Origin of the sequence: Desulfuromonas sp. CSMB_57 (assembly GCF_020194955.2) — a bacterium.
Classification (GTDB): domain Bacteria; phylum Desulfobacterota; class Desulfuromonadia; order Desulfuromonadales; family Syntrophotaleaceae; genus JAFCIY02.
On record NZ_JAFCIY020000001.1, the window covers coordinates 286,432 to 330,136 of the forward strand.

The 43,705-nt window shown below is 60.6% G+C and carries 38 protein-coding genes and 1 pseudogene (1 of these 39 cut by a window edge); 19 read left to right on the forward strand and 20 right to left on the reverse strand.

Annotated elements, in window-relative coordinates; genetic code table 11:
- Positions 1–656, reverse strand: the 5' portion of a protein-coding gene (locus JQN68_RS01210) for a hypothetical protein (RefSeq protein WP_225071322.1). Its footprint begins 178 nt before the window's first position; 656 of the gene's 834 nt are visible here — the first part of the coding sequence; the start codon lies at positions 654–656; its stop codon lies off the left edge, out of view.
- Positions 653–1,363: an ion transporter gene (locus JQN68_RS01215; RefSeq protein WP_225071323.1), complete on the reverse strand. Its 711-nt coding sequence runs from the start codon at positions 1,361–1,363 to the stop codon at positions 653–655. Before JQN68_RS01215 ends, JQN68_RS01210 begins: the two co-directional genes overlap by 4 nt.
- A 576-nt stretch (positions 1,364–1,939) precedes the next feature.
- Here JQN68_RS01215 and ltrA point away from each other — a divergent pair.
- A complete protein-coding gene (ltrA, locus tag JQN68_RS01220; protein ID WP_249620963.1) occupies positions 1,940–3,280 on the forward strand; it encodes a group II intron reverse transcriptase/maturase in 1,341 nt (446 codons plus the stop codon).
- Positions 3,281–3,388: 108 nt separating this feature from the next.
- Here the strand turns inward: ltrA and JQN68_RS01225 are convergent, their stop codons facing one another.
- The 3 genes from JQN68_RS01225 to JQN68_RS01235 form a co-directional block, all read right to left on the reverse strand.
- Positions 3,389–5,389 (reverse strand): ATP-binding protein, encoded by a 2,001-nt coding sequence (locus JQN68_RS01225; RefSeq protein ID WP_225073206.1) that lies wholly within the window; start codon positions 5,387–5,389, stop codon positions 3,389–3,391.
- Between the two features lie 369 nt (positions 5,390–5,758).
- Complete coding sequence (locus JQN68_RS01230; RefSeq protein ID WP_225073205.1) at positions 5,759–6,856, reverse strand: IS91 family transposase; 1,098 nt, start codon at positions 6,854–6,856, stop codon at positions 5,759–5,761.
- A 12-nt stretch (positions 6,857–6,868) separates the two neighbouring features.
- Complete coding sequence (locus JQN68_RS01235) at positions 6,869–7,711, reverse strand: tyrosine-type recombinase/integrase (RefSeq protein ID WP_225073204.1); 843 nt, start codon at positions 7,709–7,711, stop codon at positions 6,869–6,871.
- A gap of 539 nt (positions 7,712–8,250) precedes the next feature.
- Here JQN68_RS01235 and serB point away from each other — a divergent pair.
- The 3 genes from serB to JQN68_RS01250 all read left to right on the forward strand — a co-directional run bounded on the left by serB (position 8,251) and on the right by JQN68_RS01250 (position 11,572).
- Positions 8,251–9,450: a phosphoserine phosphatase SerB gene (gene serB / locus JQN68_RS01240; protein WP_225073203.1), complete on the forward strand. Its 1,200-nt coding sequence runs from the start codon at positions 8,251–8,253 to the stop codon at positions 9,448–9,450.
- The gene (gene sfsA / locus JQN68_RS01245; RefSeq protein WP_249620964.1) at positions 9,447–10,142 is read left to right on the forward strand and encodes a DNA/RNA nuclease SfsA; all 696 of its coding nucleotides are present in this window, start codon (positions 9,447–9,449) and stop codon (positions 10,140–10,142) included. The genes serB and sfsA overlap by 4 nt, the downstream gene beginning before the upstream one ends.
- 176 nt (positions 10,143–10,318) lie before the next feature.
- Positions 10,319–11,572 carry a tRNA(Met) cytidine acetate ligase gene (locus JQN68_RS01250; protein ID WP_249620965.1) on the forward strand — a complete coding sequence of 418 codons (1,254 nt, stop codon included), beginning with the start codon at positions 10,319–10,321 and terminating at the stop codon, positions 11,570–11,572.
- A 239-nt stretch (positions 11,573–11,811) separates the two neighbouring features.
- Here the strand turns inward: JQN68_RS01250 and JQN68_RS01255 are convergent, their stop codons facing one another.
- The 3 genes from JQN68_RS01255 to JQN68_RS01265 are packed head-to-tail and all read right to left on the reverse strand — an operon-like array spanning position 11,812 to position 13,784.
- Positions 11,812–12,453: a TPM domain-containing protein gene (locus JQN68_RS01255; protein ID WP_225073200.1), complete on the reverse strand. Its 642-nt coding sequence runs from the start codon at positions 12,451–12,453 to the stop codon at positions 11,812–11,814.
- 37 nt (positions 12,454–12,490) lie between these two features.
- Positions 12,491–13,195 carry a TPM domain-containing protein gene (locus JQN68_RS01260; protein WP_225073199.1) on the reverse strand — a complete coding sequence of 235 codons (705 nt, stop codon included), beginning with the start codon at positions 13,193–13,195 and terminating at the stop codon, positions 12,491–12,493.
- 1 nt (position 13,196) lies between these two features.
- Positions 13,197–13,784 carry a LemA family protein gene (locus JQN68_RS01265; protein ID WP_225073198.1) on the reverse strand — a complete coding sequence of 196 codons (588 nt, stop codon included), beginning with the start codon at positions 13,782–13,784 and terminating at the stop codon, positions 13,197–13,199.
- 127 nt (positions 13,785–13,911) lie between these two features.
- On the opposite strand from JQN68_RS01265, the gene JQN68_RS01270 reads away from it, so the two are divergent.
- Both JQN68_RS01270 and JQN68_RS01275 read left to right on the forward strand, forming a co-directional pair.
- Positions 13,912–15,042, forward strand: coding sequence for an NAD(P)/FAD-dependent oxidoreductase (locus JQN68_RS01270; protein ID WP_225073197.1), 1,131 nt, complete (start codon positions 13,912–13,914; stop codon positions 15,040–15,042).
- Between the two features lie 71 nt (positions 15,043–15,113).
- A complete protein-coding gene (locus tag JQN68_RS01275) occupies positions 15,114–15,956 on the forward strand; it encodes a rhodanese-like domain-containing protein (RefSeq protein ID WP_225073196.1) in 843 nt (280 codons plus the stop codon).
- Positions 15,957–16,032: 76 nt separating this feature from the next.
- Here the strand turns inward: JQN68_RS01275 and hflC are convergent, their stop codons facing one another.
- Together hflC and hflK are read right to left on the reverse strand one after the other, a co-directional pair.
- On the reverse strand, positions 16,033–16,959 hold the full coding sequence (gene hflC, locus JQN68_RS01280) for a protease modulator HflC (RefSeq protein WP_225073207.1): 927 nt from the start codon (positions 16,957–16,959) through the stop codon (positions 16,033–16,035).
- Complete coding sequence (gene hflK / locus JQN68_RS01285) at positions 16,959–18,008, reverse strand: FtsH protease activity modulator HflK (protein ID WP_225073195.1); 1,050 nt, start codon at positions 18,006–18,008, stop codon at positions 16,959–16,961. Before hflK ends, hflC begins: the two co-directional genes overlap by 1 nt.
- A 207-nt stretch (positions 18,009–18,215) precedes the next feature.
- On the opposite strand from hflK, the gene JQN68_RS01290 reads away from it, so the two are divergent.
- The 3 genes from JQN68_RS01290 to aat are packed head-to-tail and all read left to right on the forward strand — an operon-like array spanning position 18,216 to position 21,489.
- Positions 18,216–18,530 (forward strand): ATP-dependent Clp protease adaptor ClpS, encoded by a 315-nt coding sequence (locus JQN68_RS01290; RefSeq protein WP_225073194.1) that lies wholly within the window; start codon positions 18,216–18,218, stop codon positions 18,528–18,530.
- Positions 18,531–18,541: 11 nt separating this feature from the next.
- Positions 18,542–20,776 carry an ATP-dependent Clp protease ATP-binding subunit ClpA gene (gene clpA, locus JQN68_RS01295; RefSeq protein WP_225073193.1) on the forward strand — a complete coding sequence of 745 codons (2,235 nt, stop codon included), beginning with the start codon at positions 18,542–18,544 and terminating at the stop codon, positions 20,774–20,776.
- A 23-nt stretch (positions 20,777–20,799) separates the two neighbouring features.
- Complete coding sequence (aat, locus tag JQN68_RS01300; RefSeq protein WP_225073192.1) at positions 20,800–21,489, forward strand: leucyl/phenylalanyl-tRNA--protein transferase; 690 nt, start codon at positions 20,800–20,802, stop codon at positions 21,487–21,489.
- 364 nt (positions 21,490–21,853) lie between these two features.
- Here the strand turns inward: aat and JQN68_RS01305 are convergent, their stop codons facing one another.
- Together JQN68_RS01305 and JQN68_RS01310 are read right to left on the reverse strand one after the other, a co-directional pair.
- Positions 21,854–22,558, reverse strand: a complete 705-nt coding sequence (locus JQN68_RS01305; RefSeq protein ID WP_225073191.1) for a PilZ domain-containing protein — start codon at positions 22,556–22,558, stop codon at positions 21,854–21,856.
- Positions 22,559–22,674: 116 nt separating this feature from the next.
- A complete protein-coding gene (locus JQN68_RS01310; protein WP_225073190.1) occupies positions 22,675–23,574 on the reverse strand; it encodes an ATP-binding protein in 900 nt (299 codons plus the stop codon).
- A gap of 153 nt (positions 23,575–23,727) precedes the next feature.
- Here JQN68_RS01310 and JQN68_RS01315 point away from each other — a divergent pair, with 153 nt between their 5' ends.
- Together JQN68_RS01315 and rpsU are read left to right on the forward strand one after the other, a co-directional pair.
- The gene (locus JQN68_RS01315) at positions 23,728–24,843 is read left to right on the forward strand and encodes a THUMP domain-containing class I SAM-dependent RNA methyltransferase (protein WP_225073189.1); all 1,116 of its coding nucleotides are present in this window, start codon (positions 23,728–23,730) and stop codon (positions 24,841–24,843) included.
- A 177-nt stretch (positions 24,844–25,020) separates the two neighbouring features.
- Positions 25,021–25,197: pseudogene (gene rpsU / locus JQN68_RS01320) on the forward strand (30S ribosomal protein S21); the annotation flags it as partial.
- Positions 25,198–25,505: 308 nt separating this feature from the next.
- Here rpsU and JQN68_RS01325 read toward each other — a convergent pair.
- Positions 25,506–26,951: a glyceraldehyde-3-phosphate dehydrogenase gene (locus tag JQN68_RS01325; protein ID WP_225073187.1), complete on the reverse strand. Its 1,446-nt coding sequence runs from the start codon at positions 26,949–26,951 to the stop codon at positions 25,506–25,508.
- 398 nt (positions 26,952–27,349) lie between these two features.
- Here JQN68_RS01325 and JQN68_RS01330 point away from each other — a divergent pair, with 398 nt between their 5' ends.
- Both JQN68_RS01330 and JQN68_RS01335 read left to right on the forward strand, forming a co-directional pair.
- Entirely contained in the window at positions 27,350–28,330 is a 981-nt protein-coding gene (locus tag JQN68_RS01330; RefSeq protein WP_225073186.1) for a class II fructose-bisphosphate aldolase, read from the forward strand.
- Positions 28,331–28,372: 42 nt separating this feature from the next.
- A complete protein-coding gene (locus tag JQN68_RS01335) occupies positions 28,373–28,969 on the forward strand; it encodes a HEAT repeat domain-containing protein (protein WP_225073185.1) in 597 nt (198 codons plus the stop codon).
- 18 nt (positions 28,970–28,987) lie between these two features.
- Here the strand turns inward: JQN68_RS01335 and JQN68_RS01340 are convergent, their stop codons facing one another.
- On the reverse strand, positions 28,988–30,322 hold the full coding sequence (locus JQN68_RS01340; RefSeq protein ID WP_225073184.1) for an HD-GYP domain-containing protein: 1,335 nt from the start codon (positions 30,320–30,322) through the stop codon (positions 28,988–28,990).
- Between the two features lie 5 nt (positions 30,323–30,327).
- Entirely contained in the window at positions 30,328–31,956 is a 1,629-nt protein-coding gene (locus tag JQN68_RS01345) for a HEAT repeat domain-containing protein (protein WP_225073183.1), read from the reverse strand.
- Between the two features lie 138 nt (positions 31,957–32,094).
- On the opposite strand from JQN68_RS01345, the gene coaE reads away from it, so the two are divergent.
- Complete coding sequence (gene coaE / locus JQN68_RS01350) at positions 32,095–32,733, forward strand: dephospho-CoA kinase (protein ID WP_225073182.1); 639 nt, start codon at positions 32,095–32,097, stop codon at positions 32,731–32,733.
- Here the strand turns inward: coaE and JQN68_RS01355 are convergent.
- The 4 genes from JQN68_RS01355 to trmB form a co-directional block, all read right to left on the reverse strand.
- Positions 32,663–33,472 (reverse strand): alpha/beta hydrolase, encoded by an 810-nt coding sequence (locus JQN68_RS01355; protein WP_225073181.1) that lies wholly within the window; start codon positions 33,470–33,472, stop codon positions 32,663–32,665. The genes coaE and JQN68_RS01355 overlap by 71 nt on opposite strands.
- Positions 33,473–33,579: 107 nt before the next feature.
- Positions 33,580–34,368, reverse strand: coding sequence for an IclR family transcriptional regulator (locus tag JQN68_RS01360; RefSeq protein ID WP_225073180.1), 789 nt, complete (start codon positions 34,366–34,368; stop codon positions 33,580–33,582).
- A gap of 366 nt (positions 34,369–34,734) precedes the next feature.
- Positions 34,735–35,970: a tRNA pseudouridine(13) synthase TruD gene (truD, locus tag JQN68_RS01365; protein ID WP_249620966.1), complete on the reverse strand. Its 1,236-nt coding sequence runs from the start codon at positions 35,968–35,970 to the stop codon at positions 34,735–34,737.
- Positions 35,963–36,664: a tRNA (guanosine(46)-N7)-methyltransferase TrmB gene (trmB, locus tag JQN68_RS01370; protein ID WP_225073178.1), complete on the reverse strand. Its 702-nt coding sequence runs from the start codon at positions 36,662–36,664 to the stop codon at positions 35,963–35,965. Before trmB ends, truD begins: the two co-directional genes overlap by 8 nt.
- Positions 36,665–36,940: 276 nt before the next feature.
- Between trmB and tssF the strand changes: the two genes are divergently transcribed.
- The 5 genes from tssF (at position 36,941) to JQN68_RS01395 (ending at position 43,172) form a co-directional block, all read left to right on the forward strand.
- Positions 36,941–39,739, forward strand: coding sequence for a type VI secretion system baseplate subunit TssF (gene tssF, locus JQN68_RS01375; protein ID WP_225073177.1), 2,799 nt, complete (start codon positions 36,941–36,943; stop codon positions 39,737–39,739).
- 99 nt (positions 39,740–39,838) lie between these two features.
- Positions 39,839–40,774 (forward strand): hypothetical protein, encoded by a 936-nt coding sequence (locus JQN68_RS01380; protein WP_249620967.1) that lies wholly within the window; start codon positions 39,839–39,841, stop codon positions 40,772–40,774.
- Between the two features lie 107 nt (positions 40,775–40,881).
- Positions 40,882–42,246 carry an ISNCY family transposase gene (locus JQN68_RS01385; protein WP_225073841.1) on the forward strand — a complete coding sequence of 455 codons (1,365 nt, stop codon included), beginning with the start codon at positions 40,882–40,884 and terminating at the stop codon, positions 42,244–42,246.
- 321 nt (positions 42,247–42,567) lie between these two features.
- On the forward strand, positions 42,568–42,942 hold the full coding sequence (locus JQN68_RS01390; protein WP_225073842.1) for a Tse2 family ADP-ribosyltransferase toxin: 375 nt from the start codon (positions 42,568–42,570) through the stop codon (positions 42,940–42,942).
- The gene (locus JQN68_RS01395; protein WP_225073843.1) at positions 42,942–43,172 is read left to right on the forward strand and encodes a hypothetical protein; all 231 of its coding nucleotides are present in this window, start codon (positions 42,942–42,944) and stop codon (positions 43,170–43,172) included. The genes JQN68_RS01390 and JQN68_RS01395 overlap by 1 nt, the downstream gene beginning before the upstream one ends.
- Positions 43,173–43,425: 253 nt before the next feature.
- Here JQN68_RS01395 and JQN68_RS01400 read toward each other — a convergent pair.
- Positions 43,426–43,705, reverse strand: a 280-nt coding sequence (locus JQN68_RS01400; RefSeq protein ID WP_249620968.1) for a hypothetical protein, incomplete at its 5' end; no start/stop codon positions are given.

Below are 43,705 nucleotides of genomic sequence, written 5' to 3' on the forward strand. Positions count from 1 at the left end.
ATGTGCTTATTTGTGACACCCAACAAGCCCGTATCTGCGTGCACGGTTTCAGACGTCTGAACGCGCTCTCCTTTAAAGACACCAGTTCGATAATACAGTCCTCGTGCAATACGAACGCTTACACCTTGAGACCCACCAACATAACGGGTTCTGGTCTTCTCTTCATAGTATTTGACGCCCTGGAACACCCATACGACTTTTTCTGATTTCTGCAAATTGAATGGTAAGCCGCCATCAATTTTCATTCTTTCTGGCAAGTTACCATCCATTATGTCGCGCAGAACAGCACCCTTTACCAGTTTTGAGTACGCACCATTTCTATCAAGAATCTGCTGCGGCAATGAAAAGTGCTCCTTCAATTCACTGAGTGCAGATTCTTCTTCCTCGGAAAGCAGGCCGTTGTCAAAAGCAATATCTACCGCTCTTTCCCAACCAGACGCCACTAGAGAATCCAAGGTATCTTTATCTATAAAACTTGTTGAGGCAACGTGCTCAATTGAATTTTCCAATCGGTGTAAGTCACCACCTTCAGCACCGATTTTGCCGACAAGAGAGATAACTTCAAATTTTCCCTGTTCGTGTCGTTGTTTGCACTCTTTGTGTGTTTTCTTCAAAAAACCGGCGGCTTTTCCGCAGTAAATGCATTGCCCCATCATTCATTCTCCTTCTGTTCTTCTGATCTTGCTTTGGAAAGTGCGGACGCAAGCAGCCCGGCCGGGACAGCTACTATCCCAAGGCCTATCATAAGAATCAAAAATGTGAAGATTCTTCCTCCAACAGTGATAGGGTAGACATCTCCATAACCAACCGTAGTCAGCGTGGCGACAGCCCACCAGAAACTATGAAATATGCTCTTAAACTGTTCCGGCTGTGCTTCATTCTCGAAGTAGTAAATTCCAACTGCGGACAAATAGAGCAACATCATTGTTACAACTCCGAATATTACAATCTCTTCTTTTGCTATGAAAAAGGCTCTGCTAAAGCGCCGCATTGCGCTGTTGTATCTGATAAGCTTGAATGATCGAAAAAGACGCAGCATCCTCAGGATTCGGAGAGACCTCAGATCGATGCCGAGCGATAAATAGAAGGGAGCGATTGCGATGAAATCTACTATGCCGTAGAAGCTAAGAATATAGTCAACCTTCCTATCGGAGACGTATATTCGTACAATGTACTCAAGCGTGAATATCGAAACAATAACCGTCTCAGTGAGTGACAGTAACCGAGTTGTTGCGTCACTGAGATTTGGTACGGTTTCAGTTGAAAAGGTGATTACTGAGGCAACTATCAAACACTGAATGGTCAAATCAAAGATTCGCCCAGCCTTTGTGTCACTTCCCTCAATTATCGTCTTCAAGTTCATTTGCTGCGCACTTTTCTTGGTTTCTAACGTGGGCGTAACCGGTTGCTTTTGGAGCGCCAGCGGAAAAAGCAATCCGAGTTAACGCATTGGTGTACGCCCGGCATGGGCGTGAACTTATGGGGTGCAAGTCCCCTGTACGGTGAATCCAATCCCGTCTTGAGACGGGGTCACGAAAGTACTAGCCTACGGCAAGGGCGTCTCCGCGAGGAGGGGTCGGAGGAAGCCCGAGCGCAAAGCTATGAGCCGACGAACAGAAACAGAATACAAGGCCGGTTCTCCGGGCCAGTCAGCACAACATGACGAAGCCCGCGGATTCAGGAGTCCAGGTAAATGCTGCGGTTGTGTAGCGACAGTTCACGTTCTTATCCGGGGAGACCTGTCCGGCTGGCCGCTTTCGATCCTTGGAAGCTGCGCCCTGCATGGCAACATGCCGGGTGACCGGGCAGGAGTCAGCAGAGGCCATAGTAGGCGCAGGACGTTGCCGTCCGCGATCCGGCAACTGGAAACAAGCCGGGGAAGAACCCCGGAAGCCTTACCCCGCCGAAGGGCCGAACACAGAACAGGAAAGGAGCCCCTATGAGCTTTCAGGACACGACGAACCCGACCGGGGGAGTGCCCATGGAGCGCGTCACGGACCGGCCAATTCCGGAGCATCACCTATTGGAGCGGATTCTCTCCCGCGAGAACATGGAATGGGCGTGGAAACGGGTCAGGGCCAACAAGGGCGCACCCGGCGTCGATGGCATTACCATCGATCAGTTCCCCGCCCAGACCAGACCCTTGTGGGCCGAAATCCGCGCATCGCTGACGACAGGCCGTTACCTGCCGCAGCCGGTTCTCAGGGTGGAAATACCGAAACCCACGGGCGGAATGCGTCCGCTGGGTATTCCCATCGTGCTCGACCGGCTGGTCCAACAGTCCATCGCCCAGATCCTGACGCCGATCTTCGATCCGGAGTTTTCCGAGTCGAGCTTCGGTTTCAGGCCGGGCCGCTCAGCACAGGATGCGGTGCGGCAGCTGCGGGAGTATCTCCGACAAGGGTACCGATTTGCCGTGGACATCGACCTTGCCAAGTTCTTCGACACGGTCAATCACGACCTGCTCATGCAGTGTGTGAGCAGGAAGGTTCACGACAAGCGGGTGTTATCCCTGATCGGCCAATACCTCCGGGCCGGGGTAGTGGTGAACGGGCGGCTGGAAAAGACCACCATGGGCGTCCCCCAGGGCGGGCCTCTTTCACCGCTGCTCGCCAATATCCTGCTGGACAATCTGGACAAGGAGCTTGAGCAGCGCGGACACCGCTTCGTCCGTTACGCCGACGACTTCGTCATTCTGGTGAAGAGTCCGCGTGCCGGGCAGCGGGTCATGCAGAGCGTCAGGCACTATCTGACGCGCACACTCAAGCTCACGGTCAACGAAGACAAGAGTCGGGTCGCCAAAAGCGACCGCCTCCGCTTTCTTGGATTCGCCTTCAAGGGAACCCGCATCCTCTGGTCGGACCAGGCGTACCAGGAATTCCGTCGCCGGGTCAGGAAGTACACCGGAAGAAGCTGGTTCGTCTCCATGAAGTACCGGTTGCACAAGCTGTCTACGTACCTCCGGGGCTGGATGGGCTACTTCGGTATCTCCGAACAGTACCGCGACATCCCGGAAATAGACGGTTGGATCAGGCGGCGGGTGCGGATGTGCTACTGGAAACAGTGGCGACGGTGCCGCACCAAGATTCGGGAGTTACTCAAACTCGGTACCCTCCTGGGTACCGCCATCCGCGCGGGCCTGAACAGAAGCGGCCCGTGGGCGATGGCCCGAAGACTGGCCGCCCAGTCCGGTATGACCAACCAATGGCTGAAGGAACAAGGTCTCATCTCTGTCAAAGAACTGTGGGTGAAGATCCATTGCCCGGCTACGGCCCGGTAACTCTGTGAACCGCCCGGTGCGGACCCGCATGCCGGGTGGTGTGGGGGCTGGGGGTTAAAAACCCCCGGCTACCCGATTGGGTGGATATTTTTACTTTAATTGCCAGGCTTACCCTAAAAAGTCGTTAAGTGACTTTTCGATGCTTTGAATGCTTAGCCTAAAGTACTGCATTTCATCTTTGTTGATTTCTTTCGCATGAGCATCCGCTCTTAATTTATTGATTGCCCTCAATTTTGCTAACAAATCATCCTTGTCAGGACCAAAAGCATTTTTAAAACAGTCCCAGTGCTTACTTATTATTTTTTCGAAATCCGAAAACAATATCCCTGAGAGGTTGCCATTAAAAAGATCCTTATATGCTAAAGCAGAGCATTTACTTTTTCGAGGTTCTCCAAAAATTTGCAGGACGCAGTTCCGTGCTTGCTCCCCGCCTAAGTGTGATTGAATTTGAATGCGACAGAGCGTTCTCAGTTGTTTTTCAAGAGAATTTCTGCGCTCGGACACTTCTGCCCACATTTCCTCTTGGGTTTGATTAAGTTTCTGGTATTTGGATTTCGCTAAAAGGTGCTCTTTTATAGCCTCAATTTGAAAACAGAAACGTCCTTGATTTTCACCTAAGATTCCATAGCCCAGAAGGTGGTTTGTGTAAAGCGGACTAAGTTGTGCGAAATCGTCAAATGTTTTTGTGTCCCCGCATGCGAGATACCGGAGCATTTCGTACTCATCTGGGAAAAACTCATTGAGAACATTTAAAATCATCTCTAGAAAGTGATTGTAATCGCGGAGGAAAATGTCTTTTGCCCTAGCGTATAGAGTTTTGTCTATGGTTGCCGGACGCTCGGAGCCACATATTGAGTTGATAACGCTACATAAATGGCGTATCAGGTACGGATGACCACCAAAGTCTTCTGTAAGTTTTGAATAAATTACCTCGTCAAATTGAAGCCCCATAATGCGACCAAGTCTTCTCACCATTTCCCTGGTTTGGGGCACATCGAATCTTGGTATGTATTCGATAGGTATTTGACCAAAAATTGGGTTGTCTTTACCGTGAACTCTTTCCAATTCAACACAAAGTGGGTTTGTCCCGACAAGTAAATAGGAAAAAACCTTTTCAAGTTTTTGAAATAATGACCGTAAGGTTTGCCAGAAGTAAACAAAGTCCATATCTTCTGACCAGTGTTTTGATGGTGAAACTCCTGGCGTAATATTCTCAATTTCATCGAAAATAATTAATATATTCGAGTTGTTGACCTCTTTAGAAAACTTCGTAATGCATTCTTCAAAATATATTGAGGCCTTTTCTTCCGTATACTGATCTTCTGGCCTAATTCGTTGATTTAGTTTGAGTTGTCGTTTTATTTCACTTAAAACATAGTACAAAGCCATATTCCATTTAGATCGATGAAAAGCAGGGTTTTGACAATCAACAAAGACCGATTTAGCACCAATTCGTTCTAAGGCCCTTTGAACACCGAAAATAACAGATGTTTTCCCGGTCTTACGTAAGCCAAAAAGCCCTGAAACTTGGTTGCTCCGATGTCTATTGACTAATTCATGGACTAAGTCGGTACGGCCGAAGAAATAAAGGTCCTTCTTTAGTGGGGCCTCAGATGCAAAAAGATCTCTTGTATAAAAATGCCTTTTAAATCGATTTCTAAAAAAGAAATCGTCAGCATTGCTTTTAAGAAGTTCATGGTATGTGAATGGTATGACTATTTGTGATTCTTGATCGTTTTTAAGAAGTTCTGTAAGTTTTGCTTCTATGTCTTTGTCTTTACTAACGACTATAGCACAAATTCTTTCTAAGCGAAGTGCCTGGTGTAATTTGAAGGCAGCTGATATTGCATCAAGTGTTCTTGGTTCAAAATTTTCATAAGAACTAAATATTAATACCATTTCCCTTTCAATATTGAACATCTGCTGAAAGTGGTCTACGGGTTTAATTAGAATGTACCTATAGGAACTTGATGGTCCCAGCTTTAGTTCAGTTCCACCGTTTGTTACATACCACTCTTTCCCCAAGCGTTCTATGATCCTCCTTTCTTCTTCAGGGAAGTCAAACAACCTTATTTGCGGGTGTATTCCTGGCGTTACGCGATCTTCCATGATTTATATTCCTTTGATTTATAAATTTTTACACCCAACGTTTTAGAGTTTTTGCGGCGCGAAGCCGCCGCCAAAACTCATGTTGGACTGAACCGCTGGGTCTTGGCGACCCTCGTGTCCCTATGGTAATTCAACGGTGCTTCATTGGGACTTTCGCCGAAAATGTTAATACTTTTTGGTCTGCTTGGCAATGAATGAGTGACAACACATCGGATTTTGCGCCATTGGAAGGGAGAATTATGGCTAATCGGGAGCCGTATTCTTGTCTGGTTCTCGCTTCCCGACGTACCTCCGGATGTCCGTCGGGGAGTGTCCCGCGAGTCAAAGGCCGCCCCTGCTCGGCGGTATCTGCCGGACTGCGGACCTGTTTCATGGCGGCGCTCTGGGCAATCTGGGCAAAAGGCCGATGACGATCATCCAGCCTTCACTGCATTTGGGACAGGGCCGGGCCATTTCCCTTTTGGGTCCATCCTCTTGAGCGGCCGGATTTTCCCCCTTGCGACGCTTCTCCGGCCGGTTCAGCAACAGCTGCACCCGTCTCAGCAGATGGCGGTTGGTCGGACTGAGCAGCCCGTAATAGCGGACCTTGTTGAATCCTGGCGGCAGGACATGCTGCAAAAACCGCCGCATAAACTCCAGGGGGGCCAGGCTGGTGTTCCGCCATTTTTGGCTGAGGGCGTCTTTGTAGCCGAACCCGATCCGGTCCTGGCTGACCGTGGTGATCCGGCGGTTGCTGATGGCCACCCGATGCACGTAACGCCCCAGATAGCGCAGGACCTGTTGGCCGCCGTGGGGCGCCGGTTTGCAGTAGACCACCCAGTTCTTCTCCCACAGGGACGGCGGAAAGACCAACTCGGGATGGGCTTTGCGAGCAAGGGCCATGAATTTGGCGCGGAAAATCCGGGACAAGGCCTGGACCGGGACCAGATAGCCTTTTCGGGCGACTCGCCACTTCCCTTCCGCGCTCAAGCCCCCGGCCGGGATCAGGCAATGGACATGGGGATGGAAGACCATGGCTCCGCCCCAGGTGTGCAGCACGGCGAGCAGGCCGATCCGGCCGCCGACATAGTGAGGGTCGGCCGCCAGTTCGATCAGCGCCTCGGCCGCCGCCTTCATCAACACGCCGTAGAGGCTTTTCTGGTGGCGGCGCACCGTCTCCCGCAGGGCCTCGGGCAGGGTGAAGATGGCATGGGCATAGGGGACCGGCAGCAGCTCGGCCTGTCGCTGTGTCAACCACCGGGCGGTGTCGGTGGCATGGCACTTGGGGCAGCAGCGATGGCGGCAGGAGTGATAGACCCGGTGCCGGTGTCCGCAATGCCGGCACTCGGTCACTTGGCCGCCAAGACACTCGGTACGGCAAGCCGCAATGTCCCGCAGGGCGCGGTGATGACTGGCCGGCATGCGCCGACCGAACCGCTCCAGATAGTCTCCCCCAAAGAGACGGAAGACGTCTGCCAACTCGGGCATGGCCGGTCTCGGCTACAGATCGGCCATGAGATGGTCAAGCTTCCGGTTCAGGTTGCCCATCACCTTCTCCGTCAGGTGTGCATAGACGGTGGTGGTCTGGGCGCTATCATGGCCGAGCAGGGTCTGGATCACCCGCAGGTCGACAGCGTGTTCCAACAGGTGTGTGGCATAGGAATGCCGCAGGGTATGCACCGAGGCTTTCTTGGGAATGCCGCTGGACAGCAAAGCCATTCTGAAGGCTTTTTGCAAGGCGCTGATACTGATGGCGCCCCGCCGGTCCCGGCCGGGAAACAGCCAAGGTGAATGCCTTTGGGCGCGACGGTAGCGCTGCAACAGTTTCAAGGTCTGTTGCGGCAGGGGCACCGAACGGTCCTTGCCGCCCTTGCCGTTGCGCACCCAGACCAGCATCCGCTCGCTGTCGATATCCTGAGGTTGCATGCGCACCCCTTCGGAAATCCGCAGGCCACAGCTGTAGATCAAGGTCAAGGCCATCTTCACGATGGGGTTGTAAATATAACTGAGGATCGATTGCACTTCCCCGAAGGAGAGGACCACGGGGAGTTTTTTGCGCTTGGCCGGCCGCACCAGGTTGAACAGGGTCCAGGGCCGTTCAAGGGTCTTCTCGTAAAAAAACCGGATGCCGCTCAGGTGGATGGTGACGGTACTGCGGGCGGCCTTTTTTTCGTTGATCAGATGGAGAAAGAACTGCCGGATCTCCTCTTCGTTCAGCAAATCCGGTGAGCGCCGCCAAAACTTGGCCAGAGCCTTTACCGCTGCCACATAGCATTCCTGGGTCTTGCCCGCCAGACCGTGCAGCTGCATGTCCTCGATCATTCGACGCCGAAGCTCGCTCATGACATCCTCCTTTGTTGGGGTTTCCAACAACGCTACCAGGAGGATCGGAGGACACAGCCCCTATGAAAAAAGACAGCATGAATATGCTGCCTTTCAGGCTACCGCGAAGCGGTTTAGTTCAACAGTTTGGATAAGTGGAAAATTTTCCGCCATATCAACCCTATAGCAGGCAAAATTTTCCACTTATCGCGATATTAAAGGGGAAAAAGTGGAAAATTGCTGCCAAACTTTTCCATGTACTGTTACTATAAAAATTTCCAAGAATGTATGAGCCAAAAATTCTACCAGGGCAGCAATATAACCCATGTCCCAAATTCTCACAGTCAACCGTGCGTCTCATGCACCCCAGCAACCCCCATAAAATGAAAGGCCACGTATTTTTATAGACCTTAACCTCCGCCCCGTCAATCCCTTTTAATGTTTATACGTTTGCCAACCCGACACCCGCCACCCAACAACAAATTCCCCATCCAACTGTTGTCCCCAGCCGGGTTTTGGGAGTAGAATGACGGCCATTTTCCAGCAGAAAGAGGTTTGCCATGTCCAACAAGATGGTGCTGGTCACCATGATCGGGCCGGACCGGGCCGGAATCATTGCCGCCGTGGCCGGTTGCATTGCCGCCGCCGGGGCCCGCATTCGGGATATCGAACAGAGCGTCGCCCATACCATGGTCTCCCTGGCCGTGCTCATCGAATTTGCCGACGCCGCCAGCGATCAGCAGCCGCTGCTCAAGGATTTGCTGTTTCTGGCCAAGGAACTGGGGCTGGATCTCGATTTCGAGGTGGTGGACAGCGCCGCCTACCAGTCCCGCACCGCGACCTGCGACAGTTATGTGCTGACCATGCTCGGCGCCGAAGTCAACGCCGCCGTGCTGGCCCGGGTCGGGGCCATCCTGGCCGCCGACGGGGTCAACATTCAGCGCATCAACAAGCTGACCCGCGGCCGGTTGCGCTGCGTGGAGTTCGTGATTCAGGTGCCCGAGGGGCTGAGCATCCAGTCCCTGACCCGGGAATTGCTCAACGCCGGCGCCGGGCTCGGCATCGACATCGCCCTGCAGCAGGAGAATCTCTATCGCCGCGCCAAGCGTTTGGTGGTGATGGACATGGATTCGACCCTGATCCAGGTCGAGGTCATCGACGAGTTGGCCGCCCTGGCCGGCATCGGCGAGCAGGTGGCGGCCATCACCCGGCGGGCCATGAACGGCGAACTGGATTTCCAGCAGGCCCTGCGTGAGCGGGTGGCGCTGCTGGCCGGGCTCTCCAGCGAAGCCCTGGAGGAAGTCTACCGGCAGCTGCCCCTGACCCCCGGTGCCCGCAACCTGGTGAATATCCTGCGCCGGTTGGGATTCAAGACCGCCGTCATCTCCGGCGGCTTCAGCTTCTTCACCGATCGCCTGCAACAGGAACTGGGCCTCGACTACGCCTTTGCCAACGACCTGGTGGTGGAAAATGGCCGGGTCACGGGCGAGGTGCGCGGCCCGATTGTCGACGGGCAGCGCAAGGCCCAGCTGCTGGAGGAGATCGCCGAACGCGAGGGCATCGCCCTGAGCCAGGTCATCGCCATCGGCGACGGCGCCAACGACCTGCCCATGCTCGGCAAGGCCGGGCTGGGGGTGGCCTTCAACGCCAAGGCCCGGGTGCGGGAGCAGGCCAGCTACCAACTCAACCAGCCGAATCTCGATTCCATCCTCTATCTGCTCGGCATCGCCGAATGGGAGATGGCGGAGCTGGGCCGGTGAAACTGCCCCAGCCGTTGCTGCCTGGCCGCCTGGTGCGGCGTTACCAGCGCTTTCTGACCGATGTCGAACTGGACGACGGCCGTCTGGTGACGGCCCATACCCCCAACACCGGCAGCATGCGCCAGTGCGCCGTGCCCGGGCATCGGGTGCTGGTGTCGCCCAGCAGCAATCCGAATCGCAAGCTGGCCTATACCCTGGAACTCATCGAGGTGGGGGGCTTCTGGGTGGATACCCACACCCAGCGCAGCAACCGGGTGGTGGAGGAAGGCCTGCGCGCGGGCGTCATCCCGGAGCTGGCCGGAGCCGCCGTACGGCCCGAATATCCCTTCGGCGACAGCCGCATCGATTTTCTGCTGGAATGGCCGGAACGGCGCATGCTGCTGGAGGTGAAGAACGTCACCCTGCTGTGCGACCCGACCACGGCCTGCTTTCCCGATGCCGTCACCACCCGCGGCCAGAAGCATCTGCGCACCCTGACGGCGGCGGTGGAGCAGGGCTGGGAGTCGGCGGTGCTGTTTTTGGTTCAGCGCGGCGAGGCCCAAGCCTTTACCCCGGCCGACGCCATCGACCCCGAGTACGGCCGCCTGCTGCGCCTGGCGGCGGCCAACGGCGTGCTCCCCCTGGCCTGGCAGACCCATGTCAGCCCCAAGGAAACGGTGCTGGCGCGACCTTTGCCGGTTTGCCTGGACTGACCCCTTCACCGGCGGCAGAAGACTACCTGTTCAGTCTCCCGGTTCCAAAAGAGGCCAAAGGTTCTCGTACTCGTACTCGTTCTCGTTCTCGTACTCGTACTCGTACTCGGTCCCAAAAACAAACACGACAACCAAACCCCGCTCCTCAACAATCCGCCGGACGGAGGATATGCCGAATGCGCGCCGTCGGCCTGATCACCGAATACAATCCCTTTCATAACGGCCACCTGCATCACCTGCGGGCCAGCCGCGAGGCGGCCGGCGCCGAGGTAGCGGTGGCGGTCATGAGCGGCCATTTTCTGCAGCGCGGCGAACCGGCCCTGCTCGACAAGTGGCGGCGGACGGAAATAGCCCTGCGCTGCGGCGTGGACCTGGTGCTGGAACTGCCCTTCGTGTTCGCCTGCGCCAGCGCTCCCGATTTCGCCCGCGGCGCCGTGGCCTGCCTCGACGCCCTGGGAGTCGAGGCCCTCTGCTTCGGCAGCGAGGGGGGCGACCTGGAGGGTCTGCAACGCTGCGCCGCTTTCCTCGACGAGCGGGCGGCGGACATCGAGACCGGCAGCGCCGCCCTGCTGCGCCAGGGACTGAGTTTTCCCGCCGCCCGGACCCGGGTGGTGGCGCAGCTGGCGGATGGTGCGGTCGACGGCGAGCTGCTGGCGACCCCCAACAACATCCTCGGCATCGCCTACCTGCGTGCCCTGCGCTCCCTGGGCAGCGCCATCACCCCCCTGACCATTCCGCGCCTCGGCGCCGGCTACCACGACCTGACGGTCGGTGCCGGCAACATCGCCAGCGCTACGGGCATCCGCCGCCGTCTGGCCGACGGCGAAGCGGTAACCGGTCTGCTGCCGGCGGCGGCGGAAGAGAGCGTCCGTCAAACGCTGGCGGCGGGCCTGAGCCCCGATTATGATCTGCTGCACCGCCTGCTGCTGGCCCGGCTGTTCCAGGGCCGGGACGCCCTGCGCTCCCTGCACCAGGTGGAGCACGGCCTGGAGGGGCGCCTGTTCAAGGCCGCCATGGCCAGCCGCAGCTGGGAGGACCTGGTGCAAGGGGTGAAATCCCGTCAGTTCACCCGCACCCGCATCCAGCGTCTGCTCATCTATCTGCTCAATGCCGTACCGGCCGACGAGGCCGCGGGGTTGCTGGCCGGCGGCCCGCGCTACCTGCGCCTGCTCGGCAGCAGCGAACGCGGCCGCCGCTATCTGGCGACGGTGCGCCGCCGCGCCCGCCTGCCGCTGCTGGCCAACCTGTCGCGCGCTCGCGCCCAAATGCTGCGCCATTACGGCGGCGAGACGGAAGCCTTCCGCCAGGCCCGGAGCATGCTCGATCTCGATGTGCGGGCGACCTGCAATTATACGTTGCTGCTGCCGGGCTGGCAGGGGGAGCGAAGGGATCGGGATTATTTTGAAACAGCAAGGCAGACTGAAGGCTGAAGTCCGAAGGCTGAAGGCTGAAGAAAAGCAGGCTGAAGTCCGAAGGCTGAAGGCTGAAAAGAGGCAGGCGGAAGGCTGAAGTCCGAAGGCTGAAGGGAGGGCAAAAGCGTTCTAACACAGAGGTAAGACGCAAGGGGTAAAAATACGCCTCACAAAAAGATTTTCCTTCAGTCTTCAGCCTTCGGACTTCAGTCTTCTATCCTTCAGTCTTCAGCCTTTCTCTATTCAGCCTTCGGACTTCAGTCTGCTCTTTCCACAATCAAATTCGGCAGTTCGTCGCGGTTGTCGGGGCGGGGCGGGAAGCTTTCGGCGAGGAGATCGCCGCAGCGTTCGATGGCGCGGCACAGGGCGTCGCAGGCCTGGCCGCGATGGATGCCTTCGCTGATGACGGTGACGATTTCATCCCAGGTGTCCTGCGGCACCACGGCGTTGATGCCGCGATCCGCCAGCACCTGGACGCGGTGCTCGAACAGGCAGATGAGGATCAGGATGCCGGTGGCATCGCGGGTGTGATGCAAGCCGCGCTCGACGAAGGCGGCCAGGGCCTTGTTGGTCACCGCGGCGTCGATTTCCGCCGCGGACAGCAGGGAGCGCTTGACCGCCGGCAACCATCGCAGCAGCCAGCGGCAGGGCAGGTAGAGCAGCAGGAAGGCCGGTAGAAAATACCACAGGGAGGCGTTCCACAGCTGCCAGCTGAGCAGGGCCGCCGTGGCCAGGGCGAAACAGCCGCCGGCCACCACCTCGGCCTGGGCGTAGTCGTCGGCGGCGCCGACCAGCATGGGGACGATTTCGCCGCTGGTGCGCTGTTCCACGCTCTGCACCGTTTCCACGATGCGCTGCCGCTCTTCGGGGGTGAAAAAGCGTTCCGCCCGGTTTTTCATGCCCGGTTCCTCCTTGCCTGCACCTGAATCACAGAATCTACCAACGCCCGGAGGCGCCGCCGCCGCCGAAACTCCCGCCGCCGCCGCTGAAGCCGCCGCCACCGCCCCCAAAACCGCCGCCGCCGAAGCCGCCGCCGTACCAGATACCGCCGCGTCGGCCGCGTCGGGCACGGCTGGTCAGGGCCAGCCAGGGGCCGAGAAACAGCAGCAGCACCAGCCAGCCGAAGCGGTCCGGCTGGTCGCCGCTGCGGCCGCTGCCCTGGTACTCGCCGCGCACCGCCTGGATCATGGCGGCCACCCCGGCCTGCACGCCGCCGTCGAAATCGCCGCTGCGAAAACGCGGAATGATTTCATCGTCGATGATGCGCCCCGCCAGCAGATCGGTGAGCCGCCCCTCCAGGCCGTAGCCGACCTCGATGCGCATGGCCCGATCCTGCGCGGCGATGAGCAGCAGGGCGCCGTTGTCGCGGCCGCGCTGGCCGATGCCCCAGCTTTGGGCCACCCGCAGACTGTATTCCTCCAAAACCTCACCCTGCAGGCTGGGTACCGTCAGCACCACGAGCTGAGTCGAGTCGCTGGCCTCGAAGTCGCGCAGTTGCCGCTCCAGATCGCGCACCGTGGCGGCGGACAGGATGTTGGCCCGATCGTTGACGTAGCCGGTCGGCGCCGGCACCTCCAGGGCCGCCGCCGGGCCGCACAGGAACAGGACCAGGACGACGGCGATGGTCAGAAAGCGCTGCATGTCAGAACCTGACCTGAGGGGCCTGGGCCGCGCCGGGGTCGGCCTGGAACGGGGTCTTGCGCTCCAGCTTGAGCAGGAATTTGTTGGTCAGGTTGTTGGGGAAGGTGCGGATGGAGGTGTTGAACACCTGCACCGCCGTATTGTAACGCTGGCGGGCGACGTTGATGCGGTTTTCCGTGCCTTCCAGCTGGTGCTGCAGGTCGCGGAAGTTCTGGTTGGCCTTCAGGTCGGGATACTGCTCGGCCACCGCCAGCAGCCGGGACAGGGCGCCGGACATGTTCTGCTGGGCCGCCTGGAAGCGGGCCAGGGCCGCCGGATCGTTGAGCTGTTCGGCGCTCAGCTGGATGCGGCCGACCTGGGCGCGGGCCTCGGTGACGGCCTGCAGGGTTTCCCGCTCGTGGGCGGCATAGGCCTTGACCGTTTCCACCAGATTGGGGATGAGGTCGGCGCGCCGCTGGTAGGTGGCTTCGACATCGGCCCAGGCGGCGGTCACCGCCTCTTCGTTGGCCTGGATGCGGTTATAGCCGCAGCCGGGCAGCAGCATCACGCAGAGCAGCAGCAGAGGCAGCCAGGAAGTTTTCGCACGCATGAGGGTCTCCTTTGCAAGGAAGGGAAAATTCGTCGGGTTCCAGTGTAATGGAGGGGCGGGCCGATGTAAAGGCCGGAGGGTTTGACAACCTTGGGCGGCCCGTTATGCTCAACGCAGGAGGTCAGCCATGGGCAAACATCTGGTATTGGCGGGCGGCGGTCACGCCCACATGACGGTCATGCGCAACCTGGAGCGCTTTCGCCAGCTCGGCCACCGGGTCACCTTGGTGAGTCCCGACCCCTATCACTATTACTCCGGCATGGGGCCCGGGCTGCTGGGCGGCACCTACCGGCCGCAGCAGGTGCGGTTTCACGTGCGACGCATGGTCGAAGATCGGGGCGGTACCTTTCTGGCCGACCGGGTGGTGCGCATCGATGCGGCCCGTCGCGAGCTGCTGCTGGCTTCCGGGACCCTGCTGCCCTACGATGTGGCCTCCTTCAATACCGGCAGCGGCGTGCCCCTGGCGGCCCTGGACGCCGGTCCGGGAGTGACGGCGGTCAAGCCCATTCATCAACTGCTGGAGGTGCGGCAACAGATCCGGCAAGCCCTGACCGCCGGGGCCCTGCGGCTGCTGGTGGTGGGCGGCGGCCCGGCGGGGGTCGAACTGGCCGGCAATCTCTGGCGGCTGGTGGACCAGGCCGGCGGGGCGGCCGACATCATCGTGCTGGCGGGCCGGCGCCTGCTGGGCGCCTTTCCCGAGGGGGTGCGCCGCCGCGCCCTGGCCTCCCTAATGCAGCGCGGTATCGCGGTCCGCGAGGGGCTGCACGTCACCAGTCTCGCCGGCCGGCAGGCGCTGTTGTCCGACGGCAACCGACTGCCCTTCGATTTCGCCCTGGTCGCCACCGGCGTCCAGCCGTCCACCATCTTCCGCGATTCCGGTCTGCCGGTTGGCCCGGACGGCGGCCTGCTGGTCAACCGGCAGCTGCAAGCCGACGGTCGGCCCGAACTGTTCGGCGGCGGCGACTGCATCAGCTTCCAGCCCCGGCCCCTGGCCAAGGTTGGCGTCTATGCCGTGCGCCAGAATCCCATCCTGTTCGCCAACCTCATGGCGGCTCTGGAGAGCCGGGCCCTGCAGCCCTTCCAGCCCCAGCAGGCCTATCTGTTGATTCTCAACCTGGGCGACGGCCGGGGCGTTTTCAACCGCGGCCGCCTGACCTTCGGCGGCCAATGGGTGTTTGCCCTCAAGGATCGCATCGATCGGGCGTTCATGGCGCGCTTTCAGGTGAGCGGCGAACTCACGGAAGCGGAAACTGAGTGAAATTCATAGGATGTGCCGAGGGGCCGGATTAGGTCCGCCCCTCCGTGATCCCTTTCAAGGAGACGCATACGATGGGTATTCTCGACTATTTCAAGCCCGTGGAAACCTGGGATGCGGACCAGGTGCGGCAATTTCTGCAGGAGCACAAGCCTGATGAATACAACCTGGTGGACGTCCGCCAGCCCGGCGAATACGAGGACGGCCATCTGCCCGGGGCGCAGCTGATCCCGGTCAAGGACCTGGAGGAGCAACTGGAGCAATTGGATCCCGACAAGACGACCATCACCTATTGTGCCGCCGGGGTGCGCAGTCGCGCCGGGGCCACGGTTCTGGCCCGAGCCGGCTTCCGCCAAGTGGTCAGCATGAGCGGCGGCATCCGGGCCTGGGAAGGGCTGGTCGCCGAGGGCGAACCGGAACTCGGTGCCACCTGGTTCGCGCCCGGCCAGACCGTCGCCGAGCACCTGGCCCTGGCCTGGTTGCTGGAGGACGGCACCCGGCAGTTCTACGCCGCCCTGGCCGCGGGCCGCACCGACCCGGGCGAGGTCGATCTGTTCCGGCGCCTGAGCGCCGTCGAGGAGCAGCATCAGGCCACCCTGCGCGCCTTGCTGCGGGACCTGGCGGGCAAGGCGGAACCGCCGGCGCAGATTCTGGAAGAGCGGGGCGGGACTACGGTTCTCGAGGGCGGCATCACCCTGGAACAGGCCTTAAACTGGGTGATGGGCAAGGATCTGCGCCGCATCCTGGAATTGGCCATGGGTTTGGAAACCAACGCCTGGGACCGCTACCTGCTCATGCAGCGGGCGGCGGACTCGGCGCCGAGTCGGGAAGCCTTCGGGCGCCTGGCGGAGGAGGAAAAGCGCCATCTGGGTCTGCTGGGGGCCGAACTGGACCGGGTGCTGGTCCGAGAACGGTAGCCGGCGGTTGAGCAGGCGCCGGCCGCTTTTGAGAAAAGATGAGGGGCGCGTTGCCGGGCAACGCGCCCCCCCATCTTTACGGTGTCTGCTGCAGGATGCGGTAGAAATCGCTGTCGGTGGAAATCACCAGGCGACCGTTCTCCCCGGTGCTCTTGCGATAGGCTTCCAAGCTGCGCAAAAAGGCGTAGAACTGCCGGTCCTGATTGTAGGCCGCAGCATAAATGGCCGCCGCCGTGGCGTCGGCCTTGCCGCGAATCTCCACGGATTGGCGGTAGGCGTCCGAGGTGATGCTTTTCAGCTCCTTTTCCATCTGGCCGAGGATGTCGGCCTTCTCGCCTTCCCCTTCGGAGCGGAACTGGGCGGCGACCTTTTTGCGTTCCGAGATCATGCGTTCATAGACCCGCTGCCGGACCTGGTCGACGTAATTGATGCGCTTGATCTGCACGTCGATGAGTTCGATGCCGTATTCCGGCATGCTGGTTTTGGCCTTGGCCAGGATGCCGGCCAGGAGTTCCTCGCGGCCCACCAACTGATCCGTGGCGATGGGCGTGCCCTCCAGTTCGATGACCTCGACGCTGTCGCCGGGCGCCTGGTAGCCGCTGCCGCGCACCAGTTCCACCAGCAGGTGGCCGGAGACGGCGTCGCGTACCACGGAATCGATGATGTCATCCAGGCGGCTCAGACCGCCTCTTTCGGTGGCGACGCTCCGGTAAAACTGCAGGGGGTCGACAATGCGCCAACGGGCCGTGGTGTCGACCCAGATGAAACGCTTGTCCTTGGTCGGAATCTGGTTGGGGTCGCCGTCCCATTTCAGGATGCGCTTTTCAAACCGGTGGACGGTCTGGATGAGGGGCAGTTTGACGTGCAGGCCGGCCTGGCGGACGCCGCCGACGGGGCGGCCGAACTGGGTGACCAGAGCCTGCTCGCCCTCCTGGACGACGAAGAAGGCGCTCAGGCTGAGGAAGGCCGCCAGCAGCAGGATGGGTGCCAGGATCTTTTTCATCACGGTTGTCCCCCTTTCGGTTCGCCGCGCAGGGGCAGCAGGGGCAGGGCGCCTCCGGTTTTGCGATCCATGACATAGATCTCCTTCAACTTCGGCAGAATCTCCTCCATGGTTTCCAGGTACAGGCGCTGTTTGGTGACCTCCGGCGCCTTGCGGTATTCGGCCAGCAGGGCGCTGAAGCGGCTGCTTTCGCCGCGCGCCTGGTTGATGCGCTCCAGGGCATAGCCTTCCGCCTCGAGAATGGTCCGGCGGGCGACGCCGCGGGCTTTGGGCACTTCTTTGTTGTACTGTTCGCGGGCCTGGAAGATCAGGCTTTCCTTCTGCTGTTCGGCTTCGTTGACCTCGTTGAAGGCGTTTTTCACCGGGTTGGGCGGGGTCACGTCCTGGAACTTGACGGTGACGATGCGCACCCCGATGTCGTACTGGTCGAGCAAGACCTGCAGATCCTTCTCAATGAGGGTCGAAAGCATGGCCCGGTCGGTGGTCAGCACCTCGTTGACGTTGGAAGAGCCGATGACCTTGCGCACCATGGCTTCGGCCAGGTCGCGGATGGCCTCAACCGGGTCGTGGATGTGAAACAGGAACTTGAAGGGGTCGGCGATGCGATACTGGACGATCCACTCCACGTCGGTGACGTTGAGATCGCCGGTCAGGGTCAGGGATTCATCCTCGTAACCCTTCTTGGCGTAGGTGCTGCGCACCCCGGTCTGCAGGGTACGGAAGCCGAACTCCTCCTTGTTGACGCGGCCGGTAGCGGCCCGGTAGACCCGATCGATGCCGAAGGGCAGCTTCAGATGCAGGCCCGGTTCGGCATAGCCGGCGAATTCTCCGAAGCGCAGCAGGACGCCGGTCTCCTCCGTGTCGATTTTGTACAGGGAGGTGAACAGGGCGAGGATGACCAACAGGCCGATGAGGATGGCCGGCCAGGGGCGCCGGCCGGGACTGGGTCCGGTGCGCGGGCCGGCGGCCTGCCGGCCGCGCAGCCGGGCCAGCAGGCGGAGCAACTCCTCGACAGGGTTGCCGGGCTGTTGCCGGTCAGGTGGGGACATGGTTCCTCCTTGTGGGTTGACGGTTGGGTCCAAGAGGTGTCGATGCAGGGAAAGATAACAGGTTTTTCATCCATTGACGAGCAAAACCGGTTGCTTTTGGTCCCTTCGCAGCCTGTTGGCTCCCCGTCGGAAGTTGTGATACCATTCAAAAAAAGCGTTGAACCCAGCGGTCGGCACCAATCGGCAACCCTAAAGGACCATCAGGCAGTGGGCGACAAGAAGACTATCAACGAAACCGGATCCGAAGAGCAGAGCGCGGTGCGCACCCGGCAACCGTCCCTGTTCAGGGTGTTGATGCACAACGACGATTACACCACCATGGAATTCGTTGTGCAGGTTCTCGAGACGGTATTCCACAAACCGGCCGCCGAGGCCAACCGCATCATGCTCAACGTGCATGCCCAGGGGGTCGGTGTTTGCGGAACCTATCCCCATGAGGTTGCCGAAACCAAGGTCTATCGCGTCCACAAGATGGCGCGCAGCGCCGGTTATCCGCTGCGCTGCAGCCTCGAGGAGGCGTAAAGGAGGCGGTTATGTTCGCCCAGGAAGTCCAGATTACCTTTTCCCTGGCGGTGCGCGAAGCCCAGCGCCGCCATCATGAATACCTGACCACCGAGCATATCCTGTACGCCATGCTGTTCGAGGACCAGGGGCGGGCCTTGCTGACCGGTTGCGGCGCGGACCCCGACGAACTCAAGGGCGAACTGGAGGGCTATTTCACCGAAAAGCTGACCAGCCTGCCGGTGGACAGCGAGGTGGTGCCGGAACAGACCCTGGGCTTGCAGCGGGTGCTGCAGCGGGCGGTGCTGCATCTTCATTCGGCCGGCAAAAAGGAGATCACCATCGGCGATATCCTGGCCGCCATGTTCGAGGAAAAACACTCCCACGCGGTCTATTTTCTGGAAAGCCAGGGCGTGACGCGGCTGGATGTGCTGAACTTCATCGCCCACGGCGTGACCAAGGTGCATCGGACGCCGACCCCGCAGCCGGGGGAGGGTGATCACCAGGAAGCCCCGGGGGAGGGCAAGAGCACGCCGTCCCGCGATCCCCTGGAGGCCTTCACCGTCAACCTGGTGCAGCGGGCCCGGGAAGGGCGCATCGATCCCCTCATCGGCCGCACCCGCGAGATCGAGCGGACCGTGCAGGTGCTCTGCCGGCGGCGCAAGAACAATCCCATCTACGTCGGCGAGGCCGGGGTCGGCAAGACCGCCATGGCCGAGGGCCTGGCCCTGCGCATCAGTCGCGGCGAGGTGCCCGACCTGTTGCGGGATTGCGAAATCTACGCCCTGGACATGGGCGCCCTGCTGGCCGGCACCAAGTTCCGCGGCGATTTCGAGGAGCGCATCAAGGCGGTCATCAACGCCCTCGAGCAGCGTCCCGAGGCCATTCTGTTCATCGACGAGATTCATACCGTGGTCGGTGCCGGCGCCACCAGCGGCGGCTCCCTGGATGCCTCCAACATCCTCAAGCCGGTGCTGGGCAACGGCTCCCTGCGCTGTATCGGTTCCACCACCTACGAAGAATACAAGAACCTGTTCGACAAGGACCGCGCTCTGTCGCGCCGCTTCCAGAAGATCGACATCCTGGAGCCGAGCGTCGAGGAGACCGTGGCCATTCTGCAGGGCCTGCGCGAGCACTACGAAGCCCACCACGGTATCCGCTATACGGATGAAGCCCTGCGGGCGGCGGTGGAACTGGCGGCGCGCCACATCAACTTCCGCCACCTGCCGGACAAGGCCATCGACGTCATCGACGAGGTCGGGGCGGCCCTGCGCCTGGCCGGCGGCCAGGTGGCCGACGTGGCGGCGGTGGAAAAGGTGGTCGCCGCCATGGCCCGCATCCCCGAGCGCAGCGTCTCGGTGTCCGATCGCAAGCGCCTCAAGCACCTGGATCGGGATCTGAAGCGTCAGGTGTTCGGCCAGGACCAGGCCATCGACGCCCTGTGCCGGGCGGTACTGCGGGGGCGGGCCGGTCTCGGCAATCCCGACAAACCCACCGGCTCCTTCCTGTTCACCGGCCCCACCGGAGTCGGCAAGACCGAGGTGGCGCGTCAGCTGGCCCTGCAGCTGGGGGTCGAATTCATCCGCTTCGACATGAGCGAATACATGGAGAAGCACTCGGTCTCGCGGCTCATCGGCGCCCCGCCGGGCTACGTCGGCTTCGACCAGGGCGGCCTGCTGACGGATGCGGTGGTCAAGCAGCCCCATGCGGTGCTGTTGCTGGACGAAATCGAGAAGGCCCATCCCGACCTGTTCAGCATCCTGCTGCAGGTCATGGACCATGGCACTCTGACGGACAACAACGGCAAGCAGGCCGATTTCCGCAATCTGGTGTTGATCATGACCAGCAATGCCGGCGGCCGGGAAATGAGCGCCAACCCCATCGGTTTCGGATCGACGACGGCCGGGGTTCCCCGTCATGCGGTCGAGCAGGCTTTTTCACCGGAGTTCCGCAACCGTCTGGACGCCATCATTTCCTTTCAGCCCCTGGGCCGGGAAACCATGCTCCGGATTGTGGACAAGTTTCTCGATCAGTTGCGTCTGCGTCTGGCGGAGCGCCGGGTGACTCTGGCCGTGTCGCCGGCGGCACGGGCCTGGCTGGCGGAAAAGGGCTACGATCCCCGCTTCGGAGCGCGGCCCCTGGGGCGGCTCATCGAGCAGGAAATCAGCGATGCCGTGGCGCGGGAAATGTTGTTCGGCGCCCTGGTCGAGGGCGGCACGGTGCGGGTCGGGATGCGAGCCGGGTCCCTGCAGTTCCGCTTCGACTGACAGGCTGTCAACAGGGTTTCCACATGCCGGTCTACCAACTCGTGGATGAACTGATTTTTCCTCCGACGGAGCGGGCCGAACCCTGCGGCCTGCTCGCCCTGGGCGGCGATCTGAGCCCGCGCCGCCTGCTGCTGGCCTACAGCCTCGGCATCTTCCCCTGGTACAACGACGGCGAGCCCATTCTGTGGTGGGCACCGGAACCCCGTTGCGTGCTCGACCCGGCCGCATTGCGCTATTCCCGCAGCCTGCGCCGGAGCCTGCGGGGGCATGATTTCCGGGTCACCTTCAACCAGGCCTTTGCCGCGGTGATGAGGGCCTGCGCGACCATGCCGCGCACTGTCGGGCCCGGGACCTGGATCACGGCGGACATGGAGCAGGCCTACCTGCGGCTGCATGCCATGGGCTATGCCCATTCGGTGGAAAGCTGGCTCGGGGACGAGTTGGTCGGCGGACTCTACGGCGTCGGTTTGGGACGGTGCTTTTTCGGCGAGTCCATGTTCCGCTTCCGGTCCGGCGCTTCCCGGGTGGCCCTGGTCGCCCTCTGCCGGCGCCTGGTGGAGGTCGGGGTCGGCCTGTTCGATTGTCAACAGCCCTCGCCGCACCTGTTGGCCCTCGGCGCCCGCAATATTCCCCGACGCGAATTCATGGCACGGCTGCGCGCTCTCGAGGTCCGCCCTTCAACCTCCCCCCGTCCCATGCCCGCCTTGGTGTAAGTCCCATTTCCGCCGCCTGCAATGGCCTTTTCAGACCGACGGTTGCTGCATAAAAATTATGCAAAATGCCACAAATCCGCCAGCGACGGGGGATCGCGAGGTTCATCCGGCATGTTCCCCACAGGGTTTTCCACGAACCTGTGGATGAATCGAGAAAAGCACTATAAATCAATGTGTTGTGGATTTGTTTCGAGGGGATTTACGGGGCCCGGCAACAATGTGCCACCGGGCGGATGCGGGTTTCGCGGAAAAAAGCTAATCGTGTTCTAACCTTATGCGAACCATCGGGGGCAGTCGGCCATCGTGGTGAAATGACCGTCTGCCCCCGGTGTTTTCACGGCGCCGGGCAAGGGCTTGATCCGGGTCACCGTGGCGCGCTGCGCTGCCGCTCGCGAATGAAGCGTTCGATGCGTTCCTGATCCCGAGCCAGAATTTTGGCGAATTGCAGTCCGGCCGTGCAGGTGCCCGTCTCATGCTTTTCGACCCAGACGGTTTCGGCCAGGGTGCAGATGGGGGGCGTGGCCGGTTCGAACTGCAGCAGCATGAGGCACAGGTCGGCCACCTGCAGCGGGTTTTTAAAGCCCAGGCGAATGCCTCCGGTGCTGAGGTTGACCAAGCCGCGGGGCAGGGTCGGCGGCGGCCCGGCGGGGGACTCGACGATGGCGGCCAGTTGCCTGGACCATTGCAGTCGCGCGGCGGACAGGGGGGCTACGGCACGGCTGAAACGGATGCCGATGGTGGCATTGAGGCGCTGCCGGGGTCGCCGCTGGAACAGGTTGAGATCGCCGTTCAGACGAAATCGCAACAGGCCGGGTTCCACCTGCCGCTCCAGGGTGGCCGCGGCGCGCAGACCGAGACCGCGGTTATCGGAAAACAATTCGACGGGGGTGCCGGGTTTCCACAGCAGGGGTTCGTCGGCCGCACAGGGATAGGGCAGGGCGATGAGGCAGAGTCCTTCGTGGATTTCCTGGCAGTAGCCGGTCAGGGTTTCCAGTCGATCATCGCCCCGGGCCGGACTGGCCAGGCAAAGTTGGACTTTCTGTCCCGGTCGAAAATAGCGTTTGAACATGAACTCTCCCGGTTGGTTCAGGCTGGTGAAGACTGAAAGCTGAAGGGCGTTGAGGGAATTCGCAGCCGGTAACCCGGGACTCAAAAGCAAATCCTGTACCATTGTTTAATTGGATATTATTTATCGTCCGGTTCCGCCAAGCCCAGGCGTCCGGTCAGGTCATCCATGAATTGACGGGCCACCCGGCCGGAGCGGGCGCCGCGTGACAGGGCCCAGCGCAGGGCGGCGGTGGTCAGTTGCGGTTCGTCCATGGCCAGGTTGCGCTTGGCGGCCAGATGCCGGCAGATGGCCAGGTAGGTGTCCTGATCCATGGGGTAGAAGCCGATGGTGAGGCCGAACCGATCGGACAGGGAGATTTTTTCCGCCACGGTTTCTTCCGGATGAATCTCCTGATCGGCGAGCACGTCCTGAAAATGCTCCGGCAGCAGATGGCGCCGGTTGCTGGTGGCGTAAACCAGGATGTTGGCGGCCCGCGATTCCAGACTCCCTTCGAGGAGAGCCTTGAGTTCCCGATAGTTGTGCTCGGCGTCGGCAAAGGCCAGATCGTCGCAGAACAGGATGAACCGGAAGGGCTGTTGGCGCAGCAGGGCGGTGATGCGCGGCAACTGGTACAGGTCGTCCTTCTGCACCTCAATCAATCGCAGGCCGCGCTTGGCGAATACCGGCAGCAGGCTTTTCACCGCCGACGACTTGCCGCTGCCCCGCTCGCCCCAGAGCAGGACGTTGTTGGCCGGCAGCCCGCGCACGAACTGTTCGGTGTTGCGATGCAGGCGGCGCAGGGCGCCGTCGATGCCGAGCAGATCCGTGTGGTCGGGCAGATCGGGAAATGCGACTCCTTCCAGCACGCCGCCTTCGCCACGCGAGCGCCAGCGCAAGGCGATGAATTCCTGAAAGATGCCCGCCTCCAGTTCATAGAGGGCCAATTGGCGGGTCAGGTATTCCTCGCCCAAATCGAGCATGCGGTCGAGGCGTTCCAGCAGGTATTCCCAATCGATTTCCACGGTATCGTTGATCATGACATGCGACTCCTTGCAAAGATAGCCCGGCGGGCCCTGCCATCATAGCAGAATCCGGGCGACCGGACCCGGGAAAAGATGTATGAAGGCCCTGGCCTGGCCACGAAGTTTGTGCTACAACCCCGGTTGTCCGGCGTGACAGGAAGGAATTACATGGCAAAGCCAATCATGCAGATGTTTGCGGTAACGGCGCCCGGCCTGGAGTCGGTCTGTGCCGGCGAATTGCAGGAGCTCGGTCTGCCGGGAGTGTACATGGAGTCCGGCGGGGTGGCCTTTGAGGGCGGACCGGCCGAGCTCTATCGGGCCAATCTGTGGCTGCGCAGCGCCGGTCGGGTGCTGGTCCGGCTGGGGGAATTCCGCTGCCGGGATTTTCCCGAGCTGTATCGCAAGGCCCTGCGCCTGCCCTGGGGGCGTTTCATCCGGCCGGCCACCCCGGTGCGGCTGCGGGTCACCAGTCATGCTTCCCGCTTGATGCATACCGACCGCATCGCCGCAACCCTGCAGGAGGCCCTGCAACGGGTCCTGAATGCGCTCCCGGCGGCGGCGGGCGACCCGCAATTGCTGGTAGTGCGCCTGGATCAGGATGTCTGCCAGGTATCCGTGGACAGCAGCGGCGATTTGCTGCACCGGCGGGGCTACCGCGAGGCCGTTGGGGCGGCCCCCTTGCGGGAAACTTTGGCTGCCGGGGCCCTGCTGCGCCTGGGGTGGGATGGGCGTGGTCCCCTGGTGGATCCCATGTGCGGGTCGGGAACCCTGGTCATCGAGGGAGCCCTGTTGGCCCGGCAGCGGGCGCCGGGCCTGTTGCGGTCCTTCGCCTTCATGCACTGGCCCCATTTCCGGCCCGGCTTGTGGGGCGCGCTGATGGAGCAGGCCCGTCGGTCTGAAAGGGTCGGGCAGAGCCTGCCGTTGCTGTTGGGCCGGGACCAGGACGCCGAGGTGCTGGCCGCGGCCCGCGCCAACGCCGCGCGGGCCGATGTGGCCGCCCAGGTCGTCTGGCAGCAGGCGGCCATCGAACAGGGCGATGCGGTGGCCGGGCCGGGCCTGGTGATCTGTAATCCTCCCTATGGCGCCCGCCTCGGCGATGCGGCCGGGCTGGTAACCCTTTATCAGCAGATCGGCCAAGCCTATCGCCGTGACTTTAAAGGCTGGCGGGGCGCTCTGCTGTGCCCCGGGGGAAGCTTGCTGGCAGCCACCGGTCTGCCCTGGCGGCAGCTGGAGCGGCTCCACAACGGCGGCATCGAAATCGGTCTGTACCAGACGGAACTGTAACCAACCTGCGGGGAACGTCATCGCTTCGGGACCGGCCGCGGGCAGCGTCCGGGCGGGCGCCAATGGTGAAATATAGCGAATTTTTCCTTGATTTTTTGACAATTGGAACATATAATCACGCTCCTTGCCATGCTTGCACGGCGAGGAGATGAAACGGGGAAAGCGAGGTGAAGTTCCGTGGAAATACAGGTTGTCGACAACAACGTTGAAAAAGCCATCCGGGTGCTCAAGCGCAAGCTGCAACAGGAAGGGCTGTTCCGTGAAATGAAACAGCGGAAATTCTATGAAAAGCCCAGCGTCAAGCGTAAGCGCAAGGAAAAAGAAGCGCAGCGGCGTTTGCGGAAGAAGCTCCGCCTGATGAAGAAATCCTGATACCTCGCAGGACTTTTTCGACAAAATTGAAGGGCCGGTCACCTTGTGTTGACCGGCCCTTTCTGTTGTTAGTGTCCCGTGCGGTCAGTCCGGTCTTCAAATTCCGGCCCTTTTGGTCGCTGGCTGCGTTCCGCCTTCTCGGCTTAACTCTGGCTAGGCCTGCGTCGGCGCGCCTTGCCAGCAACCAAAATCTCTCGGAATTTCTTGACACGACTAACCGCAAGAGACACTAGGTGCCGGCATCCGAAGGATGCCGGCATGGGTATTTTTACGGTGCCGGGAAAGATTGGCTATGCCGGGATGACCGGCAGTTCCAGTCCGGCGATCTTTTGCAGCAGCCGCACCACCTGGGATGCGTAACCGAATTCATTGTCGTACCAGACATACAGCACGCAGCGGTTGCCGGTTACGATGGTCGCCAGGGAGTCGACCACCCCGGCATGGCGCGAGCCGATGAAGTCGCTGCTGACCAGTTCCGGTGAGTTGACGAAGGCAATCTGGTTCTGCAGGGGCGAATGCAGGGCCGTGTCCCGCAGGTGATCGTTCAGTTCCGACACGCTGGTTTCCTTGGCCAGGGTCAGGTTGACCACCGCCAGGGAGACATTGGGGACCGGCACGCGGATGGCGTTGCCGGTCAGCTTGCCGGCCAGTTCCGGCAGCGCCTTGGCCACCGCCTGGGCGGCGCCGGTGGAGGTGAGAACCATGTTCAGGGCGGCGGCGCGGCCGCGGCGGTCCCCTTTATGGTAGTTGTCGATAAGGTTCTGGTCATTGGTGTAGGAATGACAGGTTTCAAGGTGGCCGTTGACCACGCCGAAACGATCGTTGACGGCTTTGAGTACCGGTACCACGGCGTTGGTGGTGCAACTGGCGGCGGAATAGATGGTCTCGTCGCCATTGACCTCGTGGTGATTGATGCCGAATACGATATTGGGAATATCGCCTTTGCCCGGTGCGGTGAGAATGACCTTGGCGACACCCTGGGACTGCAGATGCAGGCCCAGGCCGGCCCGATCCCGCCACTTGCCGGTGTTGTCGATGACGATGGCGTTGTGGATGCCGTACTGGGTATAGTCGATGCCGTCGGGGCTGTTGGCATAGATCAGGCGCACCATGTTGCCGTTGGCGATAATGGCGTTTTCTTCCTTGTCCAGGGTGATGACGGCGTTGAACGGCCCGTGGACCGAATCCCGCTCCAGCAGGCTGGCGCGTTTCATGAGGTCTTCATCGGAACCTTTGCGGACCACGATGGCGCGCAGGCGCAGTTTGTCGCCGCCGCCGGTTTTTTCAATGAGCAAACGGGCCAGCAGGCGGCCGACCCGGCCGAAACCGTACAGCACCACGTCCTGGGGTTCCTTCAACAGGGCGTTTTTGCCCTTGTTGACCGGCATCAGTTCCTGGCGCACGAAATCTTCCAACGGGGTGCCGTTGCCCTGGGCCCGGAACCGGACCGTCAGCTTGCCGATGTCGACGCGGCAGGGAGAAAGGTCGAGCCGGCTCAAAGCCTGCAGAATGGGGAAGGTATCGAGGACCGAAAGCTGGCTTTCCAGGACCTGTTGAGCGAATTGATGGGCATTGAGCACGCCGATGACCGTTTGGTTGACCAGCGACTGCCCATAGACGTTGATGTTGACACCCCGATCCCGATATAGATGGCCAATCAGCGGCAACATCGCTTCGGCCGTTTCATCCTGATTGATCCAGTTTTTCAGATACGCTTCCTGTTTCTCGATGGTCATGGCTGCTCCCTTGTCTGGATGCTGATTCGTCAACCCCGTCCTGGATAAAAGCGGTACATCGTAAACAAAGCCCGCATGCGTTTCAAGAAACTTTTACGCCAGATGCGGGCCAGTTTCAACTGGACTTATGATGTCGTTCTGATATTAATGGTGCTGTTGCCCGGTGCGGACCGTGCCGGTTTCGGCTTGGGCCGGGTTCAAGTACGGCAGCGTGTCCGGGTGGTTTTGGGGGCATTTAAAATACACTCATTTTAAACCGGACAACTTGCCTTTTCAACCCATTTATTGCTATTTTTTGTTACTTTTTACTCGATATGGCATGCTGTCCCCGTTTGCGGGCTGCGGCGTGCCTTCCTGCGGTCATGATTCAGCGCTCGTCATAGAAGGAGGACAAAGCCATGGCGGACAAGGCATTTTATCGGGCACTGGGGCTGGTCAACACGCGTGACATGTTTGCCCGGGCAATGGCGGACGGCTACGCGATTCCGGCATATAATTTCAACAACCTCGAACAGTTGCAGGCCATCATCCAGGCCTGCTCGGAAACCGCTTCGCCGGTCATCATCCAGGTCAGCAAGGGCGCGCGTCAATACGCCAATGCGACCATGCTGCGGCACATGGCCCTCGGTGCCGTGGAGATGGCCCGCGAACAGGGCTCGGCCATCCCCGTGGCCCTGCACCTGGATCATGGCGACTCCTTCGAACTCTGTCAGTCCTGCATCGAGTCGGGGTTCTCCTCGGTCATGATTGACGGATCCCACCTGCCCTACGACGAAAACGTGGCCCTGACCCGGCGCGTGGTGGAATTCGCCCATGCCCATGACGTCACGGTGGAGGGCGAACTTGGCGTTCTGGCCGGCATCGAGGATGAGGTATCGGCGGAGCATTCGACCTATACCCAACCCGAGGAAGTGGAAGACTTCGTGACTCGCACCGGGGTCGATTCCCTGGCCATCTCCATCGGTACCAGCCATGGCGCCTACAAATTCAAGGTCAAGCCGGGCCAGGAGCCGCCGCCCCTGCGGTTCGACATCCTGGCGGAGGTGGAGCGCCGCATCCCCGGCTTTCCCATCGTCCTGCACGGCGCTTCCAGCGTGGTGCCCGCCTACGTCGATCTCATCAACCGCTATGGCGGTCGGCTGGAAGGGGCGGTCGGTATCTCCGAAGAGCAGTTGCGGCGCGCCGCGCAAAGCGCCGTATGCAAAATCAATATCGATTCCGACGGTCGCCTGGCGGTGACGGCCAAGGTGCGCGAATATCTGGCCAACCATCCGGAGGAGTTCGATCCGCGCAAGTACCTGGGGGCGGCCCGGCAGGAGCTGGTGGCTCTGATCCGGCATAAAAATACCCACGTGGTCGGCAGCGCCGGAAGGGCCTGAAGCCCAGAATCCTGAAACCTTTAGCAAAACGGGCTGCATCTCATGTTGCATCAACGCCGGGTGGTATTGAGGGAGCTGTTGCGGGATCCGGATCAGGGCGTGCGCGAGGCGGCCGCGCAGGCCCTCGAGCGGCTGGAAGCCGCCATGGCGCTCAAGGACGTGTTGCAGGTGCTGCAGAACGGCCGGCGCGGCGAACAGGTACGTGCCCTGATGGCCCTGGAGACGATTCACAGTCCGCGGGTTTTCTCTCCGCTGCTGGCCGCCCTCAAGCATGCCGATGCTGATTTGCGCTGTGTCGCCCTGCAGGTGCTGGGACGCAAGCAGCATGCGAAGACCCTGGGACATATGGTCCCCTGCCTGAAGGATCCGCATCCCGCGGTACGGGTTCAGGCCGCCGAAGCCCTGGGACATTTTCAGGATCGGCGCCTGGTACCCTGTCTGCTCGCGGTGCTCGATGATCCGGACGAGCAGCTGGTCGGGCAGGCGGCCGCTTCCCTGGGTCGCATCGGCGCGCCGGAGGCGCATGCGCCGCTATTGAGACTGACCGGCGATGCGCGTCCCGCGGTGCGGCGGGCAGCCGCCCGGGCCTTGGGGGAATTGTCCCTGGGCGACGGGGAGGAGGCGCCGGCCGCTTCGTAAAATGGCCGGCAATTCCGTTCAGAAATGCTGCGCCAGGTTCACGCCCTTGAGAAAGGGGTCGACTTCGGCGACCATCCGGGTCTGTTCCGAGGCGGGCAGGTGCAGCGGTACGGGTTGTGCCAGGGGCCGGCCCTCCCGATCAAAGAGGATTTTCAGCTCCACCGCATTGGGATCGTCCAGGCCGACCTTGTTTACCAGTCCGATTTCATTGTTGTCCAGACGTACCAGGGTGCCGACGGGATTGTTGCCGAGGGAGAAAATGAACGCTTCCAGGTAGTCGGGATGCAGCAGGGTGCCGGACAGCCCGCGCAGTTCCTGAATGGCTTGGCGGGGCGAAATGGGCGCCTGGTAGGGCCGCAGAGTGGTGATGGCGTCGTAGGTGTCGGCGATGGTGGTGATGTCGATGAGATCGAAAGGGCCGCCGAGGTCGCAATTCTGCGGGTAGCCTTTCCGGTCGTAGTGAAGATGATGGCCCAGGACGATGTCCCGGGAGCCGGCCGGTGTGCCTTCCATCTGTTCCAGAATGGCCGCGCCGAATTGCGGATGTTTGAGAATTTCCCGATATTCGCTTTCGCTGAGGCGGGCCGGTTTGTTGATGATGGCCAGATCGATTTTCAGCTTTCCCAGATCGTGCAGCAGGGCGCCGAAGCCGATGGTTCGCAATTGCTCCTCGCTGAAGCCGGTGGCGCGGCCCACGGCCAGGGCCAGCACCGCCACGTTGACCGAGTGGGTGAAGGTATAGTTGTCGTAGTCCTTGAGCATGCTCAGGGCCAACAGGGCATGGGGATCGGCCAGGGTGGTGCGGACCATGTCCTTGACCACCCGCTTGGCTTCGCCGGAGGAGGGGATGCGGCCCAGGCGGACATCATGGAAAATGCTGTTGACCACCTTCAGGGCCCGGTCGTAGACGCCCCGGGCGCTGCCTTCCCCCGAATCTTCGCCGCCCTCTCCCGAAAGCAGCCGGACGTGCCGGAGCTTCTGTTCCCGCAAGAAGTCGACCAGGGCATCCGGCCCGTTGAAGGCGCCCTGGTTGATTCCCTGCAGCAGGACGCGCAACTCGTCCTCACCGATGCCCGGCAGGAATTCCAGGCCGATGATTTCCAGTTCCTGCAGGCGTTGACCGATACTCTCGGCCGCCGGGAAGGGTTCGGCGAACAACTGTTCGGCCGCAAACAGGGTGCCGTCCAACAAGCCCAGCGGCAGCTGTTCCCGGTCGGCAAGGAGCTGTTGCAGGCGTTCGGTCAGTTCCTGGAACTGCTTGCGGATGATGGGGTGCTGCAGCGGGTAGAGGCGCAACCCCTTGAGGGCCCCGGCCAGAGCGGCGACCAGTTTGTGGCAGGCATCAGCGGACATGGAGGTCATTCTTCCGGCCAGTGTGCCAGGGCTTGACGAGCCGCGTGGCTGATACGCGGGACGCGGTCATGGATGGCGGCTTTCAGGGCGGCCCGCGACGCGTCACAGCGAATTTCGCCCAGGGCCTGGGCGGCCAGGACCCGTAGCGTTTCCTGTTTTTTCCGCCGCCAGAGGCCTTTGCTGCGCAACTGGCGAATCAGGCACGGTACGGCTTCCTCCCCGGCGATGCGGCCCAGCGCCTTGATGACCCCGGCCTTGAGGGCGACCCTCTTGCCGAGCCAGTCGGGCTGCTTGACGATGGCGGTCAGGGCCGGCACGGCGACCGGATGCCTGATGGCACCCAGGGCCAGGGTGACCGGGCCGATGAGTTCCGGACTGCTCCCTTCCAGCAGGGGCAGCAGGCTGCGGGCCGCCTGGCTGCCGCCGAGTTGCCCCAGGGCGCGGATGGCTTCCCGAACGATACGGTCGTCGGCATGATTCAGGCAGAGGCGCAGCTGGGGCACAACCCGGGCATCACCGATCTGGCCGAGGATCGAAACGGCATTGCGCACCACGTACCAGCGATGGTCGCGGAGCGCGCCGAGCAATTCGGGAACCGCCTTCGGCCCCTGCTGGACCAGTGCCGTCGCCAGCAGCTTGCGGGCCTGGGCATTTTCCTCCGTGGCCAGGCGTTGGCACAGCAGGGGCACTGCGCGCTCCTGGACCGAGGCCAGGACACCGATGATCTCCTCGCGCAGCGCCCGTGGGCAGTCCCGCCGGCAGAGACTGTCGACCAGGAACAGCAGCAGCGGGCCGTCGCTGAGCTGGGCCAGGGTCTGTACCACCTCATTGCGCCGCCCGACGCTGATGTCCCGGTTGCCGAGGATGGTGGCCAGGGTGCGAAAGGCGGCCAGGACTTTAGGGAGTCCCTCTTCGGTCAGAAAGGGGCGCACCCGCAGGGCCAGTTTACGCAGCAGGATGCGAAAGCGCTGCTCGGATCGTTCATTCGGCAACTGGCTCAACAGCTGCTCGAAGGATAGCTGGTCGGCCAGGATCTCTTCCAGGGAACTATTCCAATCCTGGTCCGGCCCCTCGATGCCGGAGCCGCTCTCGATGCCGGAGTCCGTCGCGCCGTCCGGTTGCGGCGCATCCCCCGCACCGTTGCCGGTGACGTTCTGCTGGTCGGCGATGCGGTCGCGCTCGGCCTGAATGCGGCGCAGATCGATTTCATTGACCCAGAGGCCGGTAACCTGTTCCGTCAGCAACAGTTCCTGGAGGCCGCCCTGCTGCTGGATGGCCGCCGGTTGCAGGGCCACACAGCGGGCGAAGGCATTGAGGTCGCGCACCGACAGGTCCTGCATGAACAGCAGGCGCTGCACCCGCCGGGCGAACAGAAAATGGGCCAGACTTTTCACCGCCGGCAGATCCTGGCCGACCGGCGTCTCATCCAGCAGAAAGGCGTCCTTGCGGATCTGCAGGATCAGGTTGCCGGCCTGCAGCAAGGGCAGGAAGACCTGCAGGGTCGTCTGGCCGATCTCCTGCAGGGCCGGGTGGCCGGGGGGATAATAGCGCACCGTTTTGATCAACTTGACCAGTTTGATCAAAGCTGCCGGCAGCGTCTGCAAGGGCAGCGATGTGGTGGATGGATGGGTCACTCAGGCATGCTCCCCTGGTTGAAGCGGGGTTGACGGTAACGCTAACCATAGCTTTTGGGCGAGGTGTTGTCCAGAGGGTTTTACGCCAGCGGCCCTGGGCGGTCTTTAACGGCGACAGGATTGAAGGAGACAAGTAGGATGATTCTCGGCGTAACCGGCGGCATCGCCAGCGGCAAAAGCTTGGTCGTGGATATTTTCCGGTCCCTGGGTGCGGCCGTGGTCAGCGCCGACCAACTGGCGCGCCGAATCGTGCAGCGGGGCAGCCCGGTGCTGGAAAAAATTGTCGAGCGTTTCGGAGTCGAGGCATTGCACGCCGACGGCAGTTTGCATCGCAAATTCCTGGCGGAACGGATTTTCAACGATGATGGGGCCCGGGCCGATTTGAATCGCATTACCCATCCGGCCATTGCCGAATTGGCGGCGCGGGAATTTGCCGAACTGACCCGGCGCGGCGCGCGGCTCATCGTGTATGAAGCGCCGCTGCTGTTTGAGGCCGGCGTCGATCGCCAGGTCGATGCGGTGCTGGTGGTGACGGTGCCGCCGGAGGTGCAGTTGGCGCGATTGATGGCCCGCGACGGCATCAGTTGCGAAGCGGCCCGACAGCGGATTGCCGCCCAGTTGCCGCAACCGGAAAAGATGGCGCGAGCCGATTACCTGGTGGATAATTCCGGCACGCCGGAAGAGACCCGTCGCCAGGTGGCGGCGCTCATGGAACAGATGGGCTTCGGCCCGTCTCCGTCGCGTCGTGATGGCGCAGAAAGGTCAGCACCAGACTGATCAGGTCCGGCCAGCAAGGCTGGTCGGGGGAGGCCAGACCGTGCCCGACCTCCGGCCCGTACAGGTGATATGCCTTCGGTCGGCTGCCGAGGCGTTCGAACAGGTGCCGGCCGCTGGCCACGTTCACCGTGCGGTCCCCCAAGGCATTCACCACCAACGCCGGGGCGGTGATTTGCGGCAATTCCCGTCGCACCCGGCGTAGCAGGCGGTTGATCTGATGGACTCCGGCCACCGGCCGGTACCGGTAGTAATAGGGGATCAGTTCGGGGCGCAACGTCCGTTCCTGGTAGGCCTGGACATATTGCAGCAGGCCGCAGGCCGGCGCCAGCCAGTGACGCAGGCGCAGAAACGGCGAGAGCAGAATCAGACCGGCTGGTTGCTGTTGTGCCGCGAGGGCTGCCAACAGCAGGGCGCCGGTGCTGATGCCCAGGCCGAATACCTGCCGGTGGCCGGTCTGCAAAAGCTCATAGCCCTCGATTACGGCCTGCAGCCATTCTTCGTAGTGCCGGCGGCGCAAATCCTCGTGGCTGGTGCCGTGTCCCGGCAGCCGCACCGCTGCCACCGCATAGCCGGCCTGTTGCAGAATACGGCCCAAGGGGCGCATTTCCCATGGGGAGGCGGTGAAGCCGTGGACCAACAACACCGCGCCCTGGTCCGGTTGCGCGGCGGGCCAGGAAAAGGGCTGGTTGGCCTCGTTCCGAATGGGGAACTCCGCCGTTGGGCCGAGATTTTCCGGCATGATTACGGACCTTGTCGTAAAAACGCCATGGACCCGGTTACCTGACCCGGCGATCCATGGCGTTTGTCGTTTTGGCAGGGACCGCCGCAGGATGGCGGGCGATGCCGTTACTGTTTGTGATAGCCCAGCCGGGTGGAGAGATCCTCGGCGGCCTTGACCACCAGCGGCATCAATTCATCCTTGAGGCGCTCGTCGCTGAACCGTATGGAAGGTCCCGAAACGCTCAGGGAGCCGATGATGCGCCGGGTATAGTCCCGAATGGGAGCTGCCACGCAACGCACGCCCGGATCCAGTTCCTCGTTGTCGACGGCGAAACCCTGCTCGGCCACTTTGGCGAGTTCTTCCTTGAGCTTTTCCCGGTCTCCGAAGGTCGACGGGGTAAAGGTCGGCAGCTCACGCTCGGGCAGGATGACTTCCAGCTCTTCCTCGGACATGAAGGCCAGATGGACCTTGCCGGCGGCGGTGGCATAGGCCGGCAATCGACTGCCGACCCGGGACACGACCCGTACCGTGTTATGGGTTTCGACCACATCCAGGTAGACGATGTAGCCTTCCTTGAAAATCGCCAGATAGGCGGTTTCGTTGCAATGTTCCACCAGGTTTTCCAGCACCGGCTTGGCCTGGTTGAGCAGTCCCATCTTCTTGATGAAAGTCTGCCCCAGTTCGAGGGATTTCAAGCCCAGACGGTAGTTTTCCGTCACCTTGTTCTGTTCGATGTAGCCGCGCGACTCGAGGGTGGCGAGGAGTCGGAACACGTTGTTCTTGTGCAGTCGCAAACGTTTGCTCAACTCGGTTACGCCGAGTTCATCCACGTCGCTGTGATGGAATTGTTCCAGAAGATCCAGGGCATGGGATACGGCCTGGATCATATACTCGGATTTCTCTTTTTTTGCCATCTGCCAGTTCCTTCTTGAAATGGCTGGCCGGCCAGGGGTCGGTCAAGCTGGAAATTGCCTTGCGCAATGCGTCGCAGACTAAACGGGTCGAAGATCGACTGCACCCGCGTGCCGGTCGGCAGGATACGGCCGGGATGGGGGCCGCGCGCTGGATAATTCTGAGAATATAGAATTGCGTTTTACAAATGTCAATAGTATCCGGCGGGATTCCCGGGGCTTTTTTGGGCGTGGGGGACATCCCGCAAGAGAAGCTCTTTCAGATAGTTGCACCCGGCCGGCGGCCACGGCACCGGTTTTGCGGAAACGGCCCCGATTTCCGGTCGGTGCGGTGCCCGACAATCCAATAAGTACTGGTAAACGGTTGTTTTATTCGATATTTCGTGCGGTTACCGTTCCCTGCAGATTGTCGGCGGGGGTTTTCATGATCTCCCGCAGCACGCTGGTGGCATAACTGCCGCGCGGCAGGGCGAAGGACAGCAGCAGGCCGTCCGCATCGGTCTGTACTCGTGTCTGGCTGATGGGTACCCGCAGGGGTCGCCGTTCGCCGGGCATGGACAGGCCCCGGCCGAGACGGAAATGCTCCAGGCTCAGGGCTTCCTTGGCCAGCAGGGCCTGCTCCAGCATGCCCTGAGCGGCTCCGGCCTGGGACATCTTGTAGCCGAACAGCGGGCCGGAAGGACTGATTTCGAGGCGGTCGGCGCGCGGTTGTTCGGTGGCGGCATCGGCAACCAGGAAACAGGCTCCGTTGTCGTGCTTGTAGGCCAGGTCCCCGGGCCACAGAATGTCGAGACTCGCCAGGCGCATGGCGACCACCCGATCGAACAGGTACGACTGAAAGGCGGACAGGTAGAGGCGCAGCAGGCGCGCCGGCAGCGTCAGCACCGCCTTCTCCGGGGCTTGCCCTTTGGCCAGGATCTGCAGCAGCTGGTACTCGTCGCGCATGCCTCTCGGCAGAGCCGCCGCCGCTGCCGCCGGATCGCCGTCGCGGAACAGTTCCGCCGCCTGCCGCCAGGAGGGATTGGTAATCCGCTCGGGGTCGCCGATGATCTGCCGAATTGCGCCGGGATAGTCCTGGCGCAGCAGGGCGCCGCCGATGAGATGGGAATTGCCCAGCACCCCGTAACGCTGAACGCCGAAAAAGTTGGGAACGCCGGTCAGGGACAGGATGTGCAGCACGTTTCCGGCGATGCTTTCCGCCTCCGGTCCGGTGTCGCGAACCCGAATGGTGAAACGGTTGCCGGCCAGGTGGCCCGGCCGCAATTTGTTGCGGTGCAAGGTGGCGGACAGGATCCGGATCCCTTCCAGGTCCAGGTCGGCGGTCTGCTGCGGCGTGGCGCCGGGCACGGAAATGAACTGCCTGGTGGTGGCCTGCGCATCCTTGAGGCCGGCGTAGCCCATGTCCCGTTCCTTGACCTGGAGGGCGCGGGCCAGGCGGCGCATCATTTCAAAGGTGGTCAAGCCGCGCTTTTCCACTTCCAGCATCAGGTGTTCGCCGCTGCCGCAGGCCGGGTAGAGAGGCAGTTCCTCAACCAGGAAGTCTTCGCAGGTTTCCTTGATGTGGCCGCCGGTGCCGGGCAGTTGATCGGTCAGATAATCAGGCATGGCCGGGCTGGCTCCAAGCGACGCGAAACCCCGGCTGGACGGCGCCCAGAGGCGCTGGGGCCGCGACTGCGGACGGGGTTTTCCGGTAATGAAGATAGTGGATCGGCTGGCCTTGCTGCAAAAAGCGCCGCATGTAATTGGACAGAGGGTAATCCGGGAATTCGGTTACCAGCGCCTGCGGCAGGCGGTTTTCGTAACCGGACAAGCCGCTCAGTTCCTCGGCGACCTGCTCGGCGTAATCCAGAAAATCGCTGCTGAAAAACAGATCGCCGGCCGGTTGCAGGTAATGCAGCAGGTTCCGCAGGAAGGCGTCGTTGACCAGGCGCCGGCGCCGATGCCGCTTTTTGGGCCAGGGATCCGGGCAGTTGATGTACACGGCCGCGAGACTGTTTTCGGTCAGATAACGCGCCATCAGATAGCGGGCTTCGATGCGCATGACCCGCACATTTTCCAGGCCGGCGGCTTCGATTTTCCTGCAGGTTTTCAGGCAGCCCTTGTTATAGATGTCGATGGCCAGAAAGTTCCGGTCCGGGTGTCGTGCGGCCAGCTCGATCATGAAATCACCCAGACCGCAGCCGATTTCCAGGGACAGGGGTCCGTCGCCGGCAAACGCCGCCGTCAGGTCGGCCGGCCCGGCCAATTGCTGCTCCCGAAGGAAGCAGGGGGAATCGATGTCGAGTATGTGCTGGGTCATGAATTGCTCGCAGGCTGAGATTTTCTGAAAGTTGCCAGATCTACCATGCCGAAAAAGAAAAAGCAACGGTCATCGCTCGGACTCTACGACCCCGGCAAGGGGCGATTCGTGTTAAGTATTGACACATTAGAATTAGATTGACAAGGCCGGAGGGGGCGTGTATTAACATGTGATACTTTCAATAAGTTAATGGGGTTTTGCTTTTTCAAGGTATTTGGTCAGGTGCCTTATGATTGAAACCGGGAAATTTCTGCAGGCGCTGCCGGGGAGTTGGGCATGACCGATGCGCCAGAGATGGCCCATGCCCATATCCTGAACCAGTTGTTGAGCAGGGGCCACGAGTTTTCTTTCGTCCAGGTCTTGCGCCTGGCCCGGAAAATCCTGGAAAGCGGCAAACGCCGGGACCTGCCGGACGTTTCCTGGCTCGACAAACTCAGGATTCGACCCGAACTGTCCTTGGCTTTTCCCGCTGCCGATGTCGGACGGGTGGAGCAGACCGAAGACGGTCTGTCCATCACCGCCACTTTCCTGAGTCTCTACGGTTCCTCCTCGCCTCTGCCCACCTTTTACACCGAAGAGCTCCTCGCCGAGGCCGCCGAGGATCGGTCCGCGCTGCGCGGTTTTTATGATTTGTTCCACCAGCGGCTCTATCAGCTGTATTTTCAATGCTGGAACAAATACAACCTGCTGTATCGCATGGTCGAGGAGGAATATCCCCTCGAGCAGCACCGGTTGTTGTGTCTCATCGGCCTTGCTGAAGATGAAATGCTGGCCCAGGTTCCGGACGGCCGGCGGATGTTGCGCTACGTCGGTCTGTTAAGCACTTTTCCCCGCTCCGCCTATGGCCTCAAGGCCATGTTGGAAGAGTTGCTGGCGCCCTGCAAGGTGCGCATCGCACAGAACATCTTCCGGCGGGTGCCGATCCCTCCGGATCAGCGCCTGTGCCTGGGGGTGTCCAGCTGTCGGTTGGGCGTGGATGCGGTGCTTGGCAGCCATGTGGACGATATCCAGGGCAAGTTCCGGATCGAGATCGGCCCGTTGACCTGGGAGCAGTACAATAACCTGTTGCCCGGTACGGTGCTGCACGACAAACTTTCCAAATGGGTACGATTCTACGTCAAGTCACCTCTCGACGTCGACCTGCGCCTCACCCTGGCCGCGGGCGAGGCCCGGCCCCTGCGCCTGGGTGATCCGGAAGCCCGCCTGGGTCTGAACAGTTGGAGTTTTGCCGGCGACAGCCTCGGCGAAGTCAGCGCCCTGTTTCCCCTTGCGGATTTTCGCGGCACCTCCCCGGAGTCGGACGGGGGGCCTGCCAAAACGTCGACAGCGGGCGCGGAAAAGCGGAGCTTCGTTCAATATTATCGCCAGGAACTGGCCGCTCTGGCCCGGTTGCAGGCCGACTATGTCGCCGAACATCCGCGGATGGCCTCCATGATCCATGGACACGCCGCCGATCCCGGGGTACAGCGGCTCACGGAAGGCGCCGCCCTCATGAATGCCCTGCTGCAATGGCAGATCGAGGATGATCTTCCCGATTTTATCCGGCTGCTGACCCAGGTGCTACACCCCCGCTACCTGCGCTCCATCCCGGCCGCCACCATCGTCGCCTTCACGCCTCGTTTCACCTGCACCACTTCGCAGCAGGTGCCCGCCGGCACCCGCCTTGACTCGGAGTCGGTGGCGGGCACGGCCTGCCGCTTTACCACCAACGGGTCCGTCGAATTGCATCCTCTGACCCTCCAGGAGGCCCGTTGGGTGCGGCCACCCGGCCAACCGGCGGCCATCCTCCTCGACTTCGAGTTGCATCACATCCCCCTTGCAGACTGGCGCCCCGAAAGTTTGAGGCTGTTCCTGGGCGGTGATTATCCCCGCGCCGTCGATCTGCATCTGCTGTTGACCCGGCACCTGAGTCGAATCAAGCTGACTGCCGGTACCGGAGACGATTCCTGCGTACTGGGTCCCGACTGTGTGCAACCCGTCGCCTGGTGGGGAGACGCCGGCGAAATGGCCTTCGTGGCGGGCGGCGCGGTCCAGTTGGGTATGCTCAGGGATTTTTCCCTGTTGCCCGAAAAATTCCTGTTCCTCGATGTGTACGGTTGGCGGCAGTGGCAACCGAAGGATAAATCGGCGAACTTTACCGTGGCCTTCGAATTCGACCGCCTGCCCGGCAAACCGCCCGAGGTGAGCCGGCAGGATTTCGTTCTGGGCGCGACGCCGGCGGAAAACATCTTCCCCCGCCGGGCGCGGCCCATCACCGTGCAGGAAGCCGGCACCGAATACCAGGTGGTGCCCGAAGGCCAAGAGTGCGGGGCCTATGAAGTCCATGCCGTCGAGCAGGTGACGGGCATAACCAAGGCCAAGGGGGAGCCACTCCCCTTCAAAGCTACGCCCTGGATCACCAGTCGACCCGTGGATGGCCCCGTCTATCAGGTGTCCAGTCGGCCGGCCCTTTTGCGACCGGGTTTCGATACCTTCCTGACCATCAAATTGCCGGACGCCATCCCGATGACGGACTTGTCCGGCCTGTCCGTCGATATACTGTGCACCAACGGCACCCTTCCCAACGGTCTCAAGGCCGGCAGTCTCACCCACTCCACGGACAATTCGCCCGCCTATGCCACCTTCAGCAACTGCAAACCGGTGGTTGGGGCCCTGTTTGACGCGCTGGAGGTCAACTATTTCTGGCATCTCAAGAGTATTTCCTACCTGAACCTGCGCTTGATGACGGCCAAAAGCCTGCGCGGCATCCTGCAAATCATCGGCGCCACGGTGCTCGATTACGGGGATGGGAGCAGGTGCAACGACCGGCGCATCGACGGCATTGTCGGCTTCACCATCGAACAGACCGGAAGAGTCATTCGCGGCGTATGGTGCCAGGGGTGGCAGGTGGATCTGACCCTGCAGCGCAGCAATTTCTGCAGCACCGGCGACCTGGTGCTGTTCGGCTCGCTGGTACACCGCTTTTTGGGCCAACTGGTTTCCGTGTTTTACTTTTTGCGCACCTTTCTCCGGGATTCGGATGGCAGCCTGCTCTATGAATTCCCGATTGTGTTCGGCAAGAGACCGGGGCTGTGAGCTTCCAATGAATCGGGAAAATAGCGGGTCGCCGCCAATAGGCTGGGTTCGGTTCGGATTGCTGCCTGAACCTGCTGCCCGAATCGCGAAGGAGCGACAATGGCTGAAATCATTCTGAGCAATCGACGCATCTGTCCCACCATCATGGAAAGCACCTTCGGCATCCCCATGGATAATCTGGAAGGCCTGGCCTTTTCCAAACCTCGATATATCTATCCCTATACGCCCTATTTGGTATCGGATTATTGCGGTCCCATGGATCGGAGCATCCTCTCCCGGCTTTATCACCCGGATGCGGCAACGGAACTGACCAACCTTTCCCTTTCCTTCGGCGGTGACAACGTGGTCGCCCTGGCGGAGATTGTGGAAACCCTGCGTGCCCACTTGGCGGGAATGGCCGGCACGGCCGGCAGTGTCTACTCGCAACGCATGGGGGACCTGTTGCGGGCCGTGCAGAAATATCAAGATGCCCTTATGAAGTACCGGGAGGTCTGGCAGCAGGCCAAAAAAAGCGGCAGCAGACTGCTCTCCCGGCAGGTGCTGGAGGCCAGGCAAAAAGTGATGGCCGCCTTCAAGGAAATGCAGGCCAAGTTCGGGGCGGAACTCAAAAAGCTAACCCAACAAATGCGATCGCGCCGGGGAACGCCTTTAACGAGTGCCAGAAGGGGCATGAACATCGCCGAGAGCAGCCGCACCGTCGCCAAGCTCCATGTCACCGATACGGCCCAGGCCTCGCGGTTGGTCCGGTTCGCCGGCTACACCAAGTTTCTCGGCAACGGCCTGGCGGTCATCGATTTCGGCAGCCGCGCCGGCCATGTCCACAATACCTACCAGGAAGGCGGCGACTGGGAGCGGGAGTTGTTCGTGGAGTCGTCCAGGTTTGCTCTTAGTGCCTTGGCAGGCAGTGGCGTTGCCAAGGCTGGAGCATTTGGTCTGGGGCTTATAATGCTTTCTACCCCTGTAGGCTGGGTGGGACTTGTCGTTGGCGGGTTGGTCATAGTTGGTGTCTATCCGGAAAGTCATAAGCTGTTGTAATTACGAACAAAAGACACGTTTTTGTACTTGAAATTTTGAGCGTGGCATGACAATATAGCCCTCTAACCTGTTGAATTTATTCAACTTCAATACGGTCAGGAGGGCTCGTGAGGCGAAAAATCAATCGACAAATGTCCATCTTCGAACTCATGCATACCAGCGCCATCGCCAAAGAGCTGCGCTGCATTTCGCAGATTCTGGATCACACGCCGGATATCCTCGATGCCGTTCACCGCGATCTGCTTCAGGGTCGGCGCGAGGATACCGGGCGCTGTGGACTGACGGCCGACCAGGTGCTGCGCTGCGCCGTTCTCAAGCAGTATCGCGAGCTGACCTATGAGGAACTGGCCTTTTACCTGGAAGATTCCGTGGCCTTCCGCTCTTTTGCTCGCCTTGAGATGGGCGTTTATCCCCGCAAGTCGATCCTCCAGGACAGTATCAAGAGCCTGACGGAGTCGACCTGGGAGGCCTTGCACCACCTGATCCTCGACTACGCCGCCGGGACGAAAATCGAGACGGGCAAGAAGGTGCGCATCGACTCCACCGCCATTGAGACCAACATCCACCAGCCCACCGACTCCTCGCTGCTGTGGGACGGCATTCGGATCATGACCCGCTGGATGGTCGAGGGCCATCAGCTCAGGCCTCGTCCGGATTACCCATTTTCCGATCATCGCCGGGTAGCCAAAAAGCGCGCCCTGACCATCCTCAATGCCCGCAAGCAGGAAACCCGCGTGGCCGCTTACCGCGACCTGGTGGAAGTCGCCCGCAAGGTCTGCGGCTATGCCCGGGAGGCGATCCCCGTTCTGGGCGCCTACCAGGGCGACAGCTTCCAAGACGGCTGCACCGCGCACCTTCTGGCACAGAAGCTGGAGCGGGCCCTGCGCATTCTCGAAAAGGTCATCGACCAGACCGAACGGCGTGTCTTTCGCGACGAGAAGGTCCCGGCCTCGGAGAAAATCATCTCCTTTTTCGAGAGCCACAGCGACATCATCGTCAAGTCGCGCCGCGAAACCGAGTACGGTCACAAGGTCTTTTTTACCGGTGGCGCCTCCAATCTGATTCTGGACTGCGTAATCGCCCGCGGCAATCCCGCCGACAGCGAGCAATACATCGACCTGCTGGAGCGCCATCAGCAGCGTTTCGGCACCATGCCGCGCCAAATCAGCGCCGATGGGGGCTTTGCCTCCAAGGACAATCTGTCGTTTGCCAAAGAGCACCTGGTCAAGGATGCCGTCTTCTCCAAGCGTCGCGGCCTTGGGGTGCTCGACATGGCCAAGAGCCATTGGGTCTACAAGCGCCTGAAACACTTTCGCGCCGGGATCGAGGCCAATATTTCCGCCCTGAAACGGCGCTTTGGCCTGACCCGCTGTACCTGGAGCGGATGGCGCGGATTCAGGCGCTATGTCTGGAGCAATGTCGTCTCGTACAACCTGCTGGTTCTGGCACGCATCGAACTGGCCAAGGGCTAACGCGACAAAACAGGCTGTAAAACTCGCCTCCGACAGGAATCGTGCGTCCTTATGCCGCACTTTTGGGATAAATCGGGGGCGCTATGAGACTCAACAATTTCAAAACCCTGCGGATCTGGCATTTGTCTTGCTGCCAGAGTGGCCGCGCCTGATAAAAACCGGGGTTTCCGGACGGACACTAGCTAGAATAAAAAGTTAAAAAATTCCATGTGCTGTCATTGTTCAAGGGACCCTGGGATGCAGGGGACTTGCACCCTATAAGTTCAGGTCCACGCCGGTGATGCTCACCTCAAGAGCAACAAGAAATCAGAGGGGACAATTATGCAACTAGTCGATTTATTTTTGGCGCCTGAAGATCTATTTCGACTTGGCAACGCAACAAGTCCGCGGCTTACGCATGTAAGGAGACCAAAAGATATTGATACTATTGAGATAAATGGAATTACCGCCGTGGTGGCAAATGGAAAAGGGGTTTCGCTTGCAACAAGAGACAGACTGGATAAAACACCTGTCGCTGGCTGGGTATGGATGATCGCCAAAGGAACACATTTGCCAATTGGACTTAAGTTAATTAACGATAGACCTGGTCATTACAGTGTTTGCCCTCAGCACAATATGACATTAGATGAATTTGTTGATTTGCTGTCGAAACTTACCATGAAGTGTCAAAAAGTTTTTAGAAAACAGGTGATATAATGACAAAAAAGCGTGAATTAATTTTTTCCATACTCGACTGGGAGGCGCGATACATCCTCGAATCCATTTCAAGAGAGATGCAACGCCTTAAAACCGTAGCTGAAGAATCAGATGATGAAGATGAAGCGGCAGATGCCGGAAACGATTACCTTGAAATTGCTGGCTTAAAGGAACGCTTTGAAAGCGAAGCAATAAAAGTTTTCGGCAATCTAATTTCTGAAAACTCATGATGAGCAGATATTGCCCTAATCGGGTAGCCGGGGAATGATTTTCACCCAAAGTTCTTTGACCGACACGAGACCTTGCACCTTCAGCCATTGGCTGGTCATGCCGGACTGTGCGGCCAGTTTCCATGGTACAGCCCCGCGCGGATGACGGCGCCCAACGGGGTACCGAGCTTCAACAGCGCCCGAATCATGTTGCGACACCAGCTGAATTTGGTCGGTCGAGGCACGCCCATATAAGGCCTTCCCTCGGAGGTCGTTAGGGGTCAAGAAAGGGGCGGAGATGTTCGGTTTTGGAAAGCATGCCAGCGAATATTTGTTGTTTCTCCGGCCCAATCAACGGGTCGGGGACGGAGTGCCGGCGGAGTTTCGGGCTCACATGACTTATCTTCCCCTGATTCTGGGCTCTTAAAATAGCCCCGAACTTGGTGTCCCAAAAGTTGAGCCCTTGGGTGCTTTCCTTTTCGGCCCATATTTGGTACCATAAAAAAACTGGAGGTGCCCGATGAATATTACCAACGACATCAAGCCAATAACCT

Bases quoted from the DNA above. Each gene is read 5' to 3' on its own strand.
- JQN68_RS01215 (WP_225071323.1), bottom strand. From the start codon at position 1,363: ATGAACTTGAAGACGATAATTGAGGGAAGTGACACAAAGGCTGGGCGA.
- ltrA (WP_249620963.1), top strand. From the start codon at position 1,940: ATGAGCTTTCAGGACACGACGAACCCGACCGGGGGAGTGCCCATGGAG.
- JQN68_RS01225 (WP_225073206.1), bottom strand. From the start codon at position 5,389: ATGGAAGATCGCGTAACGCCAGGAATACACCCGCAAATAAGGTTGTTT.
- JQN68_RS01230 (WP_225073205.1), bottom strand. From the start codon at position 6,856: ATGCCCGAGTTGGCAGACGTCTTCCGTCTCTTTGGGGGAGACTATCTG.
- JQN68_RS01235 (WP_225073204.1), bottom strand. From the start codon at position 7,711: ATGAGCGAGCTTCGGCGTCGAATGATCGAGGACATGCAGCTGCACGGT.
- serB (WP_225073203.1), top strand. From the start codon at position 8,251: ATGTCCAACAAGATGGTGCTGGTCACCATGATCGGGCCGGACCGGGCC.
- JQN68_RS01250 (WP_249620965.1), top strand. From the start codon at position 10,319: ATGCGCGCCGTCGGCCTGATCACCGAATACAATCCCTTTCATAACGGC.
- JQN68_RS01255 (WP_225073200.1), bottom strand. From the start codon at position 12,453: ATGAAAAACCGGGCGGAACGCTTTTTCACCCCCGAAGAGCGGCAGCGC.
- JQN68_RS01260 (WP_225073199.1), bottom strand. From the start codon at position 13,195: ATGCAGCGCTTTCTGACCATCGCCGTCGTCCTGGTCCTGTTCCTGTGC.
- JQN68_RS01265 (WP_225073198.1), bottom strand. From the start codon at position 13,784: ATGCGTGCGAAAACTTCCTGGCTGCCTCTGCTGCTGCTCTGCGTGATG.
- JQN68_RS01270 (WP_225073197.1), top strand. From the start codon at position 13,912: ATGGGCAAACATCTGGTATTGGCGGGCGGCGGTCACGCCCACATGACG.
- JQN68_RS01275 (WP_225073196.1), top strand. From the start codon at position 15,114: ATGGGTATTCTCGACTATTTCAAGCCCGTGGAAACCTGGGATGCGGAC.
- hflC (WP_225073207.1), bottom strand. From the start codon at position 16,959: ATGAAAAAGATCCTGGCACCCATCCTGCTGCTGGCGGCCTTCCTCAGC.
- hflK (WP_225073195.1), bottom strand. From the start codon at position 18,008: ATGTCCCCACCTGACCGGCAACAGCCCGGCAACCCTGTCGAGGAGTTG.
- clpA (WP_225073193.1), top strand. From the start codon at position 18,542: ATGTTCGCCCAGGAAGTCCAGATTACCTTTTCCCTGGCGGTGCGCGAA.
- aat (WP_225073192.1), top strand. From the start codon at position 20,800: ATGCCGGTCTACCAACTCGTGGATGAACTGATTTTTCCTCCGACGGAG.
- JQN68_RS01305 (WP_225073191.1), bottom strand. From the start codon at position 22,558: ATGTTCAAACGCTATTTTCGACCGGGACAGAAAGTCCAACTTTGCCTG.
- JQN68_RS01310 (WP_225073190.1), bottom strand. From the start codon at position 23,574: ATGATCAACGATACCGTGGAAATCGATTGGGAATACCTGCTGGAACGC.
- JQN68_RS01315 (WP_225073189.1), top strand. From the start codon at position 23,728: ATGGCAAAGCCAATCATGCAGATGTTTGCGGTAACGGCGCCCGGCCTG.
- JQN68_RS01325 (WP_225073187.1), bottom strand. From the start codon at position 26,951: ATGACCATCGAGAAACAGGAAGCGTATCTGAAAAACTGGATCAATCAG.
- JQN68_RS01330 (WP_225073186.1), top strand. From the start codon at position 27,350: ATGGCGGACAAGGCATTTTATCGGGCACTGGGGCTGGTCAACACGCGT.
- JQN68_RS01335 (WP_225073185.1), top strand. From the start codon at position 28,373: ATGTTGCATCAACGCCGGGTGGTATTGAGGGAGCTGTTGCGGGATCCG.
- JQN68_RS01340 (WP_225073184.1), bottom strand. From the start codon at position 30,322: ATGTCCGCTGATGCCTGCCACAAACTGGTCGCCGCTCTGGCCGGGGCC.
- coaE (WP_225073182.1), top strand. From the start codon at position 32,095: ATGATTCTCGGCGTAACCGGCGGCATCGCCAGCGGCAAAAGCTTGGTC.
- JQN68_RS01355 (WP_225073181.1), bottom strand. From the start codon at position 33,472: ATGCCGGAAAATCTCGGCCCAACGGCGGAGTTCCCCATTCGGAACGAG.
- JQN68_RS01360 (WP_225073180.1), bottom strand. From the start codon at position 34,368: ATGGCAAAAAAAGAGAAATCCGAGTATATGATCCAGGCCGTATCCCAT.
- truD (WP_249620966.1), bottom strand. From the start codon at position 35,970: ATGCCTGATTATCTGACCGATCAACTGCCCGGCACCGGCGGCCACATC.
- trmB (WP_225073178.1), bottom strand. From the start codon at position 36,664: ATGACCCAGCACATACTCGACATCGATTCCCCCTGCTTCCTTCGGGAG.
- tssF (WP_225073177.1), top strand. From the start codon at position 36,941: ATGACCGATGCGCCAGAGATGGCCCATGCCCATATCCTGAACCAGTTG.
- JQN68_RS01380 (WP_249620967.1), top strand. From the start codon at position 39,839: ATGGCTGAAATCATTCTGAGCAATCGACGCATCTGTCCCACCATCATG.
- JQN68_RS01390 (WP_225073842.1), top strand. From the start codon at position 42,568: ATGCAACTAGTCGATTTATTTTTGGCGCCTGAAGATCTATTTCGACTT.
- JQN68_RS01395 (WP_225073843.1), top strand. From the start codon at position 42,942: ATGACAAAAAAGCGTGAATTAATTTTTTCCATACTCGACTGGGAGGCG.